This window comes from Gluconobacter frateurii (genome assembly GCF_002723955.1).
In the GTDB taxonomy this organism is placed as follows: domain Bacteria; phylum Pseudomonadota; class Alphaproteobacteria; order Acetobacterales; family Acetobacteraceae; genus Gluconobacter; species Gluconobacter frateurii.
In genome coordinates this window covers 281,472-339,142 of sequence record NZ_BEWN01000005.1, presented here as the reverse complement: position 1 = coordinate 339,142, position 57,671 = coordinate 281,472, and the positions used below count along the sequence as shown (strand labels likewise).

Sequence of the window (57,671 nt, the reverse complement as noted above, 5' to 3'; positions counted from 1 at the left end):
AAGAGATACTGCTTACCTTCAGCGATCTGGACTTTCCGCTATGTTGAGATGAAAGAACCCGATCGGGTAGAGTTTGAAGCGCTGTCGTTTTGGCTTGTCTCCCTCGATGTCCGGCAGCCGGGATATCTCGTGACGCTGAAGGCAGCGATGCAGGGCTGAACGTGTCAGATGAGAAATGCTGGCCTGCAGGGCGTAAAGGCAGTCATCCAGCGGAAGCAAAGTATGTCGACGAAAAGCGACTGCCGTGGCTTCTTCGGTTTCTGTCAGGCTGGTTGAGCGAAGCTTTCTGGGGCCCGTCTTCTGATCTTCGACAGTCTGACGCTTTCGCCACTTTGCAACTGTTTTCGGGTTGATCCCGAATTCCTCGCTCAGCGCCGCGAGCGAAGCCTGCGATCGCTGTATTGCTGCTCGCACGGCGTGCGTGGTCGTGGCGCTGCCATGACGTATCTGTCCCATAATGCTTCCTTCCACTCTCGTGAAAATACCACACCATCAAACCCCGTGACTAAACACTTCCGGCCGCTTCACTCTCATGGTGCAGCCTGGTGTGTTCCGTTCCGAAGCCCGCGACGTCGGCAACCAGATACTGACGAGCAAGGGGAGTAGTGATTACGTTGGTGTCCCATACGGTCCCAAGGCCAGACTCATCCTCATTTACCTGCAGAGCGAAGGCCTCAAGAGCCGCGTTGTCTCCCTGGGTGCTACCCAAACGGCCTTCATGCGTAGCCTCGGCCTTTCCATCACAGGCGGCGTTCGCGGCTCCATCAATGCCGTCAAGAAACAGACCCTGCGTCTGACCCGCTGCCAGTTCGTCTTGCAATTCACCTCGGTTGGGGCCAATGGCGAAGAGCATACCCAGTTGACCGATGCACGCATTACCGATGGACTGGACTTCTGGAAATCCAGTTCGGGCGAGTGGAACGGCGTGGTCGAGCTGAACCAGAAATTCCACGAGAATCTTCTTGAGCATGCTGTCCCCTTGGACAAGCGTGGCATCGCGCATCTGGTTGGCAACAGCCTTGGTCTCGACCTCTATACATTCTTTGCCTACCGTCTGCCGAAGCTGAATAAGCCGCTCGAACTGAGTTGGTCGCAGTTGCAGGGGCAGGTGGGGGCTGAAATGAAGCAGCATCGCCAGCTGGGTGCGCGTATCCGTGAAATCCTCCCGGACGTCATGGCCGCCTATCCCGAGGCGAATGTCGAAGTGACGCAGCGCGGTCTGCTCCTTCGTCCGTCTCCCTGCGTCGTGCCCCGCACCCAGGTCCGCGGCGTGACCGTGCGTAATGGCAAAATCCTCACATAAACGTTCGCAATCAGCCCAGATTGATTCCATGCTGAATCGGTGACGCCACCCACAATGGTCATGTTCTTTATGGCATAGTGCTCACATGGTTTTTCATGTCCGCCACATGTCCAGCTGCCATCAGGGACCAGGTCCGGCGAGGCTTTCATCGAGATGACTTTTCTTCTGTTCCATCTCTGTACTCCATGTACAGAGCCAGGTAAGACGTCACTGATTCAGCGTGATTTTTGAATTTCTTCATTCATCTTGTGGTGAGGGGGATGGTATGAAGCAGGCCGGTTTCTTTGATGTTGAAGAGTGGCTTGCTCGGCTGCGTGGACTTGGTGACCAGAAATCACAGACGGGATTGTTCATCCGGACCGTCGATCTGGCGCGAGCCACTATGAGAATCGGGCTGGTCAATATCGTTTATAATATGCGTCACTTCCTCCTCCTGGAATGAATCAGCCTCGCTGCGTAACAATCCAGCGGATAAGAGCTCCCGATCTGCTCAAAACGCGGAGCGGATGCTATAGTTCTTCGATCCCTCCAGTTGGAGGCCGAGACTCTTTTCTATCTCCATCACCGTCGTGGCAGCTGGGTGTCGGCGTTATGCGGATTGAGCGCGGGGATCCCGCCCAAGAAAGCGTTCTGCAAAACTGGCTGGAGAACTACGTTCTACCCGAATTTTCCAACCGGATACTTCCCGTCGATCTGGCAGTCGGCCGCCGCTGCGCTCACCTGAATGTTTCAGATCAGTGTCCGGAGCGCGATACCCTCATCGCCGCGACCGGACTGGTGCATGGCATGACGGTCGTGACACAGAACACGGAAGATTTCAGGTATTCCGGAGTGACAGTTCTCGGTCCATGAGAAGCATAGTATGGCCGATTGTAAAGGCGCCTTTAGCTCGTGAGAAGGACGCACCATCTGTTTGGTCCGCTGCCCGTACAGGTCGCTCTGCTGACTAAGTCTGGATCAGATTTCTACAAGAATATCATTGGCTCTTGAGCCTCGCTCACTTGTCCTATGGAATCATTGTATGGCGCGGAAAACTAGGCGCAATGTCCAGAACTTCAACTCGCAATGCTGCACCGGCTTTTTCGGGTAAACTCATCCCATAATCGGTCTCATCGCCGTTCCAGATGCGCACGACATGCCATGCGCCCTGTGCATCGTATGTGCCTTCCTCGACACGCACGACTTCATGGATGCCGCCATCATGGTTTCGGGAAAGGAAGTTGATGCGCGCACCAGTTCCGGCGACAAGAAAGTGTGTGGCGTCAAGACGAGCGACAAGGGCGCGACCTATTTCCTGACCGTCTGACGGTGCCTCTGCTGGATCCGGCAGTCCCCATGAGGCGCCGAAAGCGGCGCGGACTATCCAGCTTCCGAATATATGGGTCGGGGAGGGTCGCCCTCTTTCTTCAAGCAAAGCCGCTACAGTGTTGTTGCTGGCAGCCGTGACGAGCGTTGGTATCAGTGGGGCGAGCAGGGTATTATCAAGGCCGTGGGCTGAAATTGCGTCGTCATGATCCGGATCGTCCACACCAAAAACGGAAGCACCGATGCCGCCGCGCGCCATGAGGTCGTAGGTCCAGCGGGCATTGGGAACCGTAATGCCGCTTTCCGACAGCCAGGGCGCGTTGTCCTCTCGTTGATAGGGGAGTACGCCCTCATGGAATTGTTCGAGATTGTTGGTGTAACTGTCTGTGCCGATAATACTGATGGCAGGGCTCTGGCTTTTCCAGACGTGCAGCATGTTATACGTCGCGCCGCCGCTCGGGAAGTCGGTGCCAGGATCTTTCAAGCCGCGATAATGCAGCCAAGCGTTGACATAAAGCGGAAGCGGATAGACTGCACGACCAGCTTCGGCGACCTGATTAATGTAGTGAGATACCGCCCAGGCACTGAAGATTTCAGCCGCCTGTGAGCCAAAAACCTCGCTCCAGTTACCGTGACGTGGTTGGCCTGTAGCGTTCAGGACGTCAGTGGGAACAGGGGCGTTGAATGCGCGGTCGGCAGTGACGGTGTGATCGCGGACCGTGCCAAGCAGCCCCGGCTCATTTTCTACCTGCACCATGATGACCGTATGTCTCTCGGCGTCATGTTCTTGGAGATGGGTCATTAAAGCTTTGAAGGCAGCTTTATCGCGGGTGAGTGTCTGCTCCCCGAAAGGTGACATCCCGTCCAAGGGAAGGTGATCGGCGTTTTCAAGGCGCGGATAAGTCTGCGGATTTCGCTTTATCCAGAGCGGGACGTAATGTCCGGCACCATTCTTCCATGTACCGAACCACAATAATATCAGCCGGACATGACGAGCGCGCGCGCCGTCGATCAACTGGTCCATCGTGGAGAAGTCGAAATGACCGGGAGACGGCTCAAAAGTCTCCCAGTAAACGGGGGCCTGTACCGTATTGACGTGTAAACGAGCTGCTGTGTCCCAGAATGCCGGAAGGGTTGAGGGAAACGCGCTGGAATTGTGCATCTGTGCGGCAAGAACGAAAAAAGGCTTCCCGTCTACCTCCAGATGAAAATGACCGTCCTTTCCGACAAGACGCGGCATATCATCGGCAGTGGCCCTATGAGTGGATACCACGAGCACAAGGGCCGTTAATGCGGTTCGCAGTAAGAGCTGTGGTGTACGTAATGAAGGAAGGTTTGGTTGGGTACGGCGCATGTCTGTTAGACCGGATGGCTGTCGGCAGCGGTCGCGATGATGCATGCTACCGGGTTCTCAATGGATATTTTCGTCTATCGTATACTTAAAATTTCCGTATTAGAAACGTTTTTTCCGGATATGCGCTTCTCCATCCTGTTGAGTTTTCGGGCAAGAAAAAGAGTGAGGAGGGCTAGGGCAAGAGCGCACAGACACAGAATACCGAATAAGTTCTCGTAGTGCTGGCTTTGGGCGGCCTGAGACATCGCTGTGCTACTAGCCTTGCTGGCGATTTCGCTCCCCAGATACATACCTGCCCCCACGGTGAGGTAATATGCGCCAACCATGATGCCATTCAGGCTGGCCGGAGCGTATTTGGCGACGACAGCAAGTCCCAAGCCGCCAATCAGGACTTCTGCCATGGCAAGCGCGAGATAGCCGCCCGCCATAAACCATGCACTGGTCAGGTTTCCTCCGGCCAGATGTGTGCCGCCCCACCAGATAAAAAAGGCTACTACGACAAATCCGAACCCGATGGCGAATTTGGTGGGCAAGGAGACGTCGCGGTTCCGACGGCTCAAGACGTTATAAATTCTGGCCATTGGCGAACTAAGGAGAATGATGAAAAGTGGATCCAATGCCTGAAATTGTGCAGCAGAAAAAGTGACAATCCGATGCCCTAAAATACGGAAAGTCCCGTCTACATTGGTCAGGGCGAACAGGGTGAGAGACGTCTGCATCTGCTGGTAGAAACAGTAAAAGGCAATGCTTTGAATCAACATGATGCCCAAAGTGACCAATTTTACTTTTTCGGACGGGGTTGCACGACGATAAAGAGTAGCCCAGAGAATGCAGACTACTGTGAGGCAGCTGAATACTGCTAATCGTGCAACTGATGCACTATACAAAATAAACGTCACCGACAGTATACATAGGATAACAGATCCCGCTCCGAACGCAGTCGCCCGCTTCGGGGAAAGGGAGTGCCTGGTGAGTATCCCAAGATCGCGCAGCGTGCCGGTTTGCGTCAGGAGGATAAACAAGGCGCATGCTGGTCCAGCCACGCACAGAGAAAAGGCTAGCAGTGGATCAAACGTGTTTCTCACCCATGGAATAAGAAACATGGACAGGGCAGATCCCACGTTGGCCGCCATATAATAGAGTGTAAAAGCTGAATCTCTCTTCAGCGGATATCTTTCGTAAAGGCGGCGCACCAGCTGGGCGGCATTGGGTTTGAAGAGTCCGTTTCCAGTCGCGACTAATGCCAGAGCAAGTTCGAAAAAAGACCGCGACGTCACGGTGCATGCAAGTAGCGCGTATCCGGCACTTAATAAAAGTGTGCCAAAGATGGCTGTCCAACGTGGCCCGTATAAGCAGTCACCAATCCATCCACCCAGAAGAGGGGTTGCGTAGGTCATTGCGGCGAACGCACCGACCATGAGATCTGCTCTGTGATCGGTTATGCCAAGTTGCTGAACCATGAACAGGAGCAGAATAGCATCTACACCATAGAACCCGGCCCGTTCTGCTGCTTCTGCGACCAAAACGGTAGCAAAGGAGGAGCGTCGTTCTTGAGGTGAGAGCGTATTTGAACCCATGACAACACCAAGTTTGTTATTTAGTATACGATTATAGAAAGATATCCGTTCTGGAAAGAAAACAATATGAAGGAATGATGGCGTAGGCTGTATTGTTTGCTAATAATTGTATACGATATATAAAACAGGATTACCCCATTCAGCGGTAGGTAGGGAGATAGCCATGATCGTCAAAATGAAACGGCGCTTCCTGCTGGCTAGTGCGGCTGCGGGAAGTGTGAATGCCATTGTGCCAGGGGGGCGGCAGAGTGCTTATGCGGCGCGGCTTCAGGGTGGCTTTGAAGCAGATGTCACGCCAGTACCGCTTTCGAATGTAAGGCTTTTACCCTCTCCGTGGCTGGACGCTGTTGAACGTAACAGGGTCTATCTTCTCAGTCTGAAAGCGGACCGCCTTCTTCACAATTTCCGCAAACAGGCTGGGCTCCTGCCGAAGGGCGCTCTGTATGGCGGTTGGGAAAGCGACACGATCGCCGGGCATACATTGGGTCATTACCTGTCTGCTCTGGCTTTGATGTATGCTCAGACGGGTGAAATCGCGTGCAGGGCGCGGGTCGTATATATCGTGCAGGAACTGGCTGTCGTTCAGGGGCAGTGGAGCGATGGCTATATCGCTGGCTTTACACGCAAAGAAAAAGACGGAGCGATGGTCGATGGCAAAAGAATATTTGCCGAGATTGAGGCAGGCGATATCCGTTCGTCCGGGTTCGATCTGAACGGAGCGTGGTCACCACTTTATAATCTCCATAAAACCTTTGCAGGTTTGTTTGATGCGCACATTCATTGTCAGTGTCATCAGGCTTTGGAAGTCGCAGTCGGGCTGGGAGAGTTCCTGGAGACCTTTTTCGGTAAGCTGACTGATGCTCAGGTGCAAAAGGTTCTGACCTGTGAATATGGCGGCCTGAACGAAAGTTTTGCGGAACTGGCGTCCCGGACAGGGGATGAGAAATGGCTGCATCTGGCCCGTCGGATTTATGATCGGCCCGTTTTGGATCCTTTGATGGAGGAACATGACGATCTGGCGAACCGTCATGCCAACACACAGATTCCAAAGCTTATTGGCTTGGGGCGTATTGCTGAAGTCAGTCAGGATAGGCGCTGGATGACTGGTCCGGAGTTTTTCTGGAAAGCTGTCACGCAGCATCATAGCTATGTGATCGGCGGCAACGCTGATCGGGAATATTTCTCCGAACCTGATACGATCGCACAGCATATTACCGAGCAGACCTGCGAGCATTGTAATACCTACAACATGCTCAAGCTTACCCGTCAGCATTATGCATCGAACCCGCAGGCTGCACTGTTCGATTATTACGAGCGGGCGCATCTGAACCATATTCTGGCGGCTCATGACCCGCAGACCGGCATGTTCACGTATATGACGCCCACGATTACGGCAGGTGTGCGGGAGTGGTCCACTCCGACGGAGAGCTTTTGGTGCTGTGTCGGCACGGGGATGGAAAGCCATGCCAAGCACGGGGATTCCATCTGGTGGCAAGGGAAAGAAACGCTCTTCGTCAATCTGTATATCCCGTCGCGGATGGTCTGGGCCCGCAAGGATGTTTCGTGGAGGATGGAAACCGGATATCCGCACGACGGGCGTGTCAGTCTTTTGGTGGAAGATCTGAAGTCCCCCATAGCTTTCAGGCTGGCACTGCGTGTGCCAGGCTGGGTCAGGGAGCCGATCCGTGTGGCCGTGAATGGCCAGGATGTGCCAGTGACTTCTTCTGATGGGTATATCGTTCTCGATCGGAAATGGCGTGTGGGAGATCACGTCGTGCTGGATCTTCCCATGACAGTGCGGACGGAAAGTCCGGTTGATGAACCGAAACTCGTGACGCTTCTGCGCGGGCCACTGGTGCTGGCGGCTGATCTGGCTCCGGCGGAAGGTGTGTATGATGCGGTAGACCCTGCCGTTGTTACTGACGATTTGACGCAGGATCTTGTTCCGGTGGAAGGTCAGGCCTCCGTTTTTCGCACGATACAGTCAGGGCGGCCGTCTCAGCTTGAGTTCAGGCCTTTTTACGCTCAGTACAGGCGACGGAGTGCCTTGTATCTCCGTTGTTTTTCAGAGGCGGAGTGGACACAGGAAGAAGCGTCTTATCGCAAGGAGCAGCAGCGTCAGAAGGACATCGCTGCACGAACGATCGATGTGATTCATCTGGGGGAAATGCAGCAGGAGCATGACCATGCTCTCCGTGCAGAAAATTCCTGGCCCCTGGTCTATCGTGGACGAAACGGGAGGGATCTGCGTTCTGGCGGGTTTATTGAATGCACCATGAAAACCAGACCGGGACCACTGGCCCTGAAGGTGACTGTGTGGAGTGCGGACATTACCCGCACGCGTGGTGCCCGGCTTCTGGTAAACGGCAGGGCGCTTCCCGATGTGAAATGGCCTGCTGACAAGCCTGCACAGTTCGTGGACGTGGAGGCCCTGATCCCGGAAGCCTGGGTACGTGGCAGGAAGATCTTCACTCTGAGGATTGAGCCCGGTAGTGGCCGGACAAGCGGACCGTTCTTTGACGTCCGTGTGCTGTCTGTCAGGTCCTGAGCGTTATGCGCGAACGGGCAGGTGTGTGGCTGACGGAAGTGTCCTGAGGCCACAGGCAGCGGCCCAGTGATGGATGAGGAGTGCGAACAGGATCGTGACGATATCATCGTATCCATGGCCCAGGTGTGAAGTGCCTTCGAAAGGGCCAAGCCACGACAGGACGAGCAGTCCCAGAAAATAGACTGGCATCCAGAAGCTGCACCGGAGGTTCTGTTTCCAGTCATCGCGAGAAAGACTTCGCCAAGCCGCAGTCATGAAAATGGCAGTCAGGGCGAGCAATGTTGGCATTAGCCAGCTCAAGGTGTGCCAGCCCGTCCAGAGAACAATCAACGATGCGATGGCGAAGGCCAGTGGGGAGAGAATTTCAAAGCATGGTGTGCGGAAAGGGCGGGACAGTTTAGGCTGGGAACGACGCAACGCCGCGGCAGAAGGTGGGGCCATGGCATAGCTGAGCATCAGCGCAGACGAGACGACCCCGATCAGGGCCTGCCATGAAGGAAATGGTAATGTCCAGAAAAGGGCCAGTCCGAAGGTCAGCAGCAGGGCCTTGTCCGGTACGCCGCGTTTCGTGTCGACTTTCTGGAAAACGGGAAAGAACGTGCCGCTTCTGGACCAGGCATAAATCACGCGGGCCGTGGACGACATATAGATATTGCCAGTCCCGGTGGGAGAAAGAATGGCATCTGTCACAACCAGAATAGCTAGAAAGCCCAGCCCGAGCTGTACGGCGATATCATGAAAGGGAAGAGCCATGCGCGTTGAGAGACCGCTCCAGCCTGTCGCGAGCAGGGTGCTGGGTAGCGCGCCGATAAAGGCGGTCTGTAGCAAGAGATAGACCAGCATGGCTAAGATTATGGAGGCCATGAGTGCGATAGGAATGGTTCGCTGAGGATTGCGGACCTCACCTGCTACGGACAGAATGGGTGTGAGTCCCAGATAAGCGAATACGACCCCACCGGCGGAGATGGCCGTTTCTACGCCTTGAAATCCATGCGGCGCAAATCCATGCAGGCTGAAATTGTCCATGCGCAGATGAGCCAGCAGCAGCACGATGACCAGTGTCGGAACCAGAAACTTGAAAACGGTGACGATGTTGTTGATCAGGGCAAAGCTGCCGATGCCGCGCCGGTTAATCGCATAAAGCACCACCATGACCGCGAATTGCACGAGCCATCCTGCCAGCGTGGGATCGCCATTGGCGTTGCGGGTTAGTCCGCCTGTCCAGGCATCGGCATATTGTCTGGCCGCGACGATCTCGATGGAAATCAGGCTGGAAAAGGCGATGGTGGTCATCGCTCCGGTCAGGAATGCGGCTGTTGATCCATGTGCCTGCTCTGGATAACGAACCACACTTCCCGCCAGAGGCAGGGCGGCGCCAAGCTCACAGTAAACCAGCCCGATCAGCAGGACGGCCACGCCTCCGATAAGCCAGGACAGAATACTGGCAGGACCGGCCATATCAGCCACATGGGCTGCTGCGAACAGCCAGCCAGAACCGAAGATGGACCCGAAGCCGATCATGGTCAGGTCGAAAAGGCCAAGGCGCTGTCGGAAATAGCCTGATTCCTCGTGGGGCATGAAACACTCCTGTTATCCGGGCTGCTTGAGCTGACGTCTGTTCCGGGTTTTACGGGGAGACGCTTCTGCGAAGGCCTGCGGGAAGGAGTTCGTCCGGCAGGTCCTGATAGCAGGCCGGGCGAAGGAAGCGTTCCATGGCTGCGGTGCCGACAGAGGTGCTGCGCGGGTCCGTTGTAGCCGGGAAGGGACCGCCATGCACCATGGCAGCACAGACTTCCACACCGGTGGGCCATGCATTGGCCAGGATACGACCAACCTTGCGCTCCAGCAGAGGCATGAGCGCCCGGGCCATGGGGATGTCAGCGTCTTCCAGATGCAGAGTGGCGGTGAGCTGCCCTTCAAGTCCGCTGGTTAGGGCTTGCAGGGTCTTTAAGTCCGGACAAGACACGATCAGGGAGCAGGAGCCGAAAATCTCATGCTGCATGAAGGGGTCTTTCATGAAGCTTTCGGCCTCGGTGGTGAAGACGGCGGCCTGACAGCCAGACGCATCTCCTTTCGGTCCACGTCCCAGCAGTGTTACGCCTGTGCGTTCGGCCAGAGCTTTCACGCCTGCGTCGTAAGCTGCGTGAATGCCGCCTGTCAGCATGGTGGCGGCCGGTGCGGTTTCAAGCGCTTTGCGTGTGCTGTCCTGAAACCGGTCCAGAGCCGGGCCAGCCAGGGCCAGGATCAGTCCTGGATTGGTGCAGAACTGACCCGCGCCCATGGTCAGGGAGCCAACAAAGGCGGACCCGAGTTTTTCGGCTGTGTTTTCCAGGGCGTTCGGCAGCAGATAGACAGGGTTGATGCTGCTCATTTCTGCATAGACGGGTACAGGAACAGGACGGACGGCTGCAATCTGGCTGAGCGCCAGACCGCCTGTGCGAGAACCCGTATACCCCACAGCCATAATGGCCGGATGGCGGACTAATGCAGCCCCGAGGTCATGATCCGGACCACCAAGAAGCGAGAATGTTCCGTCCGGCAGGTTGTTCTTTTTTACGGCGGCCTGAATGGCACGACCGACCAGTTCGCTGGTGCCGGGATGCGCCGGATGCGCCTTGACCACTACAGGACATCCCGCAGCGAAGGCGGAGGCTGTATCCCCTCCCGCTACTGAGAACGCCAAAGGGAAATTACTGGCTCCGAAGACGGCAACCGGGCCGACCCCGATACGGATCTGACGCAGGTCGGCCCTTGGCATCGGGGTGCGATCCGGCAGGGCTGGGTCAATCCGGATATCGAAGCAACGTCCGGCGCGCAGTTCCTGTGCGAACATGCGGAGCTGACCCATGGTGCGCCCTCGTTCGCCGGTCAGGCGGCCTAGTGGTAGCCCGGTTTCAGCATGGGCACGATCCAGCAGAGGCTGGCCAAGGGCTTCGATTGCGTCCGCGACGTCCTCCAGGAACTGTGCACGAGTATCGGGGGAAAGGGCACGGAACGTATCAAACGCGGCTTCTGCCAGTTGGCAGGCGCTGTTGACGTCCTCGGGTGTTGCGCAGGAAAAGGCGGTTTCCAAAGCATCACCCGTCGTTGCATTGACGGCATGAAATGTCCGGGGACGGAGAACTGTGTTCTGACCAATCAGAAGGGCGCCTGTCAGGGTCATGAGGAGTCCTTTTTATTTCGTGAAAACAGGGGAGACAGGCTGAACCTGTCCGGATTGAATGCTGTCGGCAAAGGCGTGCCATGCAGGAGATGCGCGGTTATGAGCTCTGCCGTGATGGGAGCGAGGGTGAGCCCCAGGTGGTTGTGTCCGTAGGCTGCAACGACGCGAGGTGTATGACGGAGAGTCCCGAGAGCCGGAAGATAGTCCGGCAATGTCGGCCGTGAACCATGCCAGCGACTGAAAGCGGATGCGACGGGAAGGCCAAGCTCCCGGACATGGGCTTCCAGCCGGTCCCATTTGCGCGGGTCCGGGCTGGAAGCATCCCGTGTGAATTCGACAAAAGATGTTGCGCGCAGCCGTGGTCCAAAACGGGTGACGACAACGGCTCGATCTTCAAAGACCACGTTGGGGAGCGTCCAGCCGCCACCATGGTCCCATTCCACGTGATAACCACGCTCCGCGATGAGGGGGGCTGTGACCTGCGGGAGGAGGTCCCCTGAACGGACGCCGCAGGCGACGATGACCCGGTCCGCGACAAGATCACCGTCTGTCGTTCTGACGCGAACGTCCTTCACTGTATGATCAATGTTCAGAGCCATCGCTGGCAGATGAACGCCGCCGCACAGCGTGAAACGCGCCAGAAGCCTGTCGAGAACATCTCGGGGGCTGGTAATGTGAGCTGTACCCCCAAAATGGACTCCGGCCTTTACCGGAGAGGAGAGGGCCCGATTAAAGGTGTCTATCAGTCCGGCTTCGACGCGCTTGGCTATGGCGGTCCCGCTGTCTGCTTGCAGGGAGGCAATAGCGTTTCGCTCGGCGGTGGCGCCTTCCCAGAGCTTGATAATGCCTTGAGGATCCAACAGGTCTGGCTGGTCCAGGGTTTCAGTCAGCCGTTTCCATGCAGGAAGCGCGTCTGCCATGAGGCTCTTCAGGGCAGAGTCCCCCTGACGGACGGTAACTGGACGACAGGCGTTCAAAAACCGGAAAGACCAGGGCAGCCATGCCTCTATATTGCGCCAGTCCAGCGCGACAGGACCTCGCGGGAACAGGTCCGTCACAACGCGGGACGCGGTGGAGAGACGGGCCAGAACCTGCACCTGTTCGGTGGCGATGTGCCCGGCATTACCCCATGAGGGCGGTGTGGCATCCGGCTCGGCCACAAGTGTGACGGCGCATCCCTGTTCCTGAAGGCGCAGGGCGCAGCATCGTGCCACGATCCCACCACCCAGCACGAGCACGGAACGGGGAGCAGGACGCGTGGATGTCACAGTTTCCGACATGCGCGTTCCAGCCAGGCATAGTCCTCTGTTGCCAGATGCGGGCCGATCTGAGCCAGAACTTCGGCGTGATAGTCGTTCAGCCAGCTCCGTTCCACGTCTGTCAGACGGGAGGGGACGATACCGCGCTGATCTATCGGGGCCAGGGTCAATGTTCTGAAGCAGAGCATGTCGCCGGTCTCGGTTCGATGCGCCAGGCAGGTTTCCATCTGGCTTTCCAGCCGGATGCCATGGGAACCGGGAGCGTAGAATCCGGGTTCGTTGGTCAGAACCATGTGTTCGCAGATCGGGTCCAGAACCGGGCGTCGGGTGAAGCCGAGCGGCCATTCATGTACGGACAGGCAACTCCCCACGCCATGTCCGGCCCCGTGATCGAAATCCAGACCTTCCTGCCAAAGCGCCAGCCGAGCCAGCGGGTCCAGTCTGTATCCATGCGTGCCCGCCGGAAAAACGGCGGAATGCAGAGCGATCAGCCCCTTGAGCACACAGGTATAATGCGTTTTCCATGCTTCGGGAGGTGTGCCGGTTCCCATCCAGACGGTACGGGTAACATCGGTGGTCGCATCAGTGTACTGGCCGCCGCTGTCGATGAGCAGGAAAGTATCGGCCTGCACCGTGTCGCAGTGCTCCTGCGTGGGAGCATAGTGCATGATGGCGGCATTCGGCCCGGTGCCTGCGATGGTGTGGAAGCTGGGTCCAATGCAGCTTTCGGCCTCCCGGCGAAGGGCAAGAAGATGGTCCGAAATGGCGATTTCGGTCTTGCCGACGCCATGGACATCGAGCCAGGAGAGGAAGCGGCACAGGGCAATGCCATCCAGAAGATGGGCACGGCGCATACCGTCCAGCTCTGCCGGTGTCTTGCTGGCGCGGGGCATCAGGCACGGGTCCGTACCGTGGGCGAGCGTCGCATTTGCGCTCTTGAGTGTAACGGTGAACCAGACCGGGCAGCGGGCCGGGTCCAGACGAATGGTTTTGCCGTGAAGGGTCTGTAGAACCTGTGCCATTTCTGCGGATTTTCGTACGCGAACCGCATCGCCCAGATGAGTGCTGACGCTGCCATCGATGCGAGAAGGATCGATGAACAGATCGACTGTTTCGTCCACATGCAGGACGGCGAAACACAGGGCGACCGGTAGAAAAGGCAGATCCCGTCCGCGAATGTTCAGCAACCAGGCGATACTGGTTGGGTCGGGCAGGAGAACGGCGTCCTGACCGTTCTGGCGCAAAATATCTGCGATGTCCCGGATCTTGGCGTGGTTCTCACGTCCCGTCAGTTCCAGGGGCTGTACCAGAACCGGCGATGAAGGCGGCGCGGGGCGATCCGTCCAGATCCCGTCAATCGGGTTGCGGTTCAGAGCCACCATCTGGCATCCGGCCTTCCGGAAGGCTTCGATATCCTGAACGCTGACGATGCGGGGGTCATAGCCGATGGCTTTTCCCGTCGCATGTTCGGCTGCCCAGAGAGGTGGGACGGTTTCGTACATGTGCTCGATGGACCAGACGGATTGTTCCACCTGCTGACGCATCTGGATCTGGTATCGGCCGTCGGAGAACACGGCCGCCGCCTCTGGCAGAACGAGTGCCAGACCCGCGCTGCCGGTAAAGCCGGTCAGCCATGCAAGACGTTCGGCACAGGCGGGTACATACTCGCCCAGATGTTCATCGCTGCGGGGAAGGAAGAACCCATCCACGCCAAACTCTGACAGAGCATGGCGGAGAGCAGTCAGGCGGCCCGCAAGGGGAAGAGAAGACATGCGGGATATCCTTCTTTCAGGTCAAAAATTCAGTTGAACGGGGCGGTGAAACTGTGTGCTGGTTCGGTGAACCAGCGTGGGCCGTCTTCCGTCATGTAGAAGTGGTCTTCAAGCCGGATCCCAAATTGCCCCGGAACAACGATCATCGGTTCGTTGGACATGCAATGCCCGGCCTTAAGAGGCGTTGCATTCCCACGAACAAGATAGGGCGCTTCATGGATGGACAGGCCGATACCATGCCCGGTGCGATGAGGTAGCCCGGGGAGGGTGTAATCCGGGCCCAGGCCATGCCGGACAAGGACAGCACGGGCCGCATCATCCACTTCATGGCATGGCACGCCGATCCGGGCCGCGTTGAAAGCAGCGTATTGTGCTTCCTTTTCGATGGTCCAGATGCGTTCCTGCTCGGGGTCGGGCTTGCCGAAAGCGAAAGTGCGCGTGATATCGGAATGATAGCCATCCAGTCGACAACCGGTATCAATCAGGACCAGATCGTTCTCCTTCAGGACCTGATTGTCCGGAATGCCATGAGGGTAAGCCGTAGCGTGACCAAACTGTACGGCGCAGAAATAGGACCCGTTATCCGCACCAAGCTCCCGATGACGGGTATCGATGAAATGTCGTATCTCGCTTGCCAGAAGGCCTGGTTTCAAAAACGAGCGGGCGTCTTTGTGAACCTGCAGTGTTATGGCCATGGCATGCGAGATCAGCGCGATTTCCTCGGCTGACTTGCAGGCCCTCATGCCGGAAATCAGCCCGTTGTCATCTTCAAGAACAAGGTCGGGTCGCGCCCTGCGCATGGCGGTCACGGTGCCGAGGGTGAAGTCCGGGTCCAGGGCGATGCGTGTTCCTGCAGTGTAGGGTGCAAAGGCACACAGGGCCGGATTTTCATCTTCCTGCCAGGTGGCGATTTCCGTTTCCGTCTTAAGGCAGGCCTTCAAAGATCCTGTTTCAAAATGCGGGCAGACCATCACAGGCGTCCCCTTACGGGGAATGACGAGCGTAACCAGCCTCTCTGTTGCATCCCAAGGAACCCCGGTGAAATAACGCAGGCTGTTTCCAGCATTCACTGCAAGGGCGTCAAAACCGGCGGCTTCGAGGTGGCTTTGGGCTGCGTGGATACGCTGCGTGAAAGATGCTGTGTTGATGAAAGCGGGTGGGGCAGGGAGAGGGCTTGAGTTGCTCACGGGATGCGTTTCCAGCCTCAAAATAGGACGGTTATTACGTATACGATAGACGAATTATCAAGCTCGAACAAGTGATCCGTTTTGTGCTCGACACAGTCTCGTACCGTGTTCGGCTGAGTTGTCATACTGAATTGAGATGACTTTTTTCATGATGGGAAGAAGACGCGCTTTACCGGTTTTAAAGAGCGTGATACGTATACGATATAATTTTTACAAAATTCGAGAGGGGATCCCGGATGGCTCTGGAAATGACTTGGGAAGGTGTTTTCCCTGCAGTGACCACTCAGTTCAACGAAGACCTGTCCGTTGACCTGAGCGGAACGCAGAAGGTGATCGATGCACTGATCAATGATGGGGTGCACGGTCTGGTCATGATGGGGACGTGCGGCGAGAACAATTCGCTCGAACCCGACGAAAAAGTACAGATTTTGGAAGCGGCGCGGGAAGTTGCGGGAACGCGTGCGCCGCTTTTCGTGGGTGTGTCTGAAATGACGACGCCGCGTGCTGTGGCGTTTGCCAAGCAGGCTGCAAAAAGCGGCGCTGATGCACTCATGGTCCTTCCGGCCATGGTGTATGTGCCCAAGCCGAATGAACTTGTTGCCCATTTCCGTGCGATTTCGCAGGCGACTGACCTGCCGATCATCATCTATAACAATCCGACCTCGTATCGTGTGAACGTCGAACTGGATGTTCTGGCGGAACTGGAAGACTGCAAGACCATCGTCGGGCTGAAGGAGAGTTCTTCTGATACGCGGCGTTATACCGATGTGCCCAACCGCTTTGGTGATCGTTTCCTGATGATGGCGGGTCTGGATGATGTGGCGTTCGAAGGACTGACCCTTGGCGCCAAGGGCTGGATTTCGGGTTTAACCAGTGCCTTCCCACAGGAATCGGTGGCGTTGGTTGGGTCTCTTGCTCGGGGTGATATCGATACGGCTTTGCGGATCTATCGCTGGTTCATGCCGCTCCTGCACCTGGATGCCGCACACGATCTTGTACAGTCCATCAAGCTTGCGGAGCAGGTGATGGGGCGTGGTAGTGAGCGGGTCCGTTCGCCGCGTCTCCTGCTTGAAGGTGCACGCCGCAAGCAGGTGATTGATATGGTGGAAGCCGCAGCGGCCAGTCGTCCCAAGCTGAGCTGATCGCTTTTATACCCAGCCGACTTCCTGTTATCTGAGGTCGGTTTTGTTACCTGATCTGTTTTCCGGAAAGCTGGGTCAGGCATGAGAACGTCATGCCTGACGGGAAGGGTTCTGCATTATGCTGGTTTGTTGCGCGCGACGAGGTTCAGGTTTTCAGCGTGTGGCTTTGATGGCGACGGTGGTCCTCTTGGGAGGGATTGGTTTGTCGCAGGCGAGAGCTGCAACAAATGATAGCGCGCAAAAAGCCTTCCATGATCTGTATGAGCAGGAATGGGCTTGGCGGATGGACCTTCAGGGAAGTCTGCTGGATGGCAAACCGTCGGCGCATCTGCCCAAGGAAGATCCTGATACGCAGCAGGTCCGACTGGAAACATGGACTAAAACGCTGGAAAAACTGAACGCCATCCCTGTGCAGCAGCTTTCCGCGCAGGATCAGGTGAACTACGCGGTCTACAAGCAGCAGTTGATGGTTCTGCTGGAAGACCAGAAATTACGGGGCTGGGAAATTCCGTTTGATGCGGACTCAGGCTTCTGGAGCGATCTGCCGCCTTCAGACGTCTCGTTTCTGGCTGAAAAGGACTACCGCGATTATATTAGCCGTTTGCAAGAAACGGGCCGGTATTTCGCTGATGAGATTGCCGCCATGAAAGCGGGCCTGGCGCGCGGCTTCGTTCAGCCAAGGCTGATTGTGGAGCAGAGGCTCCCTGATCTTGAGAAAATGGCCTCTGTCACGCCGCAAAAGAGCGCGTTCGCTCCACCATTCCAGCATTTCCCGGACGGGATTTCACCCAAGACACAGGATGCCTTACGCAAGGATGGTCTGGCTGCCATTCGTGATACCGTCATTCCCGCATACAAGACGTTGTATGCTTTCATGAAGGACGATTATTTCCCTCATGCCCGTGCTTCGTTGGGGGCTGAAGACCAGCCGGATGGGGCTGCATATTACCGCTCCCAGATCCGGGAATACACGACGCTGGATATGAGCCCGGACGAGATTCACAAGATCGGTCTGAAGGAAGTTGCGGGCCTGCACAGGCAGATGCTCGACGTCATATCGGAAACGCATTTCAAAGGCGATTTTTCGGCTTTCCTGAAATTTCTGCGGACTGACCCGCAGTTTTACCCAAAAACCGGCGATGAATTGCTGAAAGATGCTGCATGGTTGGCCAAACGGGTTGACGGCAAGGTTGGTGATTTCATCGGGCGTCTGCCACGAGGGCGTTTCACGATCGAGCCTGTTCCCGCTGATGTGGCTCCGGTCTACACCGCAGGGCGCGGTGGCCCGCATGTCTATTTGGTGAATACCTACGATCTGCCGTCCCGCCCGCTTTATGCCCTGCCAGCCCTGACGCTGCATGAATCCTCGCCAGGGCACTCCCTGCAACTGTCTCTGGCAGAAGAACAACCGGAAGTGCCCCCTTATCGCCGGTTCAACTATATTTCGGCCTATGGGGAAGGCTGGGCGCTGTATTGCGAATATCTCGGCAACGAAATGGGGATCTACGAAACGGCGTATGATCGCTTCGGGTATCTCTCCTATCAGGCGTGGCGAGCAGCGCGGCTGGTTGTTGATACCGGCTTGCATCATTTCCATTGGAGCCGGGAGCAGGCGCGGGCTTATCTGCGTGAGAACACTGCGCTTTCCGAACATGAAATTGACACCGAAGTCGATCGATACATCGCGTGGCCTGCTCAGGCACTTTCCTATTATCTCGGGGAGGCCGATATTCGCCGGAACCGTGTGCGCGCCCAGAAGGCCTTGGGGAAGGCTTTCGATATCCGTGCGTTCCACGATGCGGTTCTTGCGACCGGGTCTGTTCCTCTTCCGGTGCTGGATGCTGCAATCGACCGTTTCATTCAGAGCGGCGGCCGTTCTCCCTACGCCGTGACATCCGGTGAACAGGCGCGATAGGCCGTTCTGAAAACAAAATAAAATCCTGCGACGGACTGAACGCCATGCGGCATACGTTTTTTTGCATCGATGGACATACGGCCGGAAATCCTGTCCGCCTCATTTGTGGAGGCGCGCCACTCCTGCGCGGGGCCTCCATGGGCGAGCGGCGGCAGGATTTTCTGGAACGGTTCGATTGGATACGGACCGGGTTGTGTTTTGAGCCGCGTGGCCATGACATGATGTCCGGTGGGTTCTTCTACCCCCCAACACAGCCGGATACCGACGCGGGCATTCTGTTCATCGAGACTAGTGGATGTCTTCCCATGTGTGGACATGGGACGATCGGGTTGGTGACTTTCGGGTTGGAGCACGGACTGCTTGTCCCACGGACACCCGGAAAACTTCGGCTTGAGGTGCCTGCGGGGATAATCGACATTACCTACATCGAGGAGAACGGCCGCGTGCGGAGCGTGGCGATCCGGAATGTGCCTGCCTATGTTGCGGCGACGGGCGTGAAGATCGATGTGCCTGGTTTGGGGCCGTTAACGGTTGATGTTGCCTATGGCGGGAACTTCTACGCCATTGTCGAGCCGCAGGGAGGATATGAAAGTCTGGATCAGCTTAGCGCGCAGCGTATTCTGGACTTCAGCCCGGTGGTGCGTGAGCGGATGCGTGAGGCAATCACGCCGGTCCATCCACTGGATGAGCGTATTCAAGGCGTGAGTCATGTCCTGTGGGTCGACACGGACACAACCGCCTCCCGGGGGCGCAACGCGGTCTTTTATGGTGATCATGCCATTGATCGCAGCCCCTGCGGGACTGGAACCTCGGCGAGACTTGCCCATCTGTATCACAAAGGTGTTCTTAAAGTGGGAGACGTCTTCACCCATGAAAGCTACATCCGCAGCGTCTTCAAGGGGACGGTTTCGGAAGAAACGATGCTGGAGGGACATAAAGCCATTATTCCCATTATTGAGGGAAGTGCCGTTTCGACGGGTTTTAATACGATCTGGATTGATGATGAGGACCGCTTCTGTCACGGATTCCAGGTTTCCTGATCTGGTGAGTGGCGTGGGTGCTTGCCGCCGTGAAGGTGGTACAACATGACTGGCATGGAGAATTTTGCTGTGTTCCTACGATATGGTCTGGCGGGTCTGCTGCTGGTTTGTGCTCAGGCGGGCGGTGTGGCTCTGGCGGCTCCCGGTGCAGGAATTTCGGCACAGGTTGCTCCCGCCGTTGCAAGTGGCAGTCGGGCTTTTGCGGCACTTCTGGATGAGGAATGGCAGTACCAGCTTCGGACTTCACCGGAACTGGCCACGACCATTGGCTACTATCGATACAACAGGTTCTGGACGGACTATTCCCTTGAGCAGGTTTCAAAGGATTCCGTGACGAGTGCTTGGTTCCTCAAGCGCTTTCAGGCTGTCGATCCCGCGGCATTGACGGAACAGGAACAGATCAGCCGTGCGATGATGATCCGCCAGCTTCAGGACAAGCTGGAAGGGATCAAACTTAAGACCTATGAAATGCCGATTGATCAGGTGCAAGGCGTGCAGCTGATGCTGCCCGGTTTTGTCTCCTCCATTCCTTTCGATACGGCAGCACAATATCAGGATTATCTCGCACGGCTCCATGCGTTGCCGACGGTTCTGGCTCAGCTCAAGGCGCTGGCGGAGCAGGGCATGAAAGATGGCCTGGTTCCACCGCGCTACCTGCTGGAAAAGGTCGTCACACAGTTGCTGGAGGTTGCCGAACCTGCCGGGGTCAAGAATGTCTTTGGCCAGCCGGTGGAGACCTTCCCTAAAGGGGTCTCTCCCTCGCAGCAGAGGCAGCTGCGGCAGTCTATCCTGAAAGCGGTGGATACAGAAGTCCGTCCTGCGTTCGCGGCCTTCGCAGAGTTCGTGAAAACGGACTATGTCCCTCATGGTCGAGAGCATGAAGGTGTGTGGTCATTGCCGAATGGGGACGCCATCTATCGGTATGATATCCGGGCTCAAACGACGAGCTCGATGACGCCGGAAGAGATTCATCAGCTCGGCTTGAAACAGGTGTGTCTGATTGAAGGGCAGATGACTGCCATTGCCCACAAGCTGGGCTTCGCGGATCTGGCAGCTCTGCGCGCATCCGTTGATCATGACCCGAAACTTTACGCCCATTCGCGGGACGAAATCCTCAATAGATATCGTGCGGCGATCGCGCAGATGTGGCCCGCCCTGCCGAAGATCTTCAATAAAATACCCAAGACGCGGCTTGAAGTGCGATCCGTGGAAAGTTACAGGGAGGCGGATGCTGCGGGGGCAGAATATCATCAGGGAACGCCGGATGGGTCTCGGCCCGGTATCGTGTTCGTCAATACCGGCGACTACGCCAAGCGTGACCTGTATACCATTGAAGACACAGCCTATCATGAAGGCGTGCCGGGGCATCATTTCCAGATTTCACTGGCGCAGGATTTGCCGTTGCCAGCGTTCCGCCAACAGGGCGCGTATAATTCCTACATTGAGGGATGGGCCCTGTATGCGGAAGGGCTCGGAAAAGAGCTGGGCTTTTATCGGGATCTGTACAGTGACTACGGACGCCTGAATGGGGCGTTGCTTCGTGCGGATCGTCTGGTTCTGGATACGGGCGTGCACTACAAACACTGGACGCGCCAACAGATGAGCGATTTCTTCCATGCGCATCCGCCGACGAGTGAGCCGGATATGCAGGCTGAAACGGATCGTTATGTTGCCTGGCCCGGGCAGGCTTTGGGCTACATGCTAGGACAGCAGACTATTCTGCAGCTTAGGGAACAGGCCCGAACAGAACTTGGAGACAAGTTTGATATCAAGGCGTTTCATGATGTAATTCTGGAAAATGGTGCGATGCCGCTGGATCTTATGTCCGAACGGGTAAAAGGCTGGATCGCTAAAACCAAAGGTTCCTGATGGCTTCTTTGCCTCCTCTGCTTATATCAGCGTAAGAAGAGGAGGTACCTTCTAACTAAGGGCGCTCTCGGACGCTAACTGGTTGCGCAGATCGTTCAATGTATCTGCAATATGCTGGGTCAGAAGAGCTTCAACCTCTGCAGCGTCCCGGTTGATCCAGGCTTTCAGCAACTGCCGGTGCTCTTCTACGGCACGCTTGTCCCGCCCCTGTGTGCTGAGATGCAGGCGCACATAGCGATCCGCAATGACACTAATGGTTTCCAATAGACGGTAGGTCAGTCTTCCGGCACCCGGCTGCACAAGGGAAAGGTGGAACAGTCGGTTATAAAGACTGTGATCCTGATCTTTATGTCGAATGACGGATTCAAGTTCTGAAAGATGAAGGCGTGCGGCCTTATGGTCGGCAGCAGTCGCAACAAGCGAGGATTTGGCAGCGGCTTCTGGCTCCAGTCGTATCCGGAGTTCGAACACTTCCTCTGCTTCGCTGGCCGAAAGCGTCGCGACAGTGAAACCCCGCTTGGCATGGGCAACGACAAGGCCGTCCTGCTCTAGCCGCGCCAGCGTCTCGCGAAGAGGTATCTTGCTGATATTGAGCTCTGCGGCCACAGCATCCTGTCGGATTGGCTGATCAGCCGCGAGTGCACCACTGAGAATCTGTTCCCGCAGAATATCATAAAGCTGATCACTAATCGTTCTTACAATTAGAGGCTGAATCTTCCCGGTCTGGGCTTTCATGAGGGGTCTGAGTCTCTTCTCATTGTTTGGGCTTATTATACATGGCTGGCCTTGGATGCGAACACTCCTCTTCGTGCAGATTTTAGTACATAATGTGAAAACTTATATCGTATACAATTATTCAAAAGCGTAAGACGTTCCCACCATAATGCATGTTCCGAGAGGCTTGGGGTGTGACTGATCCAAAGAAGTTTCTGGTATGATTCCTCGTCGTTTTTTTCTTCTTGGCAGCGTTACATTAGGGGCATGGCCCGCCACGTCTGGTCAGGCTTTTGCCTCTTCGTCTTCTGAAGATGGATGGGTGGTCAAGGAAGATCTGACGGGCATGGAAGGTACAATGACCCTGACCAGCCCTGGCGGGCGAAGTCATCTCCTGAAACGCTTTATGGAAGAGTGCGAAGCCCCTTCAAACGGCTCTTATTGCGGACTTGATTTTGGAACATTAGCAATTGCGGAGCGCGATCTTCTGGCTGAACGTCTTTTGGCGGGAGGTGGAGATCCTGATCCATTGGCAGTTCGCGCTGCTGCCCCGCCCATTGATAGTCGTTTTACCCCTGAGCAGGTTGGGCGGATTGTCTGGACTTCATTTGTAGCACCACCCTATGCCGGAGAGGTGATGCCACTCACGCCTGCCGGAAACACCCGTAACTGGCATGTCAATTGGATTGCGCCGGAACTTTCGGCGGAGAGTCTGGTTGTTCGCCGTCGCAGGGAAGGCCTGTTGGGTGGTTTCCTGCCTATCGTCGTCAAGCAGTTTCCGTTGGGGAGGGGGCGTTATTGGGAAGTCCTGACATTCGCGGATGTAGATCCAGTTATACCGCGTCAGGTTCCAACCTGGACGCGGATGATGCTGATCGAGAATGGAGCAGTCGTGCGTGCCGTTTATGGTGCGAGCTACATTCCGTTCGGGCCGTTTCGACATGAGCCGAGCGCAGTGCAGTTCAATCAGGCTCTCGCACGTTGCGTTGAGGTCTGGCACGAAGTTTTGGACGGCACACTGTCGCCCGTTTTGCCAGACTCTGACTGGGCTGATTTTGCACGGCATGCCTTTGTCAAAGAGGCCATGGTGCGTCCTGACGGTATCTGGCCACGGTATGGGGTTGTTGATCGGGATTACGAAGGCTCGGAATATGACGGCTTTCAGGATATTTTCACCTCCTCGCTTCTGGCTAATTTGGAGTGGGGCCGTTTTGCCGTCGCGCGAGCCATACTCGACAACCAGTTCACTGCACTCGTCGGCGATGACGGGTTGGTGGCGATGCGTGGCCCTGAAGTGGGGCAGACCGGCCTGACATTGTCGTTGGTTGCCCGCTATCTGCATCTGACTGGCGATGCCGCCATACTTCAGCATCACGCTGATCGTATTGCCGCCATGGCGGGTGTCCTGACGACACTGCACGATCAAGCCCTGACCCTACCGCAAACGAACCCGGGATACGGACTGCTCCATGGATGGAGTGAGAGCGATGCGTGCCTGTTTCCTGATCCGTCGGTGTGGTGGAAGCCCTATTTTGGGAACTCAGCAATGGCTGTCCGGGGGTGGCGTGACCTTGCGGCTATCTGGTTGCGCATTCGACCAGACGAAGCTGCAAAAGCAGAGGATTGGAAGAGGCGGGCGGATTTATTATCGGTTCGGCTTGAGGGGGCGGTGAGGGCATCGCTGTTTGAAGATCGTTCTCCCCCTTATGTACCCATTTTACCCGGATCTCGAGAGACGTTTCGGGTGTCGCTTGCGCGCCACCAATACAGTGAGCAGCAATGGGCACACCGTGTTTACGCGGAAATGCTTCAGGCCGGTGTACTGCCAGCGGATCTTGAAGTTGCGACGATTAATTCAATGCGGGCTCATGGCGCGACAGTCATGGGAGTTGTCGGGAATCTGACGCCACCAAGTCGGGAGCAGAGAGATATTCTCGGCTTTATTTCCTACGGTTATGCCCAGGCGTTGTTACGACAGGATCGGATTGAGGAGTACCTCCTGTTCCTCTACGCACACCGCTATCATGCTCATACACGTGGAAGTTGGACGGCAGCAGAGGTAGCAGGCTTGAAAGGGGAGCTCGCACTGTTTTGCCTTCCGGCCCAGATGACGGTTCCAATTCTTCTGCGCTGGGCATTGGTCTATGAGGATGACAGAGCGGAGATTCTCCATTTTGCGCGGGCTATACCATATCGATGGTTGTTATCCGGCAAGGAAATAAGCGTGGAAAATGCCCCTACACGCTGGGGCAGACTGTCCATGGCACTGCGATATGAACCGGATCTAAGGCATATTTCGGTCAACATTTCTCTCCCGAAAACGGCACCGAGGGATGTTCGCCTTTATGTGCGCTTGCCATCAGGAATGAACTTCGCATCCCCTCAGGGAGAAGGCCTGAACGGTTGTGTCGTATCCGCCACATACGGCGTGAATATCAACGGAAAGCAAGGTGGCCAATACTCTTTCCAAGTGCCGATAATAAGAGCTCATCGATAAAAACTTCTATTAAAATGTTGTTTTAGAAAGATAATATAAGAAAGGGAAAGACCTTTCGTGATTTTGAATTTCGATTCACTTACCAAGAATTATCTGTTTCGAATCCGACATATATGTGTATACGATATAAGAAATCCAAAGGATAAGGTTCGTGTTGAAATGAGACAGGCGCACAGGCAAACCCTCACATTTTCAACGTCTATAGGACTGGTTTGCGCGACATTGTTCGCCACGGCTTCAGCCGAAACGGTCACAAAAAAGCATACAGGTCATCGTTCAAAGTCATCACAGCAGACATCGTCTGTGACGACTCACGCGAAGGTAATGCCTGTAACGGTCGTGCCGGTAGCCTCTACCGCTGCCTCTTCGGTTCAGATGTCAACAGCCGCGCGACGTCGGCTTTTTACCCCACGTTCTGCTGATGAATCTATTGTGGTTACGGGTTCTGCGCTTGCAACGCGTGCGGATTCCAACGCGAACCCGGTTCAGACGATTACAGCGAAGCAAATCACGTCTACGTCGGCAACCACGCTGGGGGACTATCTTCTGCGTTTGCCGTCAATTGGTTCGAGCGGAACTAACAATACGAATACCAATGGTGGTCTTGGCATGTCCTGTACGGACATCCGTAACCTTGGTCCTTCCCGTGTGTTGGTTCTGGTTGATGGAAAGCGTCAGGTTCCGACTTTCGGTAGTGGCTCTCAATGTGTTGATCTCAACTCGATACCTGTGGACCAGATTGAATCTGTTGAAATCCTCAAGGACGGTGGATCAGAACTTTACGGCGCAGATGCTGTATCCGGTGTCATTAACATTAAACTTCGGCACAATACAACCAAGGGTGATATTCTGATCCGTGGTGGTATCACTGATCATGGCGATGGTCAGATGGGGAAGATCTCTGGTTACAAGGGGTTCGACTTCGATCACGGCAAGGGTAACATCACGCTTTTCGGTTCATACATGACTCAGTCTGGTATTCGGCAGAAGACGCGTGACTGGGCTGCCAATCCATGGAACTCCGACGCAGAAGTTGGTGAGACCCCAACAATTGGCAGCTCTGTGACGACCAATACCCGCGTGATCGGCTCCAATTTTGATGTTGTCAGTAATGGCACGGGGGGAGGCAACAGCGGAGCGTTCCATAACTTCGCATCCTCCGACAGGTATAATTTTGCTTCTGACCAAATGCTAACGAACTCATTGCAGCAGGCTGTTCTCAGCGGTGACATGCATTACGAGGTTAACGAGCATTTCGATCTGTACTCGTCAATCCGGTATACACATAAAGACGCCATGAATACGCTGGCAGGCAATCCAGTTACCGGTGCAACCTATCCGTCTACGTTGTCTTCGGCCGTCACCCTGCCAGCTGCCAGTCCGTATAATATTTGGGGAGAAGATGTATCCCTATACCGGCGATTTAGTGACCTGGGTGAGCGCAAATATGAAGAAGCGTTTGATCAGTGGCAGTATACTGGCGGCTCCAAGGGTAAGATTGTCGGCAATTGGATGTATGACGTATCCATGTCGTATGGTCAGACGCTGGCGAAATTCTCAACCGAGAATATGACGAATTACGCGCATTATCTGCAGGAATTGGGGATCCAACAAGTAGATCCTTCTGACGCTAATAGTGCTGTGGTTTATAATCCATCAATCTGTCAGGCATCTGCTGGTTGTTCGCTGACAAACCCATTCGGCAAACTAACGTCGCAACAGGCAGACTATCTACGCTATACGCAAAATGATCACAGCACGTACCAGATGCGTGACTTTAATGCCCGCGTTCATAACAATCATCTGGTGCATATGCCGTGGCAGGGCGGCGGTGATTTCGGTATCGCCATGGGACTGGAACATCGCAGTGAACAGGCAAGTTATACGCCTGATGTTCTTGCTTCAAATGGAGACCTGGGCGGCGGAGCAACATATACTGGCGGCGGTTACAACGTAACGGAAGCCTATATTGAGGGTAACCTTCCGTTGCTTCATAATATGCCATTCGCACATGATTTGAGTGTTGATGCTCAAGGGCGTTGGTCTGATTACAATACGTTTGGAACCGCTTATAACTGGAAGACCAGCATCAACTGGGCCCCAGTGCGAGATATCCGCTTTCGCGCAACGCTTGGTACGTCTTTCCGCGCACCGACCATGACCGAGCTTTATGGCGGCCATTCGATTAGCTACAATTCGGGTAACGACCCTTGTGCTCAAGCAAGCAGTTACGGATCGCTCAGTGCGAATGTTGTTGCGACTTGTGCAAAGCAGGGCGTCAACACTGCGACTTTCGTTAATGCTAATTCAAGTCAAATCCCGACGTTGGTAGGCGGTAACTCCGCTCTGAAACCAGAGGAAGGCCGTACATATACGTTCGGTACGGTCATAACACCTCGCTGGATTCCAAATCTTATGGTTTCCGTTGAGTACTGGCACTACACAATCAAGAATATGATTACCACTTTGCCGGTGCAATATATTGTTGATAGCTGCTATACGGGAACAAATACCGGGTGGTGTAGCAATGTCGCATCACGGAGTTCGGCAGGGCAGCTGACGCAAGTTGACGATCTTTATTCAAATGCAGGTGGTTTGAGGACTAATGGTCTAGATTTTGACCTGAATTACCGTATCCGCCTGTCACCGCATGATCACTTGAATTTGAGTAATAATTTTCAGCAGCTGATTGGGTATCTTCAGCAGAACGAACCTGGTGGTACGTGGTATAACTATGCCGGGCGCCTATTTTATCAAAGCGGCTACGGCATGCCGCGTGTTCGCGATTATGCTACTGCAACCTGGAGCCACAACAACTTCAGTCTTACTTATATGATGAGTTACACCGGTGGAATGCGCTTCAATGATGGTTCCAATGACCTGAGTTGCAAGGTCTATTCTTATTGCAAGGTTCCCGGTATTTTCGCACATGATGTGACCTTGAACTACAACACTAAGAATTGGCAGTTCGAGGTTGGGGTTAATAATATTCTCGATAAGAAGCCTCCATTTGTGCCCGATGGTGCAACCAATACCGCATTGTCGATGTATAGCGAGGAAATCATAGGGCGTTATGTTTTTGCTCAGATTGGACGTAGTTTTTGAATAAAGAAAGGCCGCCAAAGTTTATGCTTTGGTGGCTTTTTTTATCTTTGTTGGGTCCATTGTCTGGGGCCGTATCCTGTCGAGGATGGGGTCGTACGCCGACTGTCGCTTTCTTTTTCAAGACACACCGTACGGCTTGAGGTTTGTGGTTAAAAAGGTAGATTCCGAACGTTTATTGACCGTGCCACGCTCTTTCATGTGCCTGCCAACGGCTCTCAGAACCGGATTATGGCATCAAGATACATATCCGGCCTGGAACATGACATGGCAGAGAGACCCCGTTCCCCTGGAGTGACACGTTTCTTGCGCATCGCGCGCCTCTCATGCGCCGTTTGTGTAAGTCTGGCCGTCGCAGCGGCTCCGCTTGCTGTCATGCAGCCGAGTTCTGGGGTTTTTGGGATGACGCCTTCAATCCGGTGTTAGATCTCGCTGACCTACCTCTCAAGAAATGCTTTGAGACTACTATCCATATCCTCCAATTCAGTGCTCAAACACTGCTTTCGACGCGCTTAATCTTGGCAGAGAGAGTTACCATCTGAACTCTGCGAACCGTCGTTGCACAGAGAATCTGGAGGTTTTCATTGCGAAGTGTTCGCCCTACTTCTGGGCGCACAACCATAAAGCGTGCAATCAGTGTCGCGTCGATCTGCCAGGCCGGATAGCGCGCTTCTCGTGGTGAGGATTCTGGCAGAACGAGGACAGCATGGGCCTGTTCCAAATCATGCAGGGCTGAGACAGTCAGACCAAGACGATGGGCAAAAAACCTCTCCCGTCAGCATGTCCGGCCCTGACAGAATGGTGGCTGTCAGGTGACGACCCCGTTCTTCTGCGCGGGCGAAAGCCTCACTTCGTGTTCGTGGCCTATCTGTCATGAATGCTGTCTTTTTGTCTTTCAGGGAGAGAGGAGAGCGATCCCATCGTGGGGCGCGCGGAAGATCTACTGTATCATTCGGCCCGCTTGTATGCATTCGGTGCGGAGGGCCCTAAAAATACGGGACATCGTCGTCCAAATGGGATATACATGACATATATCCATTGGGGGATAGCCGATGCTGACCCGTACGACACTCTTTCTATCCAACCGATCGCAGGCGGTGCGTCTGCCGAAGATGGTCGCCTTCGGGGAACAGGTGCGTGACGTGGTCATCGTGTCCGAAGGTTCCCGGCGGATCATTGCTCCGGCCGATGCGGCGTGGGATGATTTCTTTGCGGCCCCCGGGGTCGATCTGGGGGAGCGGAACCAGCCAGCCATGCAGGAACGCGAGGCGCTCTGAATGCTGCGTTATCTGCTGGATACGAACCTCTGTATCCGGGTGTTGCGGCATCGACCACAGGGGCTGCGTCCGAGATTCAACAACTGTGCGGAGGAACTCTGCATTTCGGACGTGGTTCTGTATGAGCTGCTTTATGGCGCGGAGCGCTCGTCTGATCCTGTGCGCATCAGACGCGAGGTTGAGCACTTCGCGGCAAGGCTGGCAGTTCTGCCATTCGACAGTGAAGCGGCTGCCCATACGGCGGATATTCGGGCTGCTCTTGAACGGAATGGCCGTATCATAGGTCCATATGATCTCATGATTGCCGGGCATGCCCGGAGCAGGGGGCTGATTGTGGTGACCGGGAACCTTCGGGAATTCCAGCGGGTGGAGGGTCTTCGAACGGAGGACTGGCTGACTGACACGGTCTGACCGCGAAAGGCTTGGCGAGACAGAATATTGATAAAAAGATTGTTTATCAATCGATTATGTCATGCAGCGAGCCTCTCTACGAACCCGCTGACAAGCAGCAGTTTTCTTCGGTTGCAGGCCCCCGCAACCATATCAAATTTTAAAACCCCGCCATCTTGATGAGATAGCGGGTTTTTTTGCGTTTGCACCCAACGCATCCGTCAGGACGCCAGCGAGATCACCCTCCAAAATAGTTCAGAGAACTTGGCATCTCTGATGTCTCTTCCGCAGGAGAGATAGCCGCCATTGATGAAGGGGTTTGCCTGCGTCTTAAATTTGGCGGAGAAGAGTGGTTATGTCGGAAGCAGAAACCATTCTTGTTCTCCTCGCTATGATTGTTCTGAGCAGTCTTGTAGTGCGAGGATTGTCCAACCGCGTTCCGGCCCCACTTGTGCAAATTTTTTTAGGAATTGTTGCGGCATCTCTAGGGCTGCATGTCGGACTTAAGCCCGGCCTGTTTATGCTGGTCTTTCTACCTCCATTGCTTTTCACTGATGCCTTTCGCATGCCGCTACGCGAATTTTCTGAACTGCGTAGCGTGATTCTTTTCCTGGCATTCGGCCTCGTTGTTATTTCGACGGTTCTCTGCGGGTACGCCATCCATTGGATGATTCCGGCAGTTGGGTTGGCAGTGTGCTTTACTCTTGCTGCTGCTCTTTCCCCTACAGATACCGTCGCAGTCTCAAGCCTCATTGCTGGACGACGTGTTTCAGAACGACTTATCCATATTCTGAACGGGGAGGCGTTATTTAACGATGCTTCCGGTCTTGTCTGTTTTCATTTTGCGATGATCGCAGCAATGACAGGGGAGTTCTCCTATCGTCAGGCGTTCAGCTCCTTTTTACTGGTATCATTCGGCGGCCTGATCATTGGAGCTGCACTGGCATGGGTCGCGGTGCGGACCGAACGCATCCTTCTGCGCCGTGGATTTGACGATCCTCTGATGCAGGTTCTGATGATTGTTCTTCTGCCGTTCGGTATTTATCAGGCCGCCGAGACTGCTCATGCATCAGGCATCCTGGCGGCAGTTTCAGGCTGCATGGTCATAAAACTGACCGGGGTGTCAGACGAAGCCGCGACAGCTACCCGTCTTCAGGCCGGGACTGTTCTGGATACAGTCAGCTATGTCTTCAACGCCCTGATCTTTCTGTTGTTGGGACTGCAGCTTCCATGGCTTCTGAATGCCGGTGTGGAACTTGCTCATGAACACAGCGCGCATTTCTGGCAACTCTCTTTGCTTGTAGTTAGCGTTTACGCGATCATGTTCGTGATCCGATTTTGCGGGATCTGGGTCTCTGTTATGCGGAGATGGGCAGTCGCTCGCATGTCCCATCGACCGTTCGCGTTCCCGCATTTTCTCGAGATTGTGCTGCTGGCTTTTTCAGGGGTGCGGGGCGCGGTCACCCTTGCTGCCGTGCTGTCGCTTCCTGCCATGGGAGTTGATCCTGAGGCATTTCCCGAACGCAGCTTTGTTATTACTGTTGCGACAGGAGTGATCGTACTTTCGCTCGTTATGGCAGCGATTGCTATTCCGCTTTGTATTCGTTTCCTCCCGCGTGATGTGACCGACAAACATGCGCAGGAAGAAAGCCTCGCTCGTCAGCGTTTGCTTCAGGCAACTCTGCAACTCCTGCATAATGAACAAGGCAGGACGGAGAAGGATCGAAGTGAGCTGATTGATAACGGCAACAGCGATCATACCAACGAGGACGTGCGCCTGGAGGTTTTGGGGCGTCTTCTACAAACTTATGAGAACCGTCTCAGCCAGATTGATGGGCCCACACAATCTCCAGTCTTGACCCGTACAACGGCGCTCCGCCGCGAGCGCATTGAACTTGCATTGCGCCTCATTGTTCTGCGTCTGCAGCGGCAGACGCTTCATGCGCTGGTCGATGCGCGCGATATCAACGATCAGACAGAATGGGAAATTCAGCGCGAACTGGATTACGAGGAGCAGGTCATTCGCAGCCGTGTACAGAGGCTCCCGCAGGATATCTAACGGCAGCCTCTTCGCAACGCAGGTGGCTTCGTCGGGAAAGCTATATCGCAGGCGGCAGATCGTTATTCCGGGGCCATACAGTCAGAGTAGCCTACTCTTTCGGTAAGGTCACTTTAACGACGATGTAGGGGAGTTCCTGCATGTCCTTGCCCCCATGAAAATCGGGCAGCCGTGCCCATTGTCCGATGGTGGAATACAATCCGTCTTTTCCGTAGGTCAGGCCATCCGGTTCGATCATGCGAGGATCATGCGCTACCACGGAGATTGTTCCATCTGGAGCATGTCTGAGAATGGCATGGCGTTCGTCATCCGTAATGTAGAGCGAGCCGTCTGGTCCTGTTGCCATACCGTCGCCCATGCCGGTTTCGCCTTCATCATGTACGGCGGCTTCGATCCGTTTTTCAGATGCTGTCCAATCTGAAAGAACAGACGTGGGTGCTGAATAGAGACGACGACTGGTCTGGGGCTGCCAGTAAAGTGTCTGCTGGTCTGGGCTGATACCAATACCATTTGCACCGCCCTGAGGCATCTGGGGATGGTTGGCGTCATAACGTGCGGCGCGACCATCCATGACAGCAACAAAGCCTGTTTCCGCCATCACAGGCTTTGTATCTGCCAGAATGCGGCGTTGCCTGCCAGATGCTAGATCCACGACAATCAGCGCCGGATGAATACCGGTGGATGTATCGGTAATGAAAGCCGTGCCAGCTTTGCCATGTGTCAGATCAATACGGACATCATTGACGTGGCTGTCTGGCAGAAGGCTTGGGGCAGAGAGTGTCAGGACATTCAGTACCTTGTTGGTGCCCGGATCAATCTCAAAGAGCTTCTGCGCTCCGGCAACCGTGGCTTTGCCCGCCAGCATGCCTTCATCCAGCGCCCAGAGGTGCCCCTTGGCATCAACAGTCATCCCTAGGGGAGAGACAAAGTGGTCTTGCGTGGGGGTATCCGGAAACGGTGTCAGACGACCCTTGGCATAAGTGGCAAGGCGTGGGCCTGAGTGATCTTTTACACTCCGGGGGAAGCCAAGAACCAGGCGACCATCTGGGAGGGCGGCGATCCCGGAAGGCTGGGCATCCTGAAAACGACCAATGATTTCAACATTCCCTGAGGAAACATAACCCTTATCGGTTGTGTCGGCAGCATATGCGCTGGGAACAAGGGCAGATGCACCAAGGAGTGCGGCAAGAATGGCTGGGTACTGGAACGTCATAAATCGATCTCCTTGCCCTACTGGGCCAGAGCGTTGCGCAGGCAGCAACTCAACCCTTGTTGAACGCATCCTCTGACTGGCCGTTTTGCAGGCCCGTTTATGCGTTCAGAAGCCGCTTCCGTAGGGCAGGATCATGGGCGTACAGATAAATTCCCTTCATCCCTCGCGTAAGAAGCACGTTCAAGGCATTCAGGATGACACGTTCTTTCGCTTTCTCAGGGGCCGCAATGCCATCCCGCCCCTGGAAGGCGGCACTATCCTCGTATCGTGACGGATCGACACGGATACTGTCGGTCGCAGGGTCATAGGAAAGGGAAGGCCCCAGAATGACGCCTGCATAATTCAGGTCGAAACCCTGAATGGTATAGACGGACCCCACCTCATCAATGGTATCAGGGCGTTCGGCCCAGGGGAGTTTTTCTTCCGGTTTGGAGCGGTCCCACCGCAGACGGAAACGTCCTTCTTCAATGAAGTGGTCTTCTCCATCCAGGCGATATGGATAATCGTACGTGGAAAGAAGTCGGCAGAGGCCGACATCACGGTTGCGCGCCTGTAGATCTTCGTAAAGTTGTGCGCAGTCGTCATAGACGCGCAAATCAAACTTCGGATCATGGGGACGTGGCAGAATCCGCCCCTCAGCCAAAGCATCCAGCCAGTGCCTGACTGCTGGCCCTGAACCAACCCGGAATTGAGTGGTCAGGTGCAGGGTCTTGGTCGGGCGGCCTTTACGGAACTCATCCAGCATGGTGGTGGACCAGTGGCTCTTGAATTTCAGAACCTGCAACGGGTCAAAGACGATGATGACCACACGTGCCAGTTCCAGGATTTCTTCAAGATGGTTCTGCTGTTTGAAATGGTTGTAGCGATCCGGTCGGGTGAGGAGCAGATGTGCTTCATCGACCAGAACAATATCTGCGCGGCTGTCAGATTTATGGAGGCGGTTGATGAATGTTGTTGGTCGTTCAAAGTCCGCTTTTTTAAGCGCGGGTATTTTTACCGCGATATTGCGGTAGAGCTTCAGCATTTCAGGATGGTTGACCAGAAGCGCATTGCGCGTACCGCTAAGAGGATCGGCAGGGTTTCTGGAGCGTGCCCGTGTCTGAATGGCGTTGAAAATGGCATTCAGCACAACGCTTTTGCCGGTGCCTGCAGCCCCTTCGATTACGAGGAGGGCGCTCTGGTCATCCAGATGGTCAGAACAGAAGGACAGGATCTCTTTTAGGAGTGCGTTCTGTTCAGGCGAGAGCGGGCGAGCAGGGGAGAGTTTTGACGTGGCTGCGTTAGCGTGTGGGAGTGATGCTGCGTCCTCTGCGAGTGTCACTCCCTGTTGCTCAGTCTGCGGCGACATCGGCGACTTTGGCGTCTGTAATGCGCTGGGCATCCTGAGGGGAAATCCGAACGACAAAACCCTGATGGCCTGCATTGATATAGACATGCTCCTGACCCATCGCATCCCGGGACAGAACAACGGGAATGGACGTCGCCTGCCCGAATGGGCTAGTGCCGCCGGACTGATATCCTGTCAGCTCGTGGGCTTTCTCCGGGTTCATCATGCGGGCGTTCCGGCCGCCGAAGAGTGCGGCGACCTTCTTCAGGTTCAGCTTCTGATGAGCCGGTGCTACGACGCAGGCTGGCTGTTTCTTGTCAATTTCGACGACTAGTGTCTTCAGGACACTCCCCGGGTCCGCGCCGATAGCATCTGCGGCCTGCATTCCGATCAGTCCGCCATTCGGATTGTATTCGTAGTCGTGAAGGCTGAAAGGAATGCCCTGCTTTTCAAGGAAAAGGGTGGCGCTGGTTTCCCGGCTCATGTGTGATCCCCTGTCTTGTCGCGAAGCGTCCTGGCAGGAGCCGTCGGAAGGGGCACGGTCAGAAATAACATGTCCGGTCGGCGGCTGAAGCGGAAGAGGCGCTTCAATGTCGTACTCCCTCACGAAAAAGGGAGGTTGGCATGTTATATGAACCCTTGAGCAAGACTTCGCAATATTCGGGCGGCATCCTTTATGAAGATGCAGCCCGGAACCGTGTCAGGGTGTTTTTGAGCCGAATTGCTCCCAGTGTTGCAGCAGTTCGTGGATGATCCGGGATCCCACACGATAGCCATTATCCAGCGCGACTTTTTCTCCATCATAACCACTGTTCATGGACTGGACGGCGGTCATGCTGCGTGGTTGCTCGGTGTAGTTGGACGCGCTGCGGAGAATCAGAACACGACTGCTATCCACACGTCGTGCCTGTCCCAGACGTGTAAGGGCTTCAAGGATGCCTGAATCTTCCATATCGCTGGAGACAAAGTGGCTTTTGCCCTGCGTCAGAAGATGGACCCAGTCTCGGGCAAAGCCCGTCATGATCTTACCATGCCAGAAAGTATCTGATCCGAAGTCCCCGCCTGTTACGACGGCAGGATGGCCGGCAGCAACATCGGTAGATTTATAGAGCTTTCGTTGGGCCTCCAACTGAGGCGGATCAGACAGTGTGATGGTCTGGGTCAGGTTATAAGCCCAGTGCACGAGGGACGGATTCAATTGAAAGGCATTGTTGTGCTGGATGCTGCCATCAGGAGCGTCTCCACCTGACAGGGCGTACTGGTTGGGCATCTGAGCCGTAATCATGAAATAGCCGTATGGCCATTCCTTCGGTGCTTCCCGCTTGTCGATGTAACGCGTGATGTCCCCGACGACATAATCCGCGATCGACACCGAACCGACGGACGCGACCGCGGGGTCAAAACCGGAAATGCCGTCTACCATCCAGTAGGCATGGCGCAGATCGAACCGGGGATCTGTTGCGAGGGCCATGACAGACGTTGTCGCAGGAGCAATCGGTGTGCCGGTGACCACCACAAGCAAATGATGGTCGGGATCTGTATAGATTGGGTGAATCCCAAGCGGGAAAGGTACTTTTTCAGTGAGATGTTCTCCCTCAATCCAGGGTTGAAACTCACCTGCGCGATCTCCGGTATCGGCACCGATCTCGTATGTAGTCAGCACAACGGCGCGGATATCCCAAGGTTTGTCGGCCGCGTCTGCGTGGTTTCCGGCAAGGGCAAGCGGCGCGATGCAGGCTAAGGAAAATGCCCATGGCATGATTTGTTGCACAAAAGAGATAATTTTCATGGTTTTCTACCGTCGTTCCGTTCTCATAATGAGGTCAGCTTATAGCAAAGTTCTCGAAAACGAATATTCCTTTAGCGAGGGCGTTCTCTTATAGGCAACGGAGTGATGCCTTTTATAGGTACAAAAATATTTCGAAATATAGATTAAAATACTTATCTGTTTACTTACATAAGAAGCAAATTTACTAAAATATTATGCGCTAATATATGTGTTAAAAAAGTCACACATAGAGAACTAGTGCAAACTTATCAGAATAAATAGCGAAGAATTTCTTTGTATGACTTGTCATGAGCGACGTTCTGAATATTTTCTGCGCCGCAAACGACACAACTAGGACGGGTGAAGATGAATTTTGGTGCCAGACGCCTCACATTGCTAACAGCGACAGTGCTGGCGGGAGTTTTCTGCGACACAGCCGGTTATGCGGCTCCCCATGCTCGGACCAAGCATCCGGTCGCGACGGGCGGCTCGCAAAATGCGGCTCCAGTTCATTCTCATGCAGCGCCCGTTCATCACCGCACGGCTGTTGATGCCCATGATGCGGAAGCAATTTCCGTGCGTGTGTCTCGTCAGGCTTTAAATGGCGGTGGCGGCATGATGCGCCATGAGATGGCGTCTCACTCCGTCCAGACCGTCACGCGCCAGTATATCGAGATGCAGAGCCCGGCCAGCACAGCGCTGGACATGATCAAGAACCTGCCGAGCGTCACGGTTTCGACTGTCGATAGCTCGGGCATTCTGGGTGGTAAGATCAACAGCCGAAGCCTGACGGATTCAGATATGGGCATTCTGCTGAATGGCGTACCTGTGGCGACCGCATATTACCTGAACCAGAATGTCGATACTGAAAACGTCAACACGATTTCCGTCACACCCGGATCCTCTGCCATTGACCTGCCCGTGACGTCTGCCGCTGCTGGCATCATGGATTCACAGACCATGACGCCGTCTCACAAGTTCGGTGGTCTGATGGATTTCTCATATGGGACAAACAATCTGTCCCGTGAGTTCATCCGTGTCGAAAGTGGTGATATCGGCAATTCCGGTATCCGTACGTTTGCATCGTTCTCGCATACCCATTCCCGCAACTGGAACGGTCCTGGCACCAACGAACGACGTCACCTTGATTTCGGCGCAGCCAAAGACTTCAGTGATGGATCTTCCGTCAATCTCTTCGTGTCATGGAACCATCAGTTCACGATGGAGCCACTTAAGCCTACGGCGAAGCAGTTCTATAACAAGAAGGATGGTCTTGGGACGTACAATTATTCTTCGTCCTATGACCCATCAAATCCTTCAGCGTATGGCATGCTGAACGGCAATATGTGGGACCAGGTCTTCGTGACACTGCCTGTTCATATACACCTGCCTGCGAAGTTCTCTTTCGATTTCAAGCCATATTACGTTTATAATGGCGGCTATACTTACAATGGTAGCCTCTTTAATGGCGCTGGTCGCAATGCGACGATAGGGCAGGGTGGAAGTGCCATTTCCGGAAGCGTTCCTTCCGCGTCCTACTACAGCGTGTATCGCCCGCATGCAGGAACTGTCGCCAAGCTGAATTATGATCCGGTGAGCTGGGATCATATGGAACTGGGATACTGGTTCGACTATCAGGACAACCAGGTCAACAACATGTATTCCGTGCTGCAAACCAATGGCAGCCAGTACTTCCCGTACAACAGCTCCAAAGGCATTTACGTCAATGGTGAGCGTTACATGCCTTATCAGGGCGACGCTGGCTGGAAGATCCATTCGCTGTTCTTTCAGAACACGGCAAAGCTTCTGCATGATCGTCTGACGTTGAACGGCGGTATCAAGGTGGCCATGATCAACCGTTGGACAGTCAATGGCGCGTCTTCAACGCCCCGGACTGAACAGAACCAGGTTGTGCCTCTGCCGCAGCTTGGAATCAGCTATCGGATTGATCAGCACAACCTGATTTATGTGAATGCCGAAGGTGACTTCCGTATGCCGGACCCAGGGTCGCTTGGTCAGGTCTATGATGCGCAGACGGGTGGTTACGTCGGTAATCCCTATAATCCGAAGCCGCAGTATTCCATCAAGGAAGAGCTTGGTTGGCGCTTTGATAATGATTACTTCATGACGGATCTGGAGCTGTTCAATTACTCCATCACCAACCGTCTTCTGGCCACGAGCGTGTACCTGAACAATCAGGCCATCAGCTCCACCATCAATGCTGGCAACCAGACGGCACGTGGCGTGGACTTCATGATCTCCGCGCATCCGTGGCACCACTTCAGCCCGTATGTCTCTGTCGAGTATCTGAATGCGACGATGGATTCCAATATCCTCACGACCGGTACGCTGAATGGTCAGACCGTCAGTGATCTGCTGCCGACCAAAGGGAAGACGGCGGTGCAGTCTCCACATGTTCATGCCAGTGCGGGCCTGACCTATGATGATGGTCATTTCTTCGCCAATGGCAGCGTCAGTTACGTGTCGTCCCAGTACTCAACATTCATGAATGATGAGAAAATTCCGGGCTACATCACGGATAACCTGTCGCTCGGCTATCGCTTCAATTCCTATGGTCGTTTCAAGGCGCCGAAGTTCCAGCTGAACTTCAGCAACCTGGGAGGCGATTTTGTTCGAACAGGTGCGTATAGCCTTGTGTCCAACGCCAAAGCAGCCAAGGGCATCTATGGCAGCACAATCAGTGCTAGCGGAACGCCGACCTATTATCTCTACCCGCGCTTCAGCGTGACGGGCAACATCTCTGTCGGGTTCTAATTTCCGGATATTAGATCGATAGACTTTCCGCAAAAAAACAGCTCTTTCTGGAAACAGGGAGAGCCGTTTTTTATTTAGCCCGGGGTGACACCAGAAGTGGCGCGCGCTAGCATTCTCATAACGGCAATGGATTCTGCCTGACCGTAATGGTCGAACCGCTCTCCGCCGCGAGATGCTGATGATTCCTGTCAAACTCGCTTCCCAGGAAGCATGGCAGGAGAAGTCTATCCAATGCGCACGTTCCAGAGTTTTCCACGGCTTGCTCAGATCGCTCTTCACTGGGGACTGATCCTGTTGCTGCTGGGCGTTAGTGTCGGCTCGATCTGTGCGCTGTTCCTGTGGCTGCTCGATCAGGTGACGCAACTTCGGTTCCTGCATCCATCGCTGTTGTTCGGGCTCCCGGTGGCAGGGATCGGCGTAGCGCTTCTGTACCAGCGCTACGGGGGCAGAGCGGCGGCCGGCAATAATCTGATTATTGATGAAATTCACAAGCCGGGCGGGGGCGTTCCGTTCTGCATGGCGCCGCTTGTTCTGTTCGGCACGGTCATCAGCCATCTTTTCGGGGCCTCGGTTGGGCGTGAAGGAACGGCCGTTCAGATTGGGGGCAGTTTTGCAGCGGCAATCGGGCGGTTGTTCCGCCTTAATGACCGCGCAATGCGCCTCTTTCTGATGGCGGGGATTGCCGCAGGCTTTGGTGCAGTGTTTGGAACCCCGGTCGCGGGTGCGATTTTCGGTTTGGAAGTTCTGACGCTGGGGCGGTTGGACTATGCAGCGCTTCTTCCAGTTGCCGTGGCCTCCATTGTTGCGGACTGGACCTGCCATGCTTGGGGTATTCATCATGCCGCCTATCATGTTGGCTTTCGGGGCATCCCGTCTGCCGATGGCACGATGTTCCATGTTGATGCGTTGCTTCTCGTAAAAGTCAGTTTTGCCGCCGTGTGCTTTGGTCTTGCCAGTCGGGCTTTTGCCTCGGGCGTTCATCGGCTGGCGGGTATTTTCCAGAAACTCTGTCCTCCGGCATGGCTGCGGCCCGCATTAGGTGGGGTTCTGACGATTTTGCTGGCCGGTCTATTGGGAACGCGGGACTATCTCGGCCTCGGTGTGACGTCCCCTGACATCGACGGCGCCAGCATCATGAATTTTTTCGGCCATGGGTATTATCCCTGGAGCTGGTTCTGGAAGCTGGTCTTCACGCTGGTAGCGCTCGCGTCCGGATTTAAGGGCGGGGAAGTTACGCCGCTTTTCTTCATTGGCGCCGGGCTGGGAAATGCGCTGTCGCCGGTGCTTGGTGTGCCGGCAGATCTACTGGCAGGCGTGGGGTTTGTGGCAGTCTTTGCAGGCGCGGCGAATACGCCTCTGGCCTGTACGTTCATGGCCATAGAACTCTTCGGGGCAACGGATGTCGTTTACTATGCGGCGGGGTGCTTCATCGCCTATCTGGCGTCCGGCCACAGTGGAATTTATCAGGCACAGCGCATTGGAACGCCCAAGACCTCACTCGCGCTCGAACGTTCAGGGGCGGTTTTGCGGGATCTCAGGAAATGAAACTACCGGGAAGACCGCTTGTGGGCATTCAGGGCGGTGCAGATTAATGCCGCGAGCAGCACCTCAAGGCTGAGCAGCCCTATCCAGGTTGTCGTGGCAACGATCGGGAAACCGCTGTCATAGAGTTCCAGAAGCAGGCTTAGCATCAGAAGCGCAAACCCAGAGATTTGCAGTCCAAGCCGATAAGAGCCGGGAGGCGATTTCCGGAAGAAAACACCACTGCCACGGGCTGATCCAGCGGCGAGTAGCAGCATTGCGAATTGCCCGCACAGGAAAGACGGTCCCGTCATGTCTGCTTTGCTTTTCCGTTGAGAGCACGGAAGGCGGCGTAGCCAAAAGCGCCGGAGAAGAGCAAGCTCACAAGGGCTGTGCTTTGGGTGACAGGATTGGTCCATGGACTGCTCACGGCGGCAATTGCAAAACATGCCAATGCGCAGGCCGCCAGCATCTCGGGCCATGCGCGTCTGGCGGGGCGGATGAGAGCAAACACCAGCGCCAACCCCCAGACGATGAAAACGCATTGCACTTCATGGCCCGCACGATGCGGAGACATGGGAGGCAATAGTCTGTTGGCCAGAAAATAGGATGCAAAGGCGAGGGACGTACCACCCAGAACCCCAACGTTCAGGCGATCTGTCAGAACATGCCCAAGATGGTGGGGCAGGCGGAGGCGTTTGACAGTCCATAGTCGCATTCCGCTCCCGATGACGGCGGTCAGCATTAATCCGGAAATGAAATAGAGCCATCGCGTCACGTCCGGCGTAAACCGTGCGATGTGGAGTCCATACAGAAACGTGTAAGTGCGAACGGCTGGCCGCGTTTCGACATGCTCTCTTATGAGACGGCCCGTTGTCCCATCGAATGTCAGGCTATGGGATAGGGTACTAACCGTGCCGTTATTTCCCGCGATGACCGTGACCAGGGACGCCGCGTCCGACGGATTGTAAATGTAGACCTGTGAAATCCCAGCCCCTCTGAAGCGCTCTTCAGCATTCTGGAGCAAAGGTGTGATAGCCGTGAGATGACCGGGCTTTCCGCTGGCGGCCCGGGACTCAAGGGCAGGGTCGAGATCCGTATATCCCGCCATCACATCCTGCTTGTAAACAGCTTGCGGCCCCCATGGCAGCAGCATCGTGACGAGGGTGACGGCTCCCGTGAAGGAGATCATCAGATGGAAGGGAAAAGCCAGAACGCCCAGCAGATTGTGGGCGTCCAGCCAGCTTCTTTGCCCCTTGTTCGGACGGAATGTGAAGAAGTCTGCGAAGATGCGCCGATGAATGATCAGTCCGGAAATGAGGCCAACGACCAGAGCAAGAGCAGCTATAGCGGCAATCAGGCGGCCGTAGGGATAGGGAAGCTGAAGTTCAAAATGGAAGCGGTAAAAGAACTCACCTCCCAGCGTATCGCGGATACCATCCGGGCTGCCGGTGAGAGGGTTCAGCGCTTTCTGGATGTAACTTCCATCTGGCCGCTCCCAGGTCCCAAAAACGTAAGGCGCCCGATGGTTGGGAACCGCAAGATACCAGGCAGATGATTTGGCAGCATGATCCGTGAGCCACGCCACAGCATGTGCGGTAGCATCGACGGTCTGGACGGGCACAGTCGGAAGTTCGGGCCGCATCCAGACGCTGATGCCTTCCCGGAAAACGCTCAGGCTTCCTGAAAGTGCGATGGCAAACAGGACCCAGCCTGTGACAAGTCCGAGGCCTGTATGCAGCCACGCCATGGAAGCACGGAATGTTCCCTTCATGGGCGCCATCCTCTGAGTGCTGCCAGCCCCATGAGAGCAAGGAGCGCAATAACTGTGCCTCCAAGCATTTTGCGTCCGTCAGGAACAGCAAAGCTCGCCATGAAAGCGACAGGCCAGATCAGAAGGCCGGTCAGCATTCCCGTCATAGCGCGTTCCACCCGCAGACCAGGGAGCCATACGGCAAGGCAGATTCCGGAAAAAGCCGCGAGTGCATAGCCCCCGGGAAGGGCAGCCAGGATCCGGCAGGCCAGATCCCAGCGCTTCAAAGAGAGTGATTTACCAGCTGTAGCCAATGGTCGCCTGAGCGTTCCTGCGCTCTCCATAGTAGCAGAATTCCTGACCATAGGAGGCATAGCTCAGGCAGTTGGCAATGAAGTTCTTGTCGAACAGGTTACGAACACTGGCGGAAACATTCCAGCCACGAAGAGAAGGCGATGCTTTTGAAAGATCATAGCGGACGGAGGCATCGAACACCGCATATTGCGGAATCCAGACGCTGCCATAGGTCGCCTCTCCACCGTAGGACTTGTTCGTGTAACGCATGCCACCGCCGAAGCCGAAACCTTTCAGCGGGCCAGACGGCATGGTGTAGAACGCGAAGAGGGAAGCGTTGCCTCGGCCAGACTGGATAAGCGGTTTTCCGGTCGAGTCATCCTTGACCTTCTGGAAGCTGACAGCGGCCGTGAGCAGCAGATTCTTGAAAGGCTCGGCATGGGCTTCAAATTCGAACCCGTCTGAATGAACCTTGCCACTTTCGATGCTGTACGCCGTGTTGGCGACGGCTACGAGTACGTTTGTCTGCTCAATATGAAAGCCGGCTGCGCTCAGCAGGATGGACGTGCCCGGGATCTGATACTTCACACCGCCCTCAAGCTGCTTGCCGAGCGACGGATTGGCCTGACGGAGGGTTGCGCCGCCATTGCTGGAAACCGTGCCGGACTGCGGCTGGAAGGACGTCGAGTAGCTGATATACGGTGCCAGCCCGAAGTTGAAATGATAGAGGCCGGAGGCGCGCCATGTGATCTGACTGGGGTTCTGCCGTGAGTCCGATCCGTAAATATGTTCGACCTGATGGGAGCGATACCAGTCGTTCCGGATGCTGCCTGTAACAATCAGGTGCTTCCAGTGGATTTCGTCCTGCCCATAGGCGCCGATCTGGTGGGACGTCGTGTTGTAGCTGATGTAAGGCGCGGCGGCGGGGATAGCCATGTTGGCGTTCGGGTGGAAGACGTTCAGATCCGGTGCGGAACCATAGAAACCCTGCTCCGAGGCCGTTTGCTGCATGTAGTCGAAGCCGAACATCAGCGAGTGGGTCAGTGGACCCGTGCGAACATGGCCTTTGAACTGACTGTCGAATGCCAGATTATGGGTGTGTTCATTCGTTCCGAAAGCAGAGCGGGCGAGGAGGCCCGTGGCTTCGTCAGTGTAATACCCGCTGTTGTAGACGCTGCGATATTGCGTCTTGATATCGTCGTATCGGCCGCGGGTGCTGAAGCTCCAGTCCTGGTTGAAGCGATGGTTCAGGATATAAGTGATCGAGCCGTGCTTACGGTTGAACTTCTCGTAGTTGGCGTCGCCATCGTAGAAGTTGCGCGGCAGATAACCGAAGGATGCCCGCTTGAGCGATCCAACCAGCGGCACGCCACCGTATGATCCGTTTTCGGGATCATACTGATAATTACCAAGGATGGTCAGTGTCGTCGGGCCGTCACCACCAAGCGTGAAGGACGGGCTGATGCTGAAGCGACGACTTCCGGTCCGGGCAAGCTGTGTGTGCTGGCCGTTGACCGTGCCGTTGATGCGGTATCGGACGAAGCCGTTATCTGTCGCAAAACCACCAACATCTGCGTCCACGCGGTACAGGTCGAACATACCGCCGGTCGCATTGACCCCTCCATAGAACCGCTGATCGGTTGGGAGTTTGCTGGACAGGGCTGTCAGGCCACCCGGGCTTGACTGACCATAAATCGCGGACGCCGGGCCCTTGAGGATCTCGATGCGTTCCAGTCTCGACGTGTCGGTCTGGGCGCTGGCGTAACCCGTCGGGCTGTCCTGAAGTTTCAGGCCATCAAGGAATGTCGGAACCATGAAGCCGCGCAGAAGGAACTGGTCGTATCGTGTGCCTTCTCCGCCGCGCAGGTCAGGCGTAATGCCAGCAGCGTATCGAACAGCCTGATTCAGGTTCAGAACGCCCCGGATATCCATCTCGTTACGGGTGATGACCGTGACGGACTGGGCTGTTTCAACCAGAGGCGTATCTGATTTCGTGGCGGAGGAAGCCACCGTTGAGGGCTTGCGCCCACGGACTCTGAGGCTCTCGATATTCGTTACACGAGTATCGGCAGTTCTGGGTTTCCGCGTTTCGACAGTGCTTTTCTCAGGGCGGGAACGATCGGATTTTTCAGTCTGATCGGCTGCAAGGGCAGTACCACTCACAAAAAGGGAAAGAGGGATGGCATAAATAGCCCTGCTGCGAGGCATGTCCGATCTCATTGCTGGTTCCTGCTGGCGTGTAGCCAACGGCTCGTATCGGTATTGAGAGGCATTTGCAAGTAGCGTGAGATGGCAAAATGTGTTGCAGTCGGGATTGCGGCACAACAGTCACACTTTTGCAGGTGAGCAGTGATGGCAAGGCCTGTAGCCAGACATCTGCTCTGCTAAGTTATTTCTAGATTTTTGTTAGGGAAATTCTGGGGCGGCGAGAGGAAGTGATCTTCCAGTTATCGCAGGTAGCCGCGGTGGCCGGCCAATTTTGTAAATGTTTCAGACGCCCGGCCATTCGTCCGGGCATCTGAAATCGTGTTGCGCTTTAGAAATCAACGCTTGCGCTGCCGCCCACGAAGAAGGGAGCCGCAACATAGTAAGTGGTGCTGCCTGCAGAGAGCTTGGAACCGAACACGCCGGTTGCGGCTTTTCCGTTTGCGGCTGTGCCGTTTACGAAGCCGAGGTATTGCTTGTTAGTGATATTCTGAATGTTCAGGCGCAGGATCGGGTTTTTCAGGAAGCTGAAGTCCTTGAAGCGGTAACCTGCATGAACGTCCATCGTGACATAGCTCGGGATGGAGGTGTCGTTGTTGAAGGTTGCGTATTGCTTGTCGACGTATTTCAGACCGAACCCGCTGAAGAGATGGCCGTCATCATAGTCGAGATGAAAACCAACCTGGAATTTTGGCGTCTGAGGCGCAAACTTGCCTTTACTGAATACGTAGTCGCCAGAGCTTGAGGCAGCCACGTTGCTGTCCGTGCGGGCGTCAATGTACTCAGCCGAGACGTATGGGCGGATATGGTACAGGATCGGGCGTGTACCGATTTCGAAGTCCACACCATCAGCGTGCGATCCGCCGCCATTGATGCTCTGGGAGTAATAGCTTCCGTTAGCCTGAACAACCGTCTGGCTGTAGAGGCGGTTCGTGAAGTTATAATGGAAATACGTCAGGGTGCTGTTGATCAGGTCGCCCTGGTAACGCACGCCAGCCTCTTCGGAAATAGAGATTTCCGGCTTCATGTTGGGGTTGGCTTTTGTGCTGTAACCCGTTCCAGACGTGTAGGTGCCAGCGTCGTATAGCGATGTGTTCATCGGAATACGGAAGTTGGTCGTGGAAGATGCGAAGAGCTGGATCTGATTGTTCAGCTTGTAGCGGATCGACACGGCCGGAAGGGGTTCGTTCCACGAGCCGTTGATATAGGGGCCTGTCGATGTTTCAGGCAGGAAGTTGTGCCCGTTTCGCATGACGATGGCATATTTCAGGCCCGCTTCAATGGTCAGCTTGTTGTTCAGAAGCGACAGACTGTCGTCGATGAACATCGTATGGATGCGCGTCTGTGTCAGCGTATCACGATACTGAGCTGTCTGACCGTTGGACAGCACCATGTTCACGCCATTGCCGTAAACGTCGTATGGCTCACCCGTCGACATGTTCACAAGGCTGTAGGGGGATGTCTGGATCTGCTTCGAATACTCAAACCAGTAACCCACCATCAGGCGGTTGATGCCGGTGTGAAGCGTTAGCTTCGTGACAGCACCGGGACGATACGTCTGAGTGTTGGACGGGTTATAGACCAGCAGGCTCTTTGTGTTGGACGCATTGTATTGCCCGATCGAAGCCGAGAGGGACTGGCTGCCATACTGTTGGCTGGTCAGGCTCTCTGAATACGCGCCACCACCATTCCCGTTGCCGTACCAGAAATAAGGCGTTTCGGTCAGGGTCAGGTTATCCGTCAGATGGAAGGTTGACGGTGCACTGGCGTAGATGTTGGTAAACGGGTTCTGGTGCAGCTTGTAATAGTTTGCGCTGGGGTTTTTCGGATCCCACTTGGACTGGTAGGCGTAATGAACGCCGTATTTCTGCCAGTTCGCAAGCGACATGGACGGGAACAGCACGCTGTTGGACTGGTTGCCGACGATGGCGAGCGAGATCCGGTTGCCGTTACCCCATTCATTGACCCACTTGGTTTCACCATGCAGCTTTTTCTGGCTGCCAGGTCCACGCCAGGATTTCTCATCCGCAGCGGAAAAGGACATGTAACCCTTGAGATTGGTATTGCCGATCTTGCCAGTATCAAGACGGCCGAAGATACGACGTGCATTATAGCTGCCGTAAGTGCCGTCGATATGGCCGCCGAACCGGTCCTTCGGATCCAGCAGATACATGTTGACCGACCCGCCCGATGCACTGATATGCGGGCTATCGAGGTCAGCCGAACCCTGCTCGACGTTGATTGAGCGAAGGTTTTCGGAATCCACGATTTCCTGCGGATAGACTGCGTAGCTTCCGATGTCGTTGATCGGGAAGCCTTCGAGCGTGAAGCCAATCTGACTTGAATTCAGGCCACGAAGCGTCATGTTGCCGCCATTGAGTCCAAGCGGATCAACGGATGTCGTGTTTACACCAGGCAGCAGGGCGATGAGCTGCATCGGGTTCACGCCAGGCGTTTGGTTGGCGATAAATTCCTGCGTTACGGTCGAGCGTGATTTGGCGGCATCTTCATGCACCATAAGGCCGCCGCCGGGCGCATTGTGACGGGCGCCATGCACCTGCACGAGCTCTGCCTTCTCAGCATCCGTCGGGGCCGTTGCGCCCATCATGGAAGGGCTGCTGTCATGAGCGGCCTGAGTGATCTTCTTGTGAGGGTGCCCATGCGGACGCTTGTTGTCGGCCGTGGTTGTCTGGGCAGAGGCCCAGGAGATGCTCATCGCCAAGGCAGATGTTGCACACAAGAAATGTTTTGAGCGAGACAACATGATACCTCTTGTTAGAACGCCTGTTTTCTTCATGGCGCGTTTATAGTGGCTATTTTTCTGAAAAAAAGAACTCCAATGCGGATTAATATTTGAATGTTTTATGACAAGTAAAATACTTATCTCTTTTGAAAACATTAATTACTTATAAATGTAAATATATTACATATAGATCCAAAAAGACGCTATATGTTACATAATGATAAAACCCTTGCTGGCCTTATCTGTGGGAATATTTCAAGCGCCGAACGGGAAATTTCTGACGAGATTTATCCTCTCTTCCCGGCTTCTTGGACGATGAAAGAGGCATGACAAACGTAAGTATCTGTCAATCTGGTATGTGAAGGGATGTCGCACCTCATGCTCGTGATGAGGCTTCGGCAAGTTTGAGAAGAATCTGATGAAAATTGGAGCTGGGGCCAGTCAGGTCAGGATCGCGGGATGCGAGTGAAATTGTTGCGCGGGGAGCAGGGCCGGAAATCGGATGAAAAGTTGCTCCATCCGCGTGGATCTGGCTGAGATATGCGGGAACGACGGATACACCGAGACCTGCAGCCACCATCGGAACCGTAGCGGCAATCTGAGGAGCGGATTGTCCGAAATGGGGTGTGAATCCTGCCTGCTGACAGGCGGCAATAATGGCATCGTAAAAACCAGGACCAATTCTACGGTCAAAAATGAGGAACGGCTCATTTGCGACGTCAGACAGCTTGAGTGTGTGATGCTCCGAAAGAGGATGGCCTTTCGGAATGGCGATCATTGTCGGTTCGTCCAGCAGAGGATGAAGTGAGATGACCGGGTCTGGAACGGGGGGGCGAACAATAGCAATGTCAACACGGCGTTCGCGCAGAGCTTCGCAAAGAGCCGGGGTATTACTTTCTTCCAGCGTGATCAGGATTTCCGGCCACCGTTCCCGAAAAGCACGGATGGCGCGTGGAATCAGGGGAAGCATCGCTACGGCGCCAGCCATGCCAATTCTCAGGCGCCCCTGTTCGCCCCGGGCCATGCCCTGGGCGAGAAGATGAAACTGACGCTCAAGCGTCAGGATCGTTCGTGCCTGCTCAAGAAGTTGCTCTCCTGCATCCGTCAGGGAGGCGCCCCTTCTGGATCGCGTGAAAAGCTTGAGACCAAGTTCAGCTTCAAGAGCTTTGATCTGCTGGCTCAAGGGGGGCTGCTCAATATGCAGAGCCTCCGCAGCCTGCGTAAAGCTTCCGTGATCTGCGATGGCGACGAAGTATCGTAAATGGCGTAAATCCATTTATCCATATTAATTATATATGGAAACCGCTTCAACTATATATTGGACGGCAGGACAAAGGGCGCGCACCCTAGGCCTCAGAAAATTTCTGAGGACCGGATCATGGCTTTTACTGTTGGACATTACCTTGCTGAACGGCTGACGCAGATTGGCCTCAAGCATCACTTTGCTGTTGCGGGTGACTATAATCTGATCCTGCTCGATCAGTTGATCGAGCATGGCGGAATGAAGCAGATCTATGACTGTAATGAGCTGAACTGCAGTTTTGCAGCTGAAGGTTATGCGCGTGCCAACGGAGCTGCTGCTGCCGTTGTGACATTCAGCGTGGGTGCGATTTCTGCGATGAATGGTCTGGGCGGATCCTATGCGGAAAACCTTCCGGTTATCCTGATTTCAGGTGCGCCCAATTCCAATGACCATGGCTCCGGACGTGTTCTGCATCACACGATCGGAACCACAGAATACAATTACCAGATGGAAATGGCGAAGCACGTCACTTGTGCCGCCGAAAGCATCACATCAGCCGAGACTGCACCCGAGAAAATTGATCACGTCATTCGTACGGCGCTGCGGGAAAAGAAGCCGGCTTACCTGGAGATCGCCTGTAATGTGGCGAGCCAGCCTTGTGTTCGCCCAGGACCCGTTTCTTCGCTGTTGTCCCAGCTTACCCCGGATCAGGACAGCCTGAAGGCTGCGCTCACAGAAAGCCTTGGTTTTCTGGAGAAGGCCGAGAATGTGGTCATTCTCGTTGGGAGCAAGCTGCGCGCTAGCGAAGCATTGGATGAAACAGTCGCTCTTGCTGACAAACTGGGTTGCGCAGTGACGGTTATGGCTGCGGCCAAGAGCTTCTTCCCTGAAACGCATCCGGGTTTCAGGGGTGTCTACTGGGGTGAAGTCAGTAGCCCCGGTGTTGAAGACGTTGTGAAGAAGGCGGATGCAGTCATTACTCTGGCGCCTGTCTGGAACGACTACTCCTCCGTTGGCTGGCGTGATCTGGTTCGCGGTGAGCGGGTTCTGGAAGTTGAGCCGCATCGCGTAACGGTTGCTGGGAAAACTTTCGAAGGCTTTAGTCTGAAAGAGTTTGTCGTTGCTCTGACCAAGGACGCCCCAAAGAAGTCTGCTTCGCTGGCAGTGCCATACAAACCCGTCACGCTGCCGGAAAAAGATCCAGCCGCACCTTTGACCAATGATGAAATGACCCGTCAGATCAATGCATTGGTTGATAGCAAGACGACGCTTTACGCTGAAACGGGTGACTCCTGGTTCAATGCCATTCGCATGAACCTGCCTGAAGGCGCTAAAGTCGAGTCCGAGATGCAGTGGGGGCACATTGGTTGGTCGGTGCCGTCCATGTTTGGTAACGCCATGGCGTCCCCCGATCGCCAGCATGTGCTGATGGTTGGAGACGGGTCGTTTCAGCTTACGGCGCAGGAAGTGGCACAGATGATCCGGTACGAACTGCCGGTCATTATTTTCCTTATCAACAATTATGGTTATGTCATCGAGATCAAGATCCATGACGGCCCATACAACTATATCCAGAACTGGGATTACGCTGCCCTGATCAACTGCTTCAACCAGGGTGTCCCGGGTGAGGAAAGCGGAAAATATGGTCTGGGCCTTCACGCTACGACTGGCGCAGAACTTGCGGAGGCTATTGAAAAGGCTCGAAAGAATACACGTGGTCCTACCCTCATCGAGTGTAAGCTCGATCGGACGGATTGCACGGAAACCCTTGTGAAATGGGGTAAATTCGTGGCCGCTGCCAATTCGCGCAAGCCAGCTTAAAACACGTTACTGGAAGGAGGAGCTTGCCACTTGTATGGCAGCTCCTCTCTCTGAAAAAAAACAGAATAAAAAGTCTATTATTCTTTGATACGGTATTAATGTTCAGGCGCATTGGCTGCTTTGTCTTCAGAGTACGAACCTCTCTATAAGTAAAGTTAACGATCTGCGTCGGCACTACATCCGGCCGCACGAGCGGTCTTGCCAAGGAAAAATTGCTGGTTTAATTCCATACAGACGGAATGAAACTAGCAGAGAAGTTTATGGCGCGTCCCAGAACCATTAATCGCGATCAGGTTATGGAATGTGCGGAACGTCTCGTTCGGGAGGGAGGTGCTACAGCCCTGACCCTGGATGCTGTTTCCAAAGAAGCCGGTATTACCAAGGGTGGCCTGCAATACTGCTTTGGCAGTAAAGATGACCTGATTGCCGCGCTGATTGATCGTTGGATTTCTGCCTTTGATGCCGAGGTGCTCAGGCATGTCCCCCTAGATGCAAGTGCGTCTGATCGTGCGCGGGCTTATGTTCAGGTCTGTAGCCAGATTGATGATGCAACACGGGCCCGTATGGTGGGGATGCTCATTACTTTGCTACAGTCTCCTGGCCATTTGCAGAAAGTAAGAGACTGGTATTCAGGGTGGCTGAAATCTGATGCGTGCCAGTCCACCGAAGCCAGAAAGATACGCGCCATGATTTTCGCGGCAGAGGGGGCATTCTGTCTTCGTAGTTTTGGCTTCATTGATATGCAGGAAGCAGAATGGAATGCTGTTTATGCTGATATTCAGAGGCTGACGCTATCAGGTGAGGCTGATAAGAAGCTGCCAGAAGCATGATTTTATATATTGTATGGGTGTTTGTAGGATGAATGCGCCAATACTCAAAGGTATGAGTAATAGTCTGGCTCATACTGTGTCTTCCGCCTGTGACTGGTTGATTGGACAGCAGAAGGGAGATGGTCACTGGGTTGGATCTGTTAAGTCCAATGCGTCCATGGAAGCTGAGTGGTGTCTTGCTCTGTGGTTTCTGGGCCTTGAAGATCATCCACTTCGCCCTCGGCTGGGCAATGCCCTTCTTGAAATGCAGCGCGAAGACGGGTCCTGGGGAATTTATTTCGGCGCAGGCAATGGCGATATCAACGCCACGGTAGAAGCCTATGCCGCTTTACGATCATTGGGGTACCCCGCGGATCATCCGGCTCTTCAAAAAGCCAGCACATGGATTGCTGAAAAAGGCGGCCTGAAAAACATTCGCGTGTTTACCCGATATTGGCTCGCTCTTATTGGTGAATGGCCTTGGGAAAAAACACCTAATCTTCCTCCTGAGATCATCTGGTTTCCGGATAATTTCGTTTTTTCCATTTATAATTTTGCACAATGGGCACGTGCGACCCTGGCACCACTCGCCATTTTGTCTGCACGTCGTCCTAGTCGTCCTTTGCGTCCGCAGGATCGTTTGGATGCGTTGTTTCCGGAAGGGCGTAAGCGGTTCGATTATACCCTTCCCAAAAAAGAAGGGAGGGACGCATGGTCCAGCTTTTTCCGGACGACGGACAAAGGGCTGCATTGGCTCCAAACTAAATTTCTCAAGCGCAATACCATTCGTGAAGCAGCGGTTCGGCACATGCTGGAATGGATCATCCGGCATCAGGATGCAGATGGAGGGTGGGGTGGTATCCAGCCACCATGGGTATACGGCCTGATGGCGTTGCATGGCGAAGGCTACCAGTTCCATCACCCTGTAATGGCCAAGGCTCTTGCCGCGCTGGATGATCCCGGCTGGCGCTATGACAAGGGGGAGGCATCGTGGATTCAGGCGACGAATAGCCCTGTCTGGGACACCATGCTGGCTCTGATGGCGTTGTATGACGCCAATGCTCAGGAACGCTTTACGCCCGAAATGGACAAGGCACTTGGCTGGCTTCTGGATCGACAGGTGCGCGTTAAAGGGGACTGGTCCGTCAAGCTGCCTGATGTGGAACCGGGGGGATGGTCGTTTGAATATGCAAATGACCAATATCCGGATACCGACGACACGGCTGTTGCGCTGATTGCATTGTCATTCTGCCGCCACCGGGAAGAGTGGAAGCGAAAAGGTGTTGATGAGGCAATTGCACGGGCGGTGAACTGGCTGATCGCCATGCAGAGTTCGTGCGGCGGCTGGGGAGCTTTTGATAAGGACAACAACAAGAGCCTGCTCTCGAAAATTCCGTTCTGTGACTTCGGGGAAGCTCTTGATCCGCCATCGGTGGATGTGACCGCTCATATTCTGGAAGCCTTTGGTCTTCTGGGCGTGTCGCGTGATCTGCCTGTTGTTCAGAAGGCCCTTGCTTACGTTCGGGCGGAGCAGGATCCGCAGGGATCTTGGTTTGGTCGGTGGGGCGTGAATTACCTGTATGGCACGGGGGCGGTCCTGCCTGCTCTGGCTGCCATCGGTGAAGATATGTCACAGCCTTACATCGCAAAAGCCTGCGACTGGCTGATTTCACACCAGCAGGACGATGGTGGATGGGGTGAAAGTTGCGCGTCTTATATGGATATTTCGTCCATAGGGCATGGAGCAACAACGCCTTCTCAGACCGCTTGGGCCTTGATGGGGCTGATCGCGGCTGCGCGTCCTCAGGATTATGGAGCCATTGCCAAAGGGTGCCGTTATCTGATTGACCGGCAGGAAGCGGACGGAAGCTGGGCGGAAGAGGAGTTCACCGGCACAGGGTTCCCAGGATACGGTGTTGGTCAGACCATCAAACTGGATGACCCGGCGTTGTCAAAGCGTCTCATGCAGGGGGCAGAACTCTCACGGGCATTCATGTTGCGTTATGATCTCTACCGACAGCTTTTCCCGATCATGGCGCTTTCGCGCGCTACGCGTTTGCTAGCGCAGGAGGAATGATTTTTCAGTCTGCCCTGATTATGTACAGAAAGTGCTTTTAAGGGGGAGGTTTGTGCCTCTCCTGTATTGCTGTATGAATGAATTATCTCAATAATGAGATTTTATCTTATTTATTGATACTGAAGATATCAGTTAAATCCGTAGAAGATCGAAAGAATAATAAAAAAGACTGTATACATTAACAAGAACATCCAGGGCGCGCTGCGTAACATACGCGAGAGAAATTTTTTCAAGGAAAAATGCTGATGTTGCCGAGATGAGGGCTCAGAGCTTCCCATGGCAGCACGTCCCTCGGGCGATGGTGTTGTGAATACCTCTTCGAGGGAAACAAAATTTTTCCTGGTGAGGGTGAGATCAGGAAGACATATCTTCTTCTGGACGCGATGGTCTTTATTTGTGCACGCCTGCATGGGTAGGTTTCTCTTGTTGAATTTTTCGGAGAGGTCGAAAAATTCGCCCCTGGTCCTGACGATATAGTCAGGCTTTTTTTCTTCCGTATGTCGGGATTATCTCTGAGATGAAATACTTTGGCGTGACTGTGCTTAGGTAGTCGGCGCAAAATGTCCTGCGCATGCCTCACGCAGAGGCAATATGGCGTCGAATGCAGGCGTATTGTGTCAAGTAGCGCGCTGATAATTCCCGATCGCCGTGGCAAGCGTCATGATCATCACAACCGAAGCGGCATTGGAGCGGAAGCCGTGGAAATCAGCCTCTGCAACCTGAAGCCAGATGCCGGATTTTGGAATGACCGGGCTGTTTCTGTTGTCTGTCAGGGAGACTATAGGTACGCCGCGTTCTTCCAGCTTTTGAAACAGTTCAACTGTCTTGGGCGCATAGGACGCATAGCTGATAATGAGAGCAGCATCATCAGGGGTTGCGGTGAGAAGTGCTTCTTCTTCCATACCGCTTTCCATGCCGATGACCTGATGAGGAATAGCCATTTTGGCGAGTAGATAGGCGAAGTACCGCGCCACGGGCATGGAGCGGCGCAGTCCAAGAATATGAATGCAACGACCGTTTGCCAGAATGTCGACAGCCCGGTTCAGCAGGAGAGGGTTAGTCTTTTCCTGAAGAATATTCAGGGACGTAACGGCGGCGCGATGGAACCCGGTTAGCAGGTTGATCGCGGAGTGCCCGGTATCTTCCGGAGTTTTCAGGGTCTGGAGCCGCTCTGGGTAAGATGATGCCAGCCCACGGAGCCTCTCCCGGAAAATGGCCTGAAAATCAGAGTATCCCTGAAATCCAAAAGTGCGCGAAAAACGAACGACGGTGGAAGGCTGAACATTGGCGTGATGGGCGAGGGTACTGACGGTCCAGTGCGCAACATCGTCTGCATTGCTGGAGACAAGGTCGGCAAGCTGTTTCAGGCGGGGGGGGAGAGACGCATATCGTTCTTTCAGTTCGGCTGAGAACGTTTGGTATCGGTCAGTCATAGTGGTTCAGCCGAGGCTTCCCTGTCATCTCACGCGCGCTGTCGGTGGCGGTCTCATTATCCGGGAAGTCTAGAAGAAAGCTAAGGAAACGTCTTCATTTTATAACGGAAAATATATTCCATAACGATATGGCTTGTGGGAGAATCGTCATCAATATGTGACATAAAGCCCGATATATAACGTAACAACGAGACCAATATCATTAAAACGTGATATATATAACAAAAAATCAGATTGCGGGTGAGTTGAGTGTGTGGGAATAGAATAAATATTCCATTTCAAGGGAATGTTCAGACACGATGAAGGTGTATCCTGCGATGTCTCCAGATCTTGATGTTATCACTATTGGCCGCGCCTCTGTGGACCTCTACGGGCAGCAGATTGGCAGTCGGCTTGAAGATATGGCCAGTTTCAGCAAAGCGGTTGGCGGTTGCCCTGCCAATATTGCAATCGGAACGGTTCGCCTTGGACTGAAGTCCGGGATCGTTACCCGCGTTGGGAATGAACATTTCGGGCGGTTTATTCAGGAACAGATGGTCCGTGAAGGTGTTGCGGTTGATGGCATTCATACGGATCCGGACCGATTTACGGCGCTGGCGATTTTAGGTGTCAAAAACCGGGACAGTTTCCCTCTCCTGTTTTACCGGACCGACTGCGCTGATGCTGCATTGAATGAGGGGGATATTGATCCAGCCTTCATTCAGCGTGCCCGGGCCATTGTGGTCACCGGAACGCATTTTGCGCGACCGGAAGCCGCGGCAGCACAGCGAAAGGCCATGAAGCTGATTCGGGAGGTGGGTGGTCGCATTGCTTTTGATGTGGATTATCGACCCAATCTCTGGGGGCTGGCTGGTATCGGAGACGGCGAGGCGCGTTACGTTCGTTCTGAAAATGTGACGGCGCATCTTCAGGATATTCTTCCGGATTGTGACCTGATCGTTGGTACGGAAGAAGAGCTGCATATCGCGGGCGGCAGTGAAGATACGCTGGAAGCTATCCGGAACATCAGGGCTGTTTCTGCGGGCACCATTGTCTGCAAGCGGGGACCAATGGGCTGTGTTGTTTTCGACGATGCAATTCCTGACAGTCTCGACAAGGGAATTAGTGGTCCAGGCTTTCCGGTGGAGGTCTACAATACGCTCGGAGCAGGAGACGCCTTCATGTCCGGCTTCCTGCGAGGGTGGCTACGGGATGAGGCATTGTCGGAATGTTGCCGGTACGCGAATGCTTGCGGGGCTTTTGCAGTTTCGCGTCTGCTTTGCTCCTCTGAAATTCCAAGCTGGAAAGAGTTGGACTATTTCCTTTCCCATGGGTCCACCCATCGGGCTCTGAGATATGATGCAGCCCTGAATCATCTGCATTGGGTCACGACCCGCAGGAAGCAGGCTTTCCCAGTCATGGCTTTGGCCTGCGACCACCGACTGCAGCTCGAAGACATGGCAACTGCTGTCGGAGCGCCATTCAGCAAGATCTCACGTTTCAAGATTTTGGCTGTCGAGGCGGCGGCGCGGGTCGCAAACGGCCGGGAAGGCTTCGGAGTTTTCATGGATGGCCGGTATGGGCAGGACGCCCTTTTCCGAGCCGCTGACGATAATCTTTGGACAGCCCGACCTATTGAAAAAACTGGCTCACGTCCGTTGGATTTCGAAGGGCAGGGCAGTCTCGGTACTTCGCTTATCGAATGGCCAAAGGACCAGGTCATCAAATGTCTCTGCTTCTATCATCCGGATGATAGCGATGATCTGAAGCTGCATCAGGAGCGCGAACTCCGTCGGGCTTATGAGGCCTGTCGTCTGCAAGGGCGGGAGCTATTGCTGGAAATCATCGCCGGGAAACATGGTGAACTCAAGGGGGATACTGTTTCTCGCGTGCTTGAGCGGCTTTATGACATCGGCATTCAGCCTGACTGGTGGAAGCTTGAGTCCCAGCCATCGGAAGCTGCGTGGGCAAAGATTGGTGAGGTTATCGAAAAGCGTGATCCGTTCTGCCGGGGTATTCTGCTCCTTGGACTGGATGCGCCTATAGCGGACCTGGAAGAGGCATTCCGTAAAACTACAGCAACGCCCTGGGTCAAAGGCTTTGCGATCGGCCGTACCATTTTCAGCGATCCGGCGCGCGCATGGCTTGCGGGCGAGCTTTCGGATAGCGAAGCCAGAGACGAGTTGGCGCGTCGTTTCGAGCATTTTGTGGCGGCCTGGCAGAGCAGGGGACGTCCTCTGCCTCACCAGAGTGCGGCCTGAGCGAATGCCCGGAAGGATATCACAATGAAAACGATACGCCTGACGATGGCTCAGGCTCTGGTGCGCGCCATGATCGCACAGAAGACCGAAATAGACGGCCGGATAGAGCCATTCTTTGCGGGCGTCTGGGCGATTTTCGGGCACGGCAACGTTGCCGGTCTCGGAGAGGCGCTCCATGCGTCCCGTGATGAACTGGTCACCTGGCGTGCTCATAATGAGCAGGGCATGACGCATGTTGCGACGGCTTTTGCCAAGGCATCCCGTCGTCGTCGTGCCATGGCCTGTACAAGTTCGATCGGTCCCGGTGCGTTGAACATGGTGACGGGCGCGGCCGTGGCGCACGTCAACCGACTACCTTTGCTGCTTCTGCCGGGGGACGTGTTCGCCAATCGTATTCCTGATCCTGTGCTTCAGCAGATCGAGGATTTTGGTGATGGCACAGTCAGTGCGAATGACGCGTTCCGGTCCGTGTCGCGGTACTTTGACCGCATCACGCGACCGGAGCAGATCATTCCGGCGTTTAATCGCGCTATGACGGTTCTGACTGATCCGGCGGAGTGCGGGCCGGTCACGCTGTCTCTATGCCAGGATGTTCAGGCGGAAGCGTTTGATTATCCGGAAAGCTTCTTTGCGGACCGTATTCATCGTATCCGCCGGGCTGAACCCGACGAACGTGAACTGGTGGACGCTGCGGCGCTGATCCGTGAGTCCAGCAAGCCATTGGTCATCGCAGGGGGAGGTGTTCTCTATTCTGGTGCAGAGCGGGCGTTAGCGGAGTTCTGTAACCGCCACGGCGTGCCGTCGGGTGAAACGCAGGCCGGAAAATCATCGCTGCTGCCAGATCATCCTTTGAATATGGGTGGCCTCGGGGTGGCTGGGACTTCAGCGGCCAATGAACTTGCGGAAGAGGCGGATCTCATTATCGCCGTGGGAACCCGTCTTCAGGATTTCACCACGGGGTCCTGGGGGATTTTTC

Annotated in this window: 39 protein-coding genes, 2 pseudogenes and 1 riboswitch (2 of these 42 cut by a window edge); of the genes and pseudogenes, 20 read left to right on the top strand and 21 right to left on the bottom strand. The window is 54.8% G+C overall.

Annotated features, from left to right (window positions below; genetic code table 11):
- Window positions 1–456, bottom strand: a pseudogene (locus GFR01_RS14390) (IS481 family transposase); it reaches 505 nt to the left of the window's first position.
- A gap of 76 nt (window positions 457–532) precedes the next feature.
- On the opposite strand from GFR01_RS14390, the gene GFR01_RS14380 reads away from it, so the two are divergent.
- From GFR01_RS14380 to GFR01_RS14370, 3 genes and pseudogenes are all read left to right on the top strand, one after another.
- Window positions 533–1,303: a replication protein RepA gene (locus GFR01_RS14380; protein ID WP_099182974.1), complete on the top strand. Its 771-nt coding sequence runs from the start codon at window positions 533–535 to the stop codon at window positions 1,301–1,303.
- Window positions 1,304–1,628: 325 nt separating this feature from the next.
- A pseudogene (locus GFR01_RS14375) lies at window positions 1,629–1,745 on the top strand (IS5/IS1182 family transposase); the annotation flags it as partial.
- A 149-nt stretch (window positions 1,746–1,894) separates the two neighbouring features.
- Complete coding sequence (locus GFR01_RS14370) at window positions 1,895–2,155, top strand: PIN domain-containing protein (RefSeq protein ID WP_061509879.1); 261 nt, start codon at window positions 1,895–1,897, stop codon at window positions 2,153–2,155.
- Window positions 2,156–2,309: 154 nt separating this feature from the next.
- Here the strand turns inward: GFR01_RS14370 and GFR01_RS14365 are convergent, their stop codons facing one another.
- Both GFR01_RS14365 and GFR01_RS14360 read right to left on the bottom strand, forming a co-directional pair.
- A complete protein-coding gene (locus GFR01_RS14365) occupies window positions 2,310–3,848 on the bottom strand; it encodes a DUF5597 domain-containing protein (RefSeq protein ID WP_167384273.1) in 1,539 nt (512 codons plus the stop codon).
- A gap of 188 nt (window positions 3,849–4,036) precedes the next feature.
- Window positions 4,037–5,539 (bottom strand): peptide MFS transporter, encoded by a 1,503-nt coding sequence (locus GFR01_RS14360; protein WP_061509881.1) that lies wholly within the window; start codon window positions 5,537–5,539, stop codon window positions 4,037–4,039.
- A gap of 163 nt (window positions 5,540–5,702) precedes the next feature.
- On the opposite strand from GFR01_RS14360, the gene GFR01_RS14355 reads away from it, so the two are divergent.
- Window positions 5,703–8,087 (top strand): glycoside hydrolase family 127 protein, encoded by a 2,385-nt coding sequence (locus tag GFR01_RS14355; protein ID WP_244902314.1) that lies wholly within the window; start codon window positions 5,703–5,705, stop codon window positions 8,085–8,087.
- Window positions 8,088–8,090: 3 nt separating this feature from the next.
- Here the strand turns inward: GFR01_RS14355 and GFR01_RS14350 are convergent, their stop codons facing one another.
- The 5 genes from GFR01_RS14350 to GFR01_RS14330 are packed head-to-tail and all read right to left on the bottom strand — an operon-like array spanning window position 8,091 to window position 15,468.
- Window positions 8,091–9,665 carry an APC family permease gene (locus GFR01_RS14350; RefSeq protein ID WP_099182972.1) on the bottom strand — a complete coding sequence of 525 codons (1,575 nt, stop codon included), beginning with the start codon at window positions 9,663–9,665 and terminating at the stop codon, window positions 8,091–8,093.
- A gap of 49 nt (window positions 9,666–9,714) precedes the next feature.
- Complete coding sequence (locus GFR01_RS14345) at window positions 9,715–11,250, bottom strand: aldehyde dehydrogenase (NADP(+)) (RefSeq protein ID WP_099182971.1); 1,536 nt, start codon at window positions 11,248–11,250, stop codon at window positions 9,715–9,717.
- Window positions 11,247–12,530, bottom strand: coding sequence for an NAD(P)/FAD-dependent oxidoreductase (locus tag GFR01_RS14340; RefSeq protein WP_099182970.1), 1,284 nt, complete (start codon window positions 12,528–12,530; stop codon window positions 11,247–11,249). The genes GFR01_RS14345 and GFR01_RS14340 overlap by 4 nt, the downstream gene beginning before the upstream one ends.
- The gene (locus GFR01_RS14335) at window positions 12,515–14,281 is read right to left on the bottom strand and encodes an aminopeptidase P family protein (RefSeq protein WP_099182969.1); all 1,767 of its coding nucleotides are present in this window, start codon (window positions 14,279–14,281) and stop codon (window positions 12,515–12,517) included. The genes GFR01_RS14340 and GFR01_RS14335 overlap by 16 nt, the downstream gene beginning before the upstream one ends.
- Window positions 14,282–14,310: 29 nt before the next feature.
- Window positions 14,311–15,468: a M24 family metallopeptidase gene (locus GFR01_RS14330; protein ID WP_099182968.1), complete on the bottom strand. Its 1,158-nt coding sequence runs from the start codon at window positions 15,466–15,468 to the stop codon at window positions 14,311–14,313.
- A gap of 236 nt (window positions 15,469–15,704) precedes the next feature.
- Between GFR01_RS14330 and GFR01_RS14325 the strand changes: the two genes are divergently transcribed.
- The 4 genes from GFR01_RS14325 to GFR01_RS14310 all read left to right on the top strand — a co-directional run bounded on the left by GFR01_RS14325 (window position 15,705) and on the right by GFR01_RS14310 (window position 21,434).
- On the top strand, window positions 15,705–16,610 hold the full coding sequence (locus GFR01_RS14325) for a dihydrodipicolinate synthase family protein (protein WP_215764628.1): 906 nt from the start codon (window positions 15,705–15,707) through the stop codon (window positions 16,608–16,610).
- 202 nt (window positions 16,611–16,812) lie between these two features.
- Window positions 16,813–18,525, top strand: a complete 1,713-nt coding sequence (locus GFR01_RS14320) for a DUF885 domain-containing protein (RefSeq protein ID WP_244902313.1) — start codon at window positions 16,813–16,815, stop codon at window positions 18,523–18,525.
- A gap of 44 nt (window positions 18,526–18,569) precedes the next feature.
- Window positions 18,570–19,565, top strand: a complete 996-nt coding sequence (locus tag GFR01_RS14315; RefSeq protein ID WP_099182966.1) for a 4-hydroxyproline epimerase — start codon at window positions 18,570–18,572, stop codon at window positions 19,563–19,565.
- 45 nt (window positions 19,566–19,610) lie between these two features.
- A complete protein-coding gene (locus GFR01_RS14310) occupies window positions 19,611–21,434 on the top strand; it encodes a DUF885 domain-containing protein (RefSeq protein ID WP_244902312.1) in 1,824 nt (607 codons plus the stop codon).
- A gap of 51 nt (window positions 21,435–21,485) precedes the next feature.
- On the opposite strand, the gene GFR01_RS14305 is transcribed toward GFR01_RS14310, so the two are convergent.
- Window positions 21,486–22,169, bottom strand: a complete 684-nt coding sequence (locus GFR01_RS14305; RefSeq protein WP_099182965.1) for a GntR family transcriptional regulator — start codon at window positions 22,167–22,169, stop codon at window positions 21,486–21,488.
- A gap of 199 nt (window positions 22,170–22,368) precedes the next feature.
- Here GFR01_RS14305 and GFR01_RS14300 point away from each other — a divergent pair, with 199 nt between their 5' ends.
- Together GFR01_RS14300 and GFR01_RS14295 are read left to right on the top strand one after the other, a co-directional pair.
- The gene (locus GFR01_RS14300; protein WP_099182964.1) at window positions 22,369–24,645 is read left to right on the top strand and encodes a Tat pathway signal protein; all 2,277 of its coding nucleotides are present in this window, start codon (window positions 22,369–22,371) and stop codon (window positions 24,643–24,645) included.
- A 159-nt stretch (window positions 24,646–24,804) separates the two neighbouring features.
- The gene (locus GFR01_RS14295) at window positions 24,805–27,750 is read left to right on the top strand and encodes a TonB-dependent receptor plug domain-containing protein (protein ID WP_099182963.1); all 2,946 of its coding nucleotides are present in this window, start codon (window positions 24,805–24,807) and stop codon (window positions 27,748–27,750) included.
- 487 nt (window positions 27,751–28,237) lie between these two features.
- Here the strand turns inward: GFR01_RS14295 and GFR01_RS15865 are convergent, their stop codons facing one another.
- The gene (locus tag GFR01_RS15865) at window positions 28,238–28,468 is read right to left on the bottom strand and encodes a hypothetical protein (protein ID WP_061509892.1); all 231 of its coding nucleotides are present in this window, start codon (window positions 28,466–28,468) and stop codon (window positions 28,238–28,240) included.
- A 331-nt stretch (window positions 28,469–28,799) separates the two neighbouring features.
- Here GFR01_RS15865 and vapB point away from each other — a divergent pair, with 331 nt between their 5' ends.
- From vapB to GFR01_RS14275, 3 genes are all read left to right on the top strand, one after another.
- Window positions 28,800–29,024: a type II toxin-antitoxin system VapB family antitoxin gene (gene vapB / locus GFR01_RS14285; protein WP_010511771.1), complete on the top strand. Its 225-nt coding sequence runs from the start codon at window positions 28,800–28,802 to the stop codon at window positions 29,022–29,024.
- Window positions 29,025–29,435, top strand: coding sequence for a type II toxin-antitoxin system tRNA(fMet)-specific endonuclease VapC (gene vapC, locus GFR01_RS14280; RefSeq protein ID WP_061509893.1), 411 nt, complete (start codon window positions 29,025–29,027; stop codon window positions 29,433–29,435). It abuts the gene before it with no gap.
- 334 nt (window positions 29,436–29,769) lie between these two features.
- A complete protein-coding gene (locus tag GFR01_RS14275; protein WP_099182962.1) occupies window positions 29,770–31,473 on the top strand; it encodes a Na+/H+ antiporter in 1,704 nt (567 codons plus the stop codon).
- A gap of 91 nt (window positions 31,474–31,564) precedes the next feature.
- Here GFR01_RS14275 and GFR01_RS14270 read toward each other — a convergent pair whose 3' ends face one another.
- The 4 genes from GFR01_RS14270 to GFR01_RS14250 form a co-directional block, all read right to left on the bottom strand.
- Window positions 31,565–32,686: an SMP-30/gluconolactonase/LRE family protein gene (locus GFR01_RS14270; RefSeq protein WP_099182961.1), complete on the bottom strand. Its 1,122-nt coding sequence runs from the start codon at window positions 32,684–32,686 to the stop codon at window positions 31,565–31,567.
- A gap of 97 nt (window positions 32,687–32,783) precedes the next feature.
- Window positions 32,784–34,034, bottom strand: a complete 1,251-nt coding sequence (locus tag GFR01_RS14265) for a DUF2075 domain-containing protein (protein ID WP_099182960.1) — start codon at window positions 34,032–34,034, stop codon at window positions 32,784–32,786.
- Window positions 34,018–34,497 carry a Cys-tRNA(Pro) deacylase gene (gene ybaK, locus GFR01_RS14260; RefSeq protein WP_099182959.1) on the bottom strand — a complete coding sequence of 160 codons (480 nt, stop codon included), beginning with the start codon at window positions 34,495–34,497 and terminating at the stop codon, window positions 34,018–34,020. Before ybaK ends, GFR01_RS14265 begins: the two co-directional genes overlap by 17 nt.
- A gap of 216 nt (window positions 34,498–34,713) precedes the next feature.
- The gene (locus GFR01_RS14250; RefSeq protein ID WP_099182958.1) at window positions 34,714–35,802 is read right to left on the bottom strand and encodes a purine-nucleoside phosphorylase; all 1,089 of its coding nucleotides are present in this window, start codon (window positions 35,800–35,802) and stop codon (window positions 34,714–34,716) included.
- 345 nt (window positions 35,803–36,147) lie between these two features.
- Between GFR01_RS14250 and GFR01_RS14245 the strand changes: the two genes are divergently transcribed.
- Together GFR01_RS14245 and GFR01_RS14240 are read left to right on the top strand one after the other, a co-directional pair.
- On the top strand, window positions 36,148–38,556 hold the full coding sequence (locus tag GFR01_RS14245) for a TonB-dependent receptor (protein WP_099182957.1): 2,409 nt from the start codon (window positions 36,148–36,150) through the stop codon (window positions 38,554–38,556).
- Window positions 38,557–38,669: 113 nt separating this feature from the next.
- Window positions 38,670–38,751, top strand: a riboswitch (Fluoride riboswitch).
- 15 nt (window positions 38,752–38,766) lie between these two features.
- The gene (locus GFR01_RS14240) at window positions 38,767–40,101 is read left to right on the top strand and encodes a voltage-gated chloride channel family protein (protein WP_099182956.1); all 1,335 of its coding nucleotides are present in this window, start codon (window positions 38,767–38,769) and stop codon (window positions 40,099–40,101) included.
- A 2-nt stretch (window positions 40,102–40,103) separates the two neighbouring features.
- Here the strand turns inward: GFR01_RS14240 and GFR01_RS14235 are convergent, their stop codons facing one another.
- The 6 genes from GFR01_RS14235 to GFR01_RS14210 all read right to left on the bottom strand — a co-directional run bounded on the left by GFR01_RS14235 (window position 40,104) and on the right by GFR01_RS14210 (window position 48,348).
- Complete coding sequence (locus GFR01_RS14235; RefSeq protein WP_244902309.1) at window positions 40,104–40,391, bottom strand: DUF3325 family protein; 288 nt, start codon at window positions 40,389–40,391, stop codon at window positions 40,104–40,106.
- Window positions 40,388–41,851: a PepSY-associated TM helix domain-containing protein gene (locus GFR01_RS14230; RefSeq protein WP_099183029.1), complete on the bottom strand. Its 1,464-nt coding sequence runs from the start codon at window positions 41,849–41,851 to the stop codon at window positions 40,388–40,390. The genes GFR01_RS14235 and GFR01_RS14230 overlap by 4 nt, the downstream gene beginning before the upstream one ends.
- Window positions 41,848–42,117, bottom strand: a complete 270-nt coding sequence (locus GFR01_RS14225) for a hypothetical protein (protein WP_244902308.1) — start codon at window positions 42,115–42,117, stop codon at window positions 41,848–41,850. Before GFR01_RS14225 ends, GFR01_RS14230 begins: the two co-directional genes overlap by 4 nt.
- Window positions 42,118–42,127: 10 nt before the next feature.
- Complete coding sequence (locus tag GFR01_RS14220) at window positions 42,128–44,332, bottom strand: TonB-dependent siderophore receptor (protein WP_099183028.1); 2,205 nt, start codon at window positions 44,330–44,332, stop codon at window positions 42,128–42,130.
- Between the two features lie 328 nt (window positions 44,333–44,660).
- Window positions 44,661–46,937: a TonB-dependent receptor gene (locus GFR01_RS14215; protein ID WP_174694728.1), complete on the bottom strand. Its 2,277-nt coding sequence runs from the start codon at window positions 46,935–46,937 to the stop codon at window positions 44,661–44,663.
- Between the two features lie 511 nt (window positions 46,938–47,448).
- A complete protein-coding gene (locus GFR01_RS14210; RefSeq protein ID WP_063905173.1) occupies window positions 47,449–48,348 on the bottom strand; it encodes a LysR family transcriptional regulator in 900 nt (299 codons plus the stop codon).
- Between the two features lie 102 nt (window positions 48,349–48,450).
- Between GFR01_RS14210 and GFR01_RS14205 the strand changes: the two genes are divergently transcribed.
- The 3 genes from GFR01_RS14205 to shc all read left to right on the top strand — a co-directional run bounded on the left by GFR01_RS14205 (window position 48,451) and on the right by shc (window position 53,022).
- Entirely contained in the window at window positions 48,451–50,136 is a 1,686-nt protein-coding gene (locus tag GFR01_RS14205; protein ID WP_099182954.1) for an alpha-keto acid decarboxylase family protein, read from the top strand.
- A 260-nt stretch (window positions 50,137–50,396) separates the two neighbouring features.
- Window positions 50,397–50,966, top strand: a complete 570-nt coding sequence (locus tag GFR01_RS14200) for a TetR/AcrR family transcriptional regulator (protein WP_099183026.1) — start codon at window positions 50,397–50,399, stop codon at window positions 50,964–50,966.
- 13 nt (window positions 50,967–50,979) lie between these two features.
- Window positions 50,980–53,022: a squalene--hopene cyclase gene (gene shc, locus GFR01_RS14195; protein ID WP_244902307.1), complete on the top strand. Its 2,043-nt coding sequence runs from the start codon at window positions 50,980–50,982 to the stop codon at window positions 53,020–53,022.
- A gap of 617 nt (window positions 53,023–53,639) precedes the next feature.
- On the opposite strand, the gene GFR01_RS14185 is transcribed toward shc, so the two are convergent.
- Complete coding sequence (locus GFR01_RS14185) at window positions 53,640–54,455, bottom strand: MurR/RpiR family transcriptional regulator (RefSeq protein ID WP_063905177.1); 816 nt, start codon at window positions 54,453–54,455, stop codon at window positions 53,640–53,642.
- Window positions 54,456–54,754: 299 nt separating this feature from the next.
- On the opposite strand from GFR01_RS14185, the gene GFR01_RS14180 reads away from it, so the two are divergent.
- Together GFR01_RS14180 and iolD are read left to right on the top strand one after the other, a co-directional pair.
- Window positions 54,755–56,695 (top strand): bifunctional 5-dehydro-2-deoxygluconokinase/5-dehydro-2-deoxyphosphogluconate aldolase, encoded by a 1,941-nt coding sequence (locus tag GFR01_RS14180; RefSeq protein ID WP_099182951.1) that lies wholly within the window; start codon window positions 54,755–54,757, stop codon window positions 56,693–56,695.
- Window positions 56,696–56,719: 24 nt separating this feature from the next.
- Window positions 56,720–57,671 carry the 5' portion of a 3D-(3,5/4)-trihydroxycyclohexane-1,2-dione acylhydrolase (decyclizing) gene (gene iolD / locus GFR01_RS14175; protein ID WP_099182950.1) on the top strand. It continues 905 nt past the right edge of the window, so 952 of the gene's 1,857 nt are visible here — the first part of the coding sequence; its start codon is at window positions 56,720–56,722; its stop codon lies off the right edge, out of view.

What these genes read in the sequence shown, in the direction of transcription:
- GFR01_RS14380 (WP_099182974.1), top strand. Translation starts at nt 533, where the DNA reads ATGGTGCAGCCTGGTGTGTTCCGTTCCGAAGCCCGCGACGTCGGCAAC.
- GFR01_RS14370 (WP_061509879.1), top strand. Translation starts at nt 1,895, where the DNA reads ATGCGGATTGAGCGCGGGGATCCCGCCCAAGAAAGCGTTCTGCAAAAC.
- GFR01_RS14365 (WP_167384273.1), bottom strand. Translation starts at nt 3,848, where the DNA reads ATGCCGCGTCTTGTCGGAAAGGACGGTCATTTTCATCTGGAGGTAGAC.
- GFR01_RS14360 (WP_061509881.1), bottom strand. Translation starts at nt 5,539, where the DNA reads ATGGGTTCAAATACGCTCTCACCTCAAGAACGACGCTCCTCCTTTGCT.
- GFR01_RS14355 (WP_244902314.1), top strand. Translation starts at nt 5,703, where the DNA reads ATGATCGTCAAAATGAAACGGCGCTTCCTGCTGGCTAGTGCGGCTGCG.
- GFR01_RS14350 (WP_099182972.1), bottom strand. Translation starts at nt 9,665, where the DNA reads ATGCCCCACGAGGAATCAGGCTATTTCCGACAGCGCCTTGGCCTTTTC.
- GFR01_RS14345 (WP_099182971.1), bottom strand. Translation starts at nt 11,250, where the DNA reads ATGACCCTGACAGGCGCCCTTCTGATTGGTCAGAACACAGTTCTCCGT.
- GFR01_RS14340 (WP_099182970.1), bottom strand. Translation starts at nt 12,530, where the DNA reads ATGTCGGAAACTGTGACATCCACGCGTCCTGCTCCCCGTTCCGTGCTC.
- GFR01_RS14335 (WP_099182969.1), bottom strand. Translation starts at nt 14,281, where the DNA reads ATGTCTTCTCTTCCCCTTGCGGGCCGCCTGACTGCTCTCCGCCATGCT.
- GFR01_RS14325 (WP_215764628.1), top strand. Translation starts at nt 15,705, where the DNA reads ATGGCTCTGGAAATGACTTGGGAAGGTGTTTTCCCTGCAGTGACCACT.
- GFR01_RS14315 (WP_099182966.1), top strand. Translation starts at nt 18,570, where the DNA reads ATGCGGCATACGTTTTTTTGCATCGATGGACATACGGCCGGAAATCCT.
- GFR01_RS14310 (WP_244902312.1), top strand. Translation starts at nt 19,611, where the DNA reads ATGACTGGCATGGAGAATTTTGCTGTGTTCCTACGATATGGTCTGGCG.
- GFR01_RS14305 (WP_099182965.1), bottom strand. Translation starts at nt 22,169, where the DNA reads ATGAAAGCCCAGACCGGGAAGATTCAGCCTCTAATTGTAAGAACGATT.
- GFR01_RS14300 (WP_099182964.1), top strand. Translation starts at nt 22,369, where the DNA reads ATGATTCCTCGTCGTTTTTTTCTTCTTGGCAGCGTTACATTAGGGGCA.
- GFR01_RS14295 (WP_099182963.1), top strand. Translation starts at nt 24,805, where the DNA reads ATGAGACAGGCGCACAGGCAAACCCTCACATTTTCAACGTCTATAGGA.
- vapB (WP_010511771.1), top strand. Translation starts at nt 28,800, where the DNA reads ATGCTGACCCGTACGACACTCTTTCTATCCAACCGATCGCAGGCGGTG.
- vapC (WP_061509893.1), top strand. Translation starts at nt 29,025, where the DNA reads ATGCTGCGTTATCTGCTGGATACGAACCTCTGTATCCGGGTGTTGCGG.
- GFR01_RS14275 (WP_099182962.1), top strand. Translation starts at nt 29,770, where the DNA reads ATGTCGGAAGCAGAAACCATTCTTGTTCTCCTCGCTATGATTGTTCTG.
- GFR01_RS14270 (WP_099182961.1), bottom strand. Translation starts at nt 32,686, where the DNA reads ATGACGTTCCAGTACCCAGCCATTCTTGCCGCACTCCTTGGTGCATCT.
- GFR01_RS14265 (WP_099182960.1), bottom strand. Translation starts at nt 34,034, where the DNA reads ATGTCGCCGCAGACTGAGCAACAGGGAGTGACACTCGCAGAGGACGCA.
- ybaK (WP_099182959.1), bottom strand. Translation starts at nt 34,497, where the DNA reads ATGAGCCGGGAAACCAGCGCCACCCTTTTCCTTGAAAAGCAGGGCATT.
- GFR01_RS14250 (WP_099182958.1), bottom strand. Translation starts at nt 35,802, where the DNA reads ATGAAAATTATCTCTTTTGTGCAACAAATCATGCCATGGGCATTTTCC.
- GFR01_RS14245 (WP_099182957.1), top strand. Translation starts at nt 36,148, where the DNA reads ATGAATTTTGGTGCCAGACGCCTCACATTGCTAACAGCGACAGTGCTG.
- GFR01_RS14240 (WP_099182956.1), top strand. Translation starts at nt 38,767, where the DNA reads ATGGCAGGAGAAGTCTATCCAATGCGCACGTTCCAGAGTTTTCCACGG.
- GFR01_RS14235 (WP_244902309.1), bottom strand. Translation starts at nt 40,391, where the DNA reads ATGACGGGACCGTCTTTCCTGTGCGGGCAATTCGCAATGCTGCTACTC.
- GFR01_RS14230 (WP_099183029.1), bottom strand. Translation starts at nt 41,851, where the DNA reads ATGAAGGGAACATTCCGTGCTTCCATGGCGTGGCTGCATACAGGCCTC.
- GFR01_RS14220 (WP_099183028.1), bottom strand. Translation starts at nt 44,332, where the DNA reads ATGCCTCGCAGCAGGGCTATTTATGCCATCCCTCTTTCCCTTTTTGTG.
- GFR01_RS14215 (WP_174694728.1), bottom strand. Translation starts at nt 46,937, where the DNA reads ATGATGGGCGCAACGGCCCCGACGGATGCTGAGAAGGCAGAGCTCGTG.
- GFR01_RS14210 (WP_063905173.1), bottom strand. Translation starts at nt 48,348, where the DNA reads ATGGATTTACGCCATTTACGATACTTCGTCGCCATCGCAGATCACGGA.
- GFR01_RS14205 (WP_099182954.1), top strand. Translation starts at nt 48,451, where the DNA reads ATGGCTTTTACTGTTGGACATTACCTTGCTGAACGGCTGACGCAGATT.
- GFR01_RS14200 (WP_099183026.1), top strand. Translation starts at nt 50,397, where the DNA reads ATGGCGCGTCCCAGAACCATTAATCGCGATCAGGTTATGGAATGTGCG.
- shc (WP_244902307.1), top strand. Translation starts at nt 50,980, where the DNA reads ATGGGTGTTTGTAGGATGAATGCGCCAATACTCAAAGGTATGAGTAAT.
- GFR01_RS14185 (WP_063905177.1), bottom strand. Translation starts at nt 54,455, where the DNA reads ATGACTGACCGATACCAAACGTTCTCAGCCGAACTGAAAGAACGATAT.
- GFR01_RS14180 (WP_099182951.1), top strand. Translation starts at nt 54,755, where the DNA reads ATGAAGGTGTATCCTGCGATGTCTCCAGATCTTGATGTTATCACTATT.